The 56887-nt window shown below is 37.7% G+C and carries 47 protein-coding genes (1 of these 47 cut by a window edge); 17 read left to right on the top strand and 30 right to left on the bottom strand.

The genetic code is table 11. The annotated features are described in order from the left end of the window. Both ABS768_RS10120 and ABS768_RS10115 read right to left on the bottom strand, forming a co-directional pair. On the bottom strand, positions 1-125 hold a 125-nt coding region (locus ABS768_RS10120; protein WP_408074855.1), incomplete at its 3' end, for a type IX secretion system membrane protein PorP/SprF. Positions 126-191: 66 nt separating this feature from the next. After that, positions 192-6326 carry a fibronectin type III domain-containing protein gene (locus ABS768_RS10115; RefSeq protein ID WP_408074845.1) on the bottom strand — a complete coding sequence of 2045 codons (6135 nt, stop codon included), beginning with the start codon at positions 6324-6326 and terminating at the stop codon, positions 192-194. A 163-nt stretch (positions 6327-6489) separates the two neighbouring features. Between ABS768_RS10115 and hflX the strand changes: the two genes are divergently transcribed. Further along, complete coding sequence (gene hflX, locus ABS768_RS10110; protein WP_408074844.1) at positions 6490-7722, top strand: GTPase HflX; 1233 nt, start codon at positions 6490-6492, stop codon at positions 7720-7722. A 39-nt stretch (positions 7723-7761) separates the two neighbouring features. Here hflX and ABS768_RS10105 read toward each other — a convergent pair whose 3' ends face one another. The 8 genes from ABS768_RS10105 to ABS768_RS10070 all read right to left on the bottom strand — a co-directional run bounded on the left by ABS768_RS10105 (position 7762) and on the right by ABS768_RS10070 (position 12525). Next, a complete protein-coding gene (locus tag ABS768_RS10105; protein WP_408074843.1) occupies positions 7762-7983 on the bottom strand; it encodes a hypothetical protein in 222 nt (73 codons plus the stop codon). A gap of 14 nt (positions 7984-7997) precedes the next feature. Then, positions 7998-8396 (bottom strand): hypothetical protein, encoded by a 399-nt coding sequence (locus ABS768_RS10100; RefSeq protein ID WP_408074842.1) that lies wholly within the window; start codon positions 8394-8396, stop codon positions 7998-8000. A gap of 84 nt (positions 8397-8480) precedes the next feature. Continuing rightward, on the bottom strand, positions 8481-9365 hold the full coding sequence (locus tag ABS768_RS10095) for a DUF3078 domain-containing protein (protein WP_408074854.1): 885 nt from the start codon (positions 9363-9365) through the stop codon (positions 8481-8483). Between the two features lie 67 nt (positions 9366-9432). Beyond that, a complete protein-coding gene (locus ABS768_RS10090; protein ID WP_408074841.1) occupies positions 9433-9948 on the bottom strand; it encodes a DUF2480 family protein in 516 nt (171 codons plus the stop codon). 132 nt (positions 9949-10080) lie between these two features. Then, on the bottom strand, positions 10081-10404 hold the full coding sequence (locus tag ABS768_RS10085; protein ID WP_129750637.1) for an SUF system Fe-S cluster assembly protein: 324 nt from the start codon (positions 10402-10404) through the stop codon (positions 10081-10083). A gap of 6 nt (positions 10405-10410) precedes the next feature. After that, entirely contained in the window at positions 10411-10830 is a 420-nt protein-coding gene (locus tag ABS768_RS10080) for a SufE family protein (protein ID WP_408074840.1), read from the bottom strand. A gap of 6 nt (positions 10831-10836) precedes the next feature. After that, on the bottom strand, positions 10837-11274 hold the full coding sequence (locus ABS768_RS10075) for a hypothetical protein (RefSeq protein ID WP_408074839.1): 438 nt from the start codon (positions 11272-11274) through the stop codon (positions 10837-10839). 36 nt (positions 11275-11310) lie between these two features. Further along, positions 11311-12525: an aminotransferase class V-fold PLP-dependent enzyme gene (locus ABS768_RS10070; protein WP_408074838.1), complete on the bottom strand. Its 1215-nt coding sequence runs from the start codon at positions 12523-12525 to the stop codon at positions 11311-11313. Positions 12526-12779: 254 nt separating this feature from the next. Here ABS768_RS10070 and ABS768_RS10065 point away from each other — a divergent pair, with 254 nt between their 5' ends. From ABS768_RS10065 to ABS768_RS10045, 5 genes are all read left to right on the top strand, one after another. After that, positions 12780-13670, top strand: a complete 891-nt coding sequence (locus ABS768_RS10065) for a heme/hemin ABC transporter substrate-binding protein (protein ID WP_408074837.1) — start codon at positions 12780-12782, stop codon at positions 13668-13670. After that, positions 13660-14694 carry a FecCD family ABC transporter permease gene (locus ABS768_RS10060; protein WP_408074836.1) on the top strand — a complete coding sequence of 345 codons (1035 nt, stop codon included), beginning with the start codon at positions 13660-13662 and terminating at the stop codon, positions 14692-14694. Before ABS768_RS10065 ends, ABS768_RS10060 begins: the two co-directional genes overlap by 11 nt. Before the next feature lies 1 nt (position 14695). After that, the gene (locus tag ABS768_RS10055; RefSeq protein WP_408074835.1) at positions 14696-15472 is read left to right on the top strand and encodes a heme ABC transporter ATP-binding protein; all 777 of its coding nucleotides are present in this window, start codon (positions 14696-14698) and stop codon (positions 15470-15472) included. Positions 15473-15489: 17 nt separating this feature from the next. After that, entirely contained in the window at positions 15490-16527 is a 1038-nt protein-coding gene (locus ABS768_RS10050; RefSeq protein ID WP_408074834.1) for a hemin-degrading factor, read from the top strand. 77 nt (positions 16528-16604) lie between these two features. Continuing rightward, the gene (locus ABS768_RS10045) at positions 16605-18086 is read left to right on the top strand and encodes a leucine-rich repeat domain-containing protein (RefSeq protein ID WP_408074833.1); all 1482 of its coding nucleotides are present in this window, start codon (positions 16605-16607) and stop codon (positions 18084-18086) included. Positions 18087-18226: 140 nt separating this feature from the next. Here ABS768_RS10045 and ABS768_RS10040 read toward each other — a convergent pair whose 3' ends face one another. The 7 genes from ABS768_RS10040 to ABS768_RS10010 form a co-directional block, all read right to left on the bottom strand. Continuing rightward, a complete protein-coding gene (locus ABS768_RS10040; RefSeq protein ID WP_408074832.1) occupies positions 18227-19336 on the bottom strand; it encodes an HmuY family protein in 1110 nt (369 codons plus the stop codon). 18 nt (positions 19337-19354) lie between these two features. Continuing rightward, complete coding sequence (locus ABS768_RS10035; protein WP_408074831.1) at positions 19355-21472, bottom strand: TonB-dependent receptor plug domain-containing protein; 2118 nt, start codon at positions 21470-21472, stop codon at positions 19355-19357. 138 nt (positions 21473-21610) lie between these two features. Further along, the gene (gene sufD / locus ABS768_RS10030; protein ID WP_408074830.1) at positions 21611-22927 is read right to left on the bottom strand and encodes a Fe-S cluster assembly protein SufD; all 1317 of its coding nucleotides are present in this window, start codon (positions 22925-22927) and stop codon (positions 21611-21613) included. Positions 22928-22979: 52 nt separating this feature from the next. Then, the gene (locus tag ABS768_RS10025; RefSeq protein ID WP_408074829.1) at positions 22980-23342 is read right to left on the bottom strand and encodes a four helix bundle protein; all 363 of its coding nucleotides are present in this window, start codon (positions 23340-23342) and stop codon (positions 22980-22982) included. Positions 23343-23385: 43 nt separating this feature from the next. Continuing rightward, complete coding sequence (sufC, locus tag ABS768_RS10020) at positions 23386-24132, bottom strand: Fe-S cluster assembly ATPase SufC (protein ID WP_408074828.1); 747 nt, start codon at positions 24130-24132, stop codon at positions 23386-23388. 34 nt (positions 24133-24166) lie between these two features. Further along, positions 24167-25615 (bottom strand): Fe-S cluster assembly protein SufB, encoded by a 1449-nt coding sequence (gene sufB / locus ABS768_RS10015; RefSeq protein ID WP_408074827.1) that lies wholly within the window; start codon positions 25613-25615, stop codon positions 24167-24169. Between the two features lie 137 nt (positions 25616-25752). After that, positions 25753-26082 carry a HesB/IscA family protein gene (locus tag ABS768_RS10010; protein WP_408074826.1) on the bottom strand — a complete coding sequence of 110 codons (330 nt, stop codon included), beginning with the start codon at positions 26080-26082 and terminating at the stop codon, positions 25753-25755. A 159-nt stretch (positions 26083-26241) separates the two neighbouring features. Between ABS768_RS10010 and ABS768_RS10005 the strand changes: the two genes are divergently transcribed. The 3 genes from ABS768_RS10005 to ABS768_RS09995 all read left to right on the top strand — a co-directional run bounded on the left by ABS768_RS10005 (position 26242) and on the right by ABS768_RS09995 (position 30746). Beyond that, complete coding sequence (locus ABS768_RS10005) at positions 26242-27102, top strand: MBL fold metallo-hydrolase (protein WP_408074825.1); 861 nt, start codon at positions 26242-26244, stop codon at positions 27100-27102. A gap of 72 nt (positions 27103-27174) precedes the next feature. Next, the gene (locus ABS768_RS10000; protein ID WP_408074824.1) at positions 27175-28794 is read left to right on the top strand and encodes a S8 family peptidase; all 1620 of its coding nucleotides are present in this window, start codon (positions 27175-27177) and stop codon (positions 28792-28794) included. A gap of 59 nt (positions 28795-28853) precedes the next feature. Beyond that, positions 28854-30746, top strand: coding sequence for a M1 family metallopeptidase (locus ABS768_RS09995; protein ID WP_408074823.1), 1893 nt, complete (start codon positions 28854-28856; stop codon positions 30744-30746). Positions 30747-31163: 417 nt separating this feature from the next. On the opposite strand, the gene ABS768_RS09990 is transcribed toward ABS768_RS09995, so the two are convergent. Beyond that, entirely contained in the window at positions 31164-31862 is a 699-nt protein-coding gene (locus tag ABS768_RS09990; protein ID WP_408074822.1) for a S24 family peptidase, read from the bottom strand. Positions 31863-31955: 93 nt separating this feature from the next. Here ABS768_RS09990 and rnpA point away from each other — a divergent pair, with 93 nt between their 5' ends. From rnpA to ABS768_RS09965, 5 genes are all read left to right on the top strand, one after another. Further along, a complete protein-coding gene (gene rnpA, locus ABS768_RS09985; RefSeq protein WP_408074821.1) occupies positions 31956-32342 on the top strand; it encodes a ribonuclease P protein component in 387 nt (128 codons plus the stop codon). Between the two features lie 67 nt (positions 32343-32409). Continuing rightward, on the top strand, positions 32410-33252 hold the full coding sequence (locus ABS768_RS09980; protein ID WP_408074820.1) for a DUF4349 domain-containing protein: 843 nt from the start codon (positions 32410-32412) through the stop codon (positions 33250-33252). 4 nt (positions 33253-33256) lie between these two features. Further along, positions 33257-34894, top strand: coding sequence for a S41 family peptidase (locus ABS768_RS09975; protein ID WP_408074819.1), 1638 nt, complete (start codon positions 33257-33259; stop codon positions 34892-34894). Between the two features lie 165 nt (positions 34895-35059). Further along, on the top strand, positions 35060-36985 hold the full coding sequence (locus ABS768_RS09970) for a KUP/HAK/KT family potassium transporter (RefSeq protein WP_408074853.1): 1926 nt from the start codon (positions 35060-35062) through the stop codon (positions 36983-36985). A 9-nt stretch (positions 36986-36994) separates the two neighbouring features. Further along, complete coding sequence (locus tag ABS768_RS09965; protein ID WP_408074818.1) at positions 36995-37813, top strand: OmpA family protein; 819 nt, start codon at positions 36995-36997, stop codon at positions 37811-37813. Positions 37814-37816: 3 nt separating this feature from the next. Here the strand turns inward: ABS768_RS09965 and ABS768_RS09960 are convergent, their stop codons facing one another. From ABS768_RS09960 to ABS768_RS09945, 4 genes are all read right to left on the bottom strand, one after another. Beyond that, positions 37817-38269 (bottom strand): GNAT family N-acetyltransferase, encoded by a 453-nt coding sequence (locus ABS768_RS09960; protein ID WP_408074817.1) that lies wholly within the window; start codon positions 38267-38269, stop codon positions 37817-37819. After that, on the bottom strand, positions 38266-39240 hold the full coding sequence (locus ABS768_RS09955) for a DUF4837 family protein (RefSeq protein ID WP_408074816.1): 975 nt from the start codon (positions 39238-39240) through the stop codon (positions 38266-38268). Before ABS768_RS09955 ends, ABS768_RS09960 begins: the two co-directional genes overlap by 4 nt. 9 nt (positions 39241-39249) lie before the next feature. Further along, the gene (locus ABS768_RS09950) at positions 39250-40971 is read right to left on the bottom strand and encodes a LysM peptidoglycan-binding domain-containing protein (protein WP_408074815.1); all 1722 of its coding nucleotides are present in this window, start codon (positions 40969-40971) and stop codon (positions 39250-39252) included. Positions 40972-41068: 97 nt separating this feature from the next. Beyond that, positions 41069-42256: a phosphoglycerate kinase gene (locus ABS768_RS09945; RefSeq protein WP_408074814.1), complete on the bottom strand. Its 1188-nt coding sequence runs from the start codon at positions 42254-42256 to the stop codon at positions 41069-41071. Positions 42257-42446: 190 nt separating this feature from the next. Here ABS768_RS09945 and ABS768_RS09940 point away from each other — a divergent pair, with 190 nt between their 5' ends. Both ABS768_RS09940 and ABS768_RS09935 read left to right on the top strand, forming a co-directional pair. After that, complete coding sequence (locus ABS768_RS09940) at positions 42447-43595, top strand: DNA polymerase III subunit (protein ID WP_408074813.1); 1149 nt, start codon at positions 42447-42449, stop codon at positions 43593-43595. A 4-nt stretch (positions 43596-43599) separates the two neighbouring features. Continuing rightward, positions 43600-43980: a DoxX family protein gene (locus ABS768_RS09935; protein WP_408074812.1), complete on the top strand. Its 381-nt coding sequence runs from the start codon at positions 43600-43602 to the stop codon at positions 43978-43980. 154 nt (positions 43981-44134) lie between these two features. Here the strand turns inward: ABS768_RS09935 and ABS768_RS09930 are convergent, their stop codons facing one another. The 8 genes from ABS768_RS09930 to ABS768_RS09895 all read right to left on the bottom strand — a co-directional run bounded on the left by ABS768_RS09930 (position 44135) and on the right by ABS768_RS09895 (position 55901). Next, a complete protein-coding gene (locus ABS768_RS09930) occupies positions 44135-46405 on the bottom strand; it encodes a helix-turn-helix domain-containing protein (RefSeq protein ID WP_408074811.1) in 2271 nt (756 codons plus the stop codon). A 100-nt stretch (positions 46406-46505) separates the two neighbouring features. Continuing rightward, the gene (locus ABS768_RS09925; protein ID WP_408074810.1) at positions 46506-47117 is read right to left on the bottom strand and encodes an OmpH family outer membrane protein; all 612 of its coding nucleotides are present in this window, start codon (positions 47115-47117) and stop codon (positions 46506-46508) included. A gap of 244 nt (positions 47118-47361) precedes the next feature. Further along, positions 47362-48216, bottom strand: coding sequence for a class I SAM-dependent methyltransferase (locus ABS768_RS09920; RefSeq protein ID WP_408074809.1), 855 nt, complete (start codon positions 48214-48216; stop codon positions 47362-47364). Then, complete coding sequence (locus tag ABS768_RS09915) at positions 48216-48749, bottom strand: hypothetical protein (RefSeq protein ID WP_408074808.1); 534 nt, start codon at positions 48747-48749, stop codon at positions 48216-48218. The genes ABS768_RS09920 and ABS768_RS09915 overlap by 1 nt, the downstream gene beginning before the upstream one ends. A 1-nt stretch (position 48750) precedes the next feature. Further along, positions 48751-50622: a tRNA uridine-5-carboxymethylaminomethyl(34) synthesis enzyme MnmG gene (gene mnmG, locus ABS768_RS09910; RefSeq protein WP_408074807.1), complete on the bottom strand. Its 1872-nt coding sequence runs from the start codon at positions 50620-50622 to the stop codon at positions 48751-48753. A gap of 160 nt (positions 50623-50782) precedes the next feature. Continuing rightward, a complete protein-coding gene (locus ABS768_RS09905; RefSeq protein ID WP_408074806.1) occupies positions 50783-52174 on the bottom strand; it encodes a delta-60 repeat domain-containing protein in 1392 nt (463 codons plus the stop codon). 24 nt (positions 52175-52198) lie between these two features. Then, entirely contained in the window at positions 52199-52609 is a 411-nt protein-coding gene (gene ybeY / locus ABS768_RS09900; protein WP_408074805.1) for an rRNA maturation RNase YbeY, read from the bottom strand. Further along, entirely contained in the window at positions 52602-55901 is a 3300-nt protein-coding gene (locus ABS768_RS09895) for a hypothetical protein (RefSeq protein WP_408074804.1), read from the bottom strand. The genes ybeY and ABS768_RS09895 overlap by 8 nt, the downstream gene beginning before the upstream one ends. Before the next feature lie 201 nt (positions 55902-56102). Here ABS768_RS09895 and gltX point away from each other — a divergent pair, with 201 nt between their 5' ends. Continuing rightward, a protein-coding gene (gene gltX / locus ABS768_RS09890; protein WP_408074803.1) for a glutamate--tRNA ligase crosses the window boundary here: on the top strand, positions 56103-56887 show its 5' portion. It continues 724 nt past the right edge of the window; 785 of the gene's 1509 nt are visible here — the first part of the coding sequence; it begins with the start codon at positions 56103-56105; its stop codon lies off the right edge, out of view.

Here is a 56887-nt window from a genome sequence, read left to right as displayed (position 1 = left end):
CCCGCATAGGCAGGGTTGATCACGTTCATGTTATACATGTACTGCGTGTAGTGCGGATCCTGCTGGGCAGAAACATCCGCCAGGCCGCACAGCGCAACAAGCGCCGCTAGGTATATTTTCTTCATGTGTCTTTTGTGTTAATAATTAGTAAACCAAGGGAGACAAAGCCTCCCTTAGCTTTGGTTTTCTTCTTATTCTTCTCTGTTAATGTAAACCCATCCGGTTTTACTATCACCATTACCTAGTTCGATAGAGTAATAGTAAGTACCTGTTGGCAGTTCATTACCTTTTTTGTCCTGACCATACCATTCGTTAGTATAAGCTCCTTGGGTAAACACCTCTTTACCATAGCGGTTAAAAATGCTTATCTTTCTTACATTAAACCCTGTAAGATCGAAGTTATCGTTCAGTGTATCCCCATTTGGAGAGATACCTTTAGGAATCATACAGGCAACAGTATCTACAGTTTCAGAAAGAACTGCCGGACAGCTTACGTCTCCTGTAGGAGTCACCGTCACGGTATATTCTCCCGGTTCTTCTGCAACAACAGAAGTACCTGTTCCAACAATAGCACCTGTTGAATCAGTCCATTCAATAACAACATCAGCTTCAGTATAGTCTTCTCCTAAAGAAACTTCTAAAATATAAAGGTTATCCTCACAACCTGCTGCAATAGTTAAAGCTGGAGTAGGAACTATATCCACAATGAAACTTGTTTCATCTGTACATTCCAAACCTTCAACCTGAGCATAGATATAGATAGTTTGATCTGTTGTTATTTCATCACCCACAGCAAGCATATCACCTGTTCCGTCAGGACCTGTATAATAATTATTATTATCACTTAGTGCAGGAAGCACATAAACATCACATTCTGTCACATTGTCAAGTAAATCGGCAACCGGAGATTCATGAACAATAACAGTTACTGCTTCAGTAGCCTCACAGTCAACAACAACACTTACTTCATAAATACCCGCCTCAGTAGCATTAATGCTTGCTCCTGTTTCCGGCAAATCAGCACCGTCCAGTGTCCATGTAATAGTTGCATCTGCAATATCAAAGTTAATTGGCTCAACAGTTAAAGTGCTGGACTGACCTTCACACACATCCAGTTCGCCTTCTAAAGTAAATTGTGGTGGGTTATCTGAAATAACGATTTCAAATGAACCAATATAGTAACATTCACTTCCTGTTTCCTGTACTCTTACATAAATTGTTTCAGTTGTATTTGTTTCATGCTCATCGGCAAGGTTATCATCTCCACCTGCAATAGCAGCCTCTTCTGTTTCATAGAATGTTATGGTAAAGTTCTCAGGGTTTGTTAATCCTGCAACAAAATCAACCATAGCATCGTTAAGGTCTACAGTTACTATTTCACCTGTTGTACAAATACCAATATCTACAAGGTTATCTACAACAACCTCTTCAGCTAAACGAATTGTAACATCACTCTCTTTAACAAGAAGCTCACCGTTACAGTTTGTATAAGTAGCACGTGCAGTTAGTGTAGTAGGTTCTGTAACACAAACAGTAATATCTTTCTGGTCACTGTAAGTTACTCCGTCCTGTAACCATTCGAACACAACATTAGTGTCTCCATTTGGTGTAAATCTCCATGCTTCTTCAGTAGCAGTCCAAGCACCTGTATTTCTGTCTGTAGGAACATAAGCTTCAGTACCGTCAGCATTTTGAAGCCCAAGTACACCGGCACCATTTTGCCAAGAAGTACATGGTACTCTGTTACCAACATAAACCTCAATTACATTAGAGATCTCGTAAATTACAATTTGAGTTGTTTGTGCACCAACATCAGGGTTATTGTTACAAGTACTGCTAAACTGAGCCACTTCAGAGAAGTTAACTACAAGTGCACGACAAGGATATGTACCTAATACCTGATAGTTAATGTCAGGATTAGCCACATCATTATCCTGGTTAGGATCGATATCCTGATACACACCATAAATAGCATTAAGGATAGGGAATCCTGTATTTGGTATAGTCTGGTTAAATGAATAAGGACAGTATCCTTCAGCATCAGTTGTATCGAAAGAAACAACTCCGTTAGAACCAACTATAACTTCAGAGTAGATTTCTCCAAAGAAACAGAATTCAAAAGGAAGCTCTACTACCGGAGACCATACGTCATCCGTACCAACCGATACCGGAGTACCTCCTGTGAATGGGAATGGCGGAGCATAATCAATAGATTCTATTTCATAAGAAGTAGTTTCACCAGTAAGCATGTAGTTAGCGCTTAGCGGCACACAGTTGTCTTCATCAGGACAAACTATATATTCAGACCCAGGTAATATAATATCTAATTCAGGATCAAATACCTCAACATTAGCACACCCAGGCGGGTTGAATATTGAGAATAATTGTGGTCCTGACCATAAACTGGAATCATCTTCTCCACAAATAGCTCTTACATAGAATTCATAATACTCACCCGAAACAATATCGTTAGCGATATAAGAAGGATCATCGGTTACAATTACAGATGTAGTTGGCTCATCACCAGGAGCACCGGATCCCATAGCCTGAACTACAACTTCCCATTGTGTTTCAGAACCTGTAGGTGTCCATGAAAGGTTAATATAAGAAGCTCCCTGTACTGCTTCAGCTATTAAATCTGTTGGCTGAGGACAGGTTACAACTTTAAATAATACATTATCAATAGCAGCCGGTGGCTGTACTTCAGTAAATGTATTGTTTCTCCATTCAAACACTAATCTAACTGTTTGCCCTGCATAAGCAGTAGCATTGAAGATTTGTGTTTCTGTAGTCCACTCTGGGTTTTGACTGTAATCATCACCTAGTTGTAGTCCGTCTGCATCTGTTATCTGAGTACCTGGTTGAGGCGTAAAGGCTACCGGTACTAACCATACTCTGAAATAATCATTTTCTGATGTATCTCCAGCAGATTTCCAATCAAATGAAAGCTGAGCATCTGCTATAGTTGCAGGAACTTCAATATCTCTAAAAGCATGTACTGTAGAACCTTGATTCGCGGTATATGCATTAGTTACACCACCATCATTTGTAATATATAATGATTTATCAGGGCTATTGCTTACTGCTGTCCCTACAGTCCAAACATTAGGCTGTCCCATATTCAGAAGAGTCCAGTTTGTCTCATCAGCATCAAAGTCATCTTCAAAATCCATTTGTGCAGGTACCTGTGGTAATACAAATATTGCAGGCCCTATCCATAAACTAGTATCCCCTGCTCCACAGTTACTCCTTACCCATACATAGTATATCTCACCAGGAGTCAGATTAGTTGCTGTAGCATTTGTGTCCGGAACATTTTCTGTTGGCGTAGTATCATCATCAGGAGCCATATCAGATGTACTAACATAGTAATCATATGAAAACGGGATTGTTTCCGGCGCTTCCCATGCAATGTCTGCTGTTGTTTCAGTTAAGTTATCTGCAGTTACATTATCCGGAGCAGGACAGGTAATAAGAGAAAGGTTAACATTGTCTACAGCTGCCGGAGGGTTATCTCCAAAAATGCCATCGTTTATCCATTCAAACACAAGTCGGATGGTTGTCCCTTCATAATCTGCAGCTGGTACAACAAAAGCTTCAGATGTCCATGAAGTATTCTGATTATAGTTACCACCTATCTGGTCTCCGTTACTACCATCAATCTGAGTACCTGTTACAGGATTATAGGTAACCGGAACAATCCATACTCTTAAATAATCATAGATACTTTCTCCTTCTGCTTTCCAGTCAAAAGTAAGATATAAGTCTTCTGCTCCCGCAGGAATCTCAATATCCCTGTATGCATGAACAACTGATTCCGCATCATTCGTGTAAGCATTAGTTACACCATCATCATTAGTTATATAAAGGGAACTTCCAGAACCATTACTTGTAGCAGTACCAACTATCCATTTATTAGTTTGAGTACCGTTATTTAATGTCCAGTTTATTGTTCCTTCAAAGTCTTCGCTAAAATCAAGCTGAGCAGGAATTTGTAACGTGTTAATTGTTACAGGGCCAACCCATAAACTTGTGCTTCCGCTACCACAGTTACTTCTTACCCAGAAGTGGTACATTGTAGACGGAGTTAAATTGTTTAATGATACATCTTCTGTTGATACGTTACCCGTAGGTGTTGTAGTATCGTCCGGAGCTGTGTTATCTTCACTTACATAGTAGTCAAACGTAGGAGTTACCGATGTTGGTCCGTCCCAGTTAAAAGTAGCACCGTTTAAAGTTTCGCTACCAGCAGTTAGGTTTGTTGGGATTGGACAATCAACAAACTCAAGATTAACGTTATCTACAGCAGCAGGTGGATTTGTACCGCCACTACCATCGTTTCTCCATTCAAACACAAGTCTCATTACCTGACCTGCATAAGCAGAAGCATTAACATAATACTCTTCGGTAGTAAAGGTAGCGTTCTGATTATGGTTGCCACCTATCTGTACCCCGTTAGTGTTATTAATTAATGTTCCCTGTGTAGGATTAAATGTAGCAGGTACTAACCATACTCTTAAGTAATCATAAGTACTTTCACCATCTGCTCTCCAATCAAAAGAAAGTGTTAATGCATCTATCGTTGCAGGCATTTGAATATCCCTGTAAGCATGAACAACAGTAGTTGATGAATTTGTATAGGCGTTAGAAACACCATCATCATTAGTGATGTAAAGCGATTGAGTTCCGCCATTATTTACAGCATTACCTATAATCCATTTATTGGTTGAAGTACCATTGCTTAATGTCCAGCCAGATACTGCCTCAAAATCATCACTATAATCCAGGTCGCCCGGTATTTGTGTAGTTGTAAATGCAAATGGACCTGCCCAGGCACTAAAAGTACCGTCTCCACAGTCTGCCCTTACATAGTATTCGTAGTTAGTTGAAGGAGTAAACGGAGTACCATCTGTTTTTGCAGTAGCATCAAAGTTAACGTTTGTAGTTACTGTAGTACCGGCACCTGCAGGAATACCCGCGCCATTGTCCTGAATTGCTATTTCCCATGATGTAGCACTATTTGCATCCCATGAAAGATCTGCCGATGCGTCATCAATATTTGTTGCTGTTAAGTTTGTAGGCGGTGCACAGTTAACAACCTGTACTGTTAAAGTATATGGTGTTGATTGTGGTGCAGCATATGTAGATATTACAACATAGTATGTAGTACCCGCTGTAACATTTATTATTGGCATAGAAATAGGGTTCGTACCGTTACCGGTTCCTCCAGCAATACAGTTAACACCTATATCATCACAGCTTTCATAAACAAAAGCTCCTGCAAAGTTTCCTAAGTTAGTCGCATCAATACTAATTACACCATCTGCAGGTGCCGTATATGCATAAACAACATCATCACCGTTAAGGTAAGAACTAGTTGTTCCACAACCTGAAGCACCAGGAGAACCGCTGTAGTCATCTCCATAGCCTGCTGTGTTATCTGTAGTTGAGTATGGTAACGAAGTAATCTCTATAGGCGCAGCACATGTTGCTCCAAGCGCCACTGTACTAAAGTTAAGCGGGTTTGTCCAGTCACTTACGTTTCCTTCAGAATCACAAACCGAACGTACATACGCTTTATAAACAGTACTAGCCTCAAGCCCGGTTGCCTGATATGGCAATGTACCTGTATAAGGCACTCCAACACCTGTAGGCACTTCATCTATAGGAACTATCTCTATTTCCCATGCTGTAGCACCGTTAGCGTCCCAATTAAGCTCTACACTATCCAACCCGGGGTTAGAAAATGTTAGGTTAGTTGGAGCCAAACATTGCTGCACAACACTTACGTTGTCAACCAGCCAATGATCTCCATTGTTACCAGATCTTACAAAAGCAACATAAACATCCTGCCCAACTGCATCAGCAGGCAAGTTAACAGTTACAAGTGTATAATCTGTTGAGACAAAATCATCATCTGTCCACTCTTCAAGAAGAGTATAATCTGCCAAAGATGACGGATCTGATGAAGTAGAAATCATCACTTTTAAAACTGTTCCTTGCGGTCCTGACTGTACCGTTCTTGAATAAAAACGTAACTGCGGGTTAGCAGGCGCAGTAAATTGTGGTGTTACCAACCAGTCTTCAGGTGTACCCGAAGGTACGCTTTGAGCAGCGATGTAAGCGGCATAGTCGCCCTCATAAGGAGGCTGAATAGGACTTCCTAATGGGCTTTGCACCCAGGTAGTAGTCGTACCAGTACCTACACCGTTGTCATAAATTCCCCAATCTGTTGGGGGCCATGTCTCAAAACCTTCCATTGCCAATTGTCCAAAACTGGCAATAGAAAATAATGACATGAAAATCATGAAAGTAAATTTTCTCATAGAATTATGTTAGTTTTGGTAGAATTAAGGAATCAAAATTAAAAAAATATAACATTTTAGTAACTTTTTGTTTTCATTTAACGTTTTCATTAAATTATATTCGATTTTTTTACAAAATCAACTTTCATATATTTTGTATTTTTGCACTCTTTAAATAACATTTATGCTGGAGAAAGAAGAAATTAAGTTTGAAAAAACTGTAATTGTTGGGATTATAACACAAAATCAGAGCGAAGAGAAGCTAACTGAGTACCTTGATGAGTTAGAATTTTTAACATTTACAGCCGGTGGTGAGGTGATAAAGCGTTTTTCACAAAAAATGGAGAAACCTAACCCTAAAACCTTTTTGGGTACCGGAAAAATGGATGAAATCTATCATTTCATTAAAGAAAATGATATTTCGACGGTGATTTTCGATGATGAATTATCACCTGCTCAACAAAAAAATATAACAAAGATTTTTGGAGAATGTAAGGTGCTGGACAGAACCAACCTTATACTCGATATTTTTGCCCAAAGGGCACAAACCTCTTATGCCCGTACACAGGTAGAGTTAGCACAATGCCAATATCTGTTACCAAGGCTGTCGGGAATGTGGACTCACCTTGAAAGACAAAGGGGTGGTATTGGTATGCGTGGTCCCGGTGAAACGGAAATTGAGACCGACCGTCGTATTGTTAGAGACAGGATTGCCCTTTTAAAGGACAAGATCAAAACTATAGACAAGCAAATGTCTGTACAACGAAGTAATCGCGGGGCTTTGGTTAGGGTTGCCCTTGTAGGGTACACCAACGTAGGCAAGTCTACCCTTATGAATACCATAAGCAAAAGTGAAGTATTTGTAGAGAATAAACTATTTGCAACACTGGATACTACAGTAAGAAAGGTTGTTATTAAAAATCTCCCGTTCCTGCTGTCTGACACTGTAGGTTTTATAAGAAAACTACCTACACAACTGGTAGAGTCGTTTAAAAGTACGCTAGACGAAGTTCGTGAAGCCGACCTACTCTTACATGTTGTAGATATTTCGCATCCTGACTTTGAAGACCACATCGCATCGGTTAACCAAATATTACAGGATATAGACAGTATAGACAAGCCTACCATAATGGTTTTCAACAAAATTGATGCTTATAAGCCTCTTGTGATTGACGAAGACGATTTGATGACAGAAAGGACATCTAAACACTATAGCCTGGAAGAATGGAAAGCCACATGGATGAGTAATGTGGGAGAGAAAAATGCACTTTTTATCTCGGCAACCAACAAAGAAAATTTCGAAGAATTTAGGGAAAAAGTGTATGAAGCTGTTAGAGAAATACACATAACACGTTTTCCTTATAACAATTTCCTTTATCCTGATTATAAGGAAAACCATTCTGAGGAAAAAGAATAAAGAAAATCCGGCCCTGTAAAGGCCGGATTTTTGTTTTTATTAATACTCCTTTTCTACTTCAATACCCAAACAAACCTTCTTATAAACACTGGAAAGTTTATCCTTACTTACAGGTAAAAGATAATTATAAACCTTACAGAAAGTATCCGGATTCTCATCGGCAATATAGGCTATATCAGCGAAAAAACCTTCTGCATATTCCCCATCCACATATGGTGCAATATTTGAATACTTCTCAATACAATTTCTTGCATTGGCCACACATTTTTTGATAATTAAACTATTATGCCATCAAAAAACAACCAGTCTCCTTTACTAGTAGAATATGTTAAACCATAAAAAAAACGAAACTCCTTTTCGTTAAGGGGTATAATACTCTCCACGGCATAGTCGGTTGGTTCGCTTTTGGCATCCAGTACCTTCCTTATTCTTGATATATTATCTTTATAATCGTCCAGTGTTCTTAGCGAGTCTATCACAAATACAAGTTTTAATGTATCAGTTATGCCAGTTTCGGCTAATTTGTCCGTTTCTGTTTTCGTAGTCTCAACAGTATCCGCATCATTAACCGTTATTACATTATCATCATTGATTGCTTTATCCTCTTTGCATCCAAAAAGAAAAATGGCACAAAGCATAGTGATAAACAATCTTGTAAAAAATTGGTTTTGCATAGGTTATAATGAATTTAATACAGCTTAAAAATAATAAAAAAGGCTGCCAAAAAATGACAGCCTCTCTTTATATATCATATTTAATTAAAATCCGTAATTAACGGCTACACCAAACACCTGACGTATCTGGAAACCTCTAAAGGCGTTATCGTCATAAATTGTTTGGAACGACAGATTAGTGGTTAAGTAACGGTTTATTTTCATTACTATGTTAAGCTGATAGTCCAAATCGACGTTTTGAGGATCTTCCAGGTAATTGGAATATAGGTTAAGTATATTTTCAAATGATACGTTTTCCCATACCTCAACTTTGTAATAAGCCGATGCGTTGAAACCCAGCTCATAGCGCATTGATTTACCTTCGTCCACTCCAAAATAGGCAGCGTCGGGCAGGGTAAAGTTCTTATCTACAAAAGTGATTTTTGAAGTGGCCGGAGACAGGTTTATTTTAAAGTTATCGTCTTTTTTATACATCATACCCGGACCAAAAAGCAAATAACCCGGAGACATAAAGTTGGTATACTCATCTCTTATCTCTGCACCGTTCTCATCGGTACCGTATTTGTATCCTTTTGCGAACTGAGTTTTAAAGTTTAAAAAGGCAGAATAGTACCATCTTTCGGTAGCCTGTTTACCTAATACCGAATTGATTTCTATCTTATCATCGGTTTTCTTGGTATATGAGCTGTTTTTTGTCCTTACAAGACCGTAAGCGCCAATAAACTTATTATCCCACGCCCAAGGGCCTTTTTTGTAGTTTATATCGTAGTTTATACCTACACTACCCGATATGTTATTCTCTCCACCGGCAATCCAGTTGTCAAAAGTTGACTGGTTAAACAATAAGGATGCGTTTCCTTTTTTCGTCCATGGGCCAATGGTATCATTATCGGCCGCTGCGGCATTTTCATCTTGTGCCTTAGCTGATATAAAACCAAATAACGCAACTGCAAATAGTACTTTTTTCATCATAACTGTGTTGTGGTTTTACACAAATATATGTAAATAGCAGTAAAACCGTACAGTTAACAAAAAGTTAAATCTTAGGTTTTTTGTATAAAGGTACTGATGAACAGGCCTCTCCAAACATAATACTTCGGGCCACAGGCATAAGTTTTTGCATGGCTAACATATAAGCCTCATCGGGTACCGGTTTGTGTGAACAACCCTTAATAATTACGGGTTTTCCCTCATAAGGAGTATAATCCAGACCGTTAAGGATCTCGTTATATATCATTACATCAAGCTGATGCAGTTCTCCCTGCATTACCTTTTTAGCAAAAGGCTGTAAATAGGATGTTATAAGCATGTATGCCCATGCGGGCACAATGGCATCTTCACTACAGTATACTGCCACATACTTATCATGATACTGCTGCCAGTCGTGATTTTTTAATGCATCACGAAAATCTTTTTCCTTAAGCACCAGTCCCTGCCAAAGCCACTGGGTAATATCTATAGTTATTCGTTCTTCTTTCGGGTAATAATCTTCCAGGTCAAAAACCTGAAGGGCACTGTTTGCCACCCTGTTTACTATTTCTTCTTGTTCCATTATTATCAACATTAGAGGTTGTTATCCTGACGAAGGAAGGATCTAAAAATATGATGTGAGATTCTTCATTTCGTTTCACTTCAATCAGAATGACAAACTGTGTTCAATGTAGCTGATGACTGAACACTTTTCTTAAAGCATACCAAGCTCCAGCTTAGCCTCTTCGCTCATAAGGTCGCGTGTCCATGGCGGATCGAAAGTAATCTCAACCTCGGCAGCTTTCACTCCTTCAATTTTTGTAATTTTTTCTTCTACTTCCTGCGGAAGGCTCTCTGCCACAGGGCAGTTAGGCGATGTAAGGGTCATAAGGATTTTTACCTCATGATCTGTATTTACCATTACATCATATATCAGTCCCAGTTCGTAAATATCAACCGGAATTTCAGGGTCATAAATAGTTTTTAAAATCTTTACAATTTCTTCCCCCAGCTGTGCAGTGTCAATTTGCTGTTCCATAGTATTTTAATTTTTAGCCTGAAATGCCAGGGCATACATTTTAATCTGTTTAATCATAGAAACCAGTCCGTTTGCTCTGGTAGGCGACAAATGTTCCTTAAGTCCTATCTCGTCAATGAAAGCTGTATCAGCCTCCAGTATATCGGTAGCTTTCTGGTTTGAGAATACCCTTATAAGTATCGCTATAATACCTTTGGTAAGTATAGCATCGCTATCGGCAGTAAAAACAATATTATCGTCTTTTTGCTCGCCGTGAAGCCAAACCTTGCTCTGGCAACCTTTAATGATATTCTCCTCTGTTTTATATTGCTCATCAATCAGTGGAAGGGAGTTACCCAAATCAATTACATACTGGTAACGCTCTTCCCAATCATCAAACATTGAAAATTCGTCTACAATCTCTTCCTGAATCTCTCTGATATCCATTTTGTTTTATTTCTTTTTAAAATCAGATGCTGCCATAATTTTGTCTACAACATCTTTTATTTCCTGTGGCGGATTACCATGATCAAAGCTTTTGCTCTGGTAGGTTTTATCTCCGCGTATTACTTTTAGGTTTGCTATTGGTGCTGCATCTACCTGATGCTTTACACTTGGCGCCTTAATATCATTAAGCCCTTCAATATTTACCCTCTCAAGTGATTTTAAAAGGCTGTTCCATTCGCCGTTTTTAAGTCCGGCTATAACCACATCCTTAAGGTCTCTGTCTTTAATAGTAATAACCGTATCCTGTTTTACAATTACCTTTTTGTAACTGCCTCTGGTTATGGCTTCATACTCAAACGAAATCTTATCACTTTCCTTTTTAAGTGCCGATGCACATCCTACGGCAAAAAGTGCCAATAGTACAATTGCTGCAAACTTTTTCATACAATAATTTTATCGTAAAAGTAGGTATTTTAAAATTTAACCCAACATTGTTTGCGCTTTCTTAACAGCAGTAACAAGAGCATCTATTTCCTCTTTCGTATTGTAAAAAGCAAACGAAGCCCTTACGGTTCCAGGTATCTTAAAGAAATCCATAACCGGTTGTGTACAGTGGTGACCTGTTCTCACGGCTATGCCCATTTTATCTACAATAGCGCCAATATCATATGGATGGATGTTGTCCACATTAAACGATATTACCGATGTTTTTTCGTTAGCCGTACCAATAATTTTAAGATCTTCAATTTCCAGTAGCTTTTCGGTACCATAAACCAGTAATTCATGCTCATAGGCTGCAATGTTATCAAGCCCTATTGCGTTAAGGTAATCTATAGCCGTACCCAGTACAATACCTCCTTCAATATTTGGTGTACCTGCTTCAAATTTATGAGGCAAATCGGCATAGGTAGTTTTTTCAAAGCTTACCTCTTTTATCATTTCGCCACCACCCTGGTAAGGCGGCAGCTTATTAAGCCATTCCTCTTTACCATACAGTATACCGCTACCTGTTGGACCGCAGGCTTTATGTCCTGATAAAGCATAAAAATCACAGTCCAGTTCCTGTACGTCAATTTTTAAGTGTGGTGCTGCCTGAGCTCCGTCTATAAGTACCGCTGCACCTACAGCATGTGCTTTATCAATAATATGTTTTACAGGATTAATGGTTCCCAGTGAGTTGCTAATATGGTTAACAGCAACCAGTTTGGTTTTTTCAGAAATGCGTTTTTCAAACTCCTCCATGATAAGTTCGCCGTTTTCATTCATCGGGATGACAACCAGCTTGGCTCCTGCCCTTTCGCAAAGCATTTGCCACGGCACTATATTACTGTGGTGTTCCATTGCCGATACCATAATCTCATCACCAGCCTTTACAAATGCAGAAAAACCGCTTGCAACAAGGTTAATACCATGAGTGGTACCTGCTGTAAACAGTACTTCGTAGCTTTGTTTGGCGTTAATGTGCCTTTGAATTTTTTGCCTTGAAATCTCGTAGGCATCGGTTGCCATCTGGCTAAGGGTATGCACACCCCTGTGTATATTGGAGTTTATTTCTCCATAGTATTTTGAGATCGCATCTATAACCACCTGCGGTTTTTGTGATGTTGCCGCATTATCAAAATATACCAGTGGTTTACCGTTTACGGTTTGGTTAAGTATCGGGAAATCAGCCCTTACAGCTTTTATATCAAACATTTTTTTCTCCTCTATTTTTTGCCAACTAATGGCTTTACAACAAATTGGGTACAAATTTACGTCTTGTTTCTGTAATAACAGAATAAATGGCACAGTTTTAAAATATCACTTAATAGATTTTAGCTATAAAACTGCGCCTTAAGTAAACTTACCGTGAAGTTGTTTTATTTTAACATCCTTATTTTTTTTCATTCTAAATAAAAATAATACATTTGCGTTAATTTAGATTCATTAAAAACAATATCATTATCCAGATGAAAAAAATAAGCCTTCTAACCTTGCTTACAATCGCCTTATTCACAATTACTTCATGTAAAAAGAACACTACTAATAACACAGAAATAACAACAGAAAAGGAAACTGAAACTCCTGTAGAAGGTCAGCGTATTGTATCACTAAACGGAGCAGTAACCGAAATAATAGCTGCCCTGGGTCATGAAAGTGAACTGGTTGGTGTAGATGTTACCAGTGCCTATCCCGAATCGGTTAAAACTACTGCGAAGGATTTAGGACATGTTAGAAGCCTTTCGGTAGAAACCATAATGGATCTGCAGCCTACCCTAATATTGGGAACCAGTACAGATATTAGTCCTGAGCTGGCTGAGAAACTAAAAACTGCCGGTATAGAAACACAAATTTATACTCAGGAAATAAGCCCTGAAGGCACTAAAAAGCTAATAGAAGAAGTGGCAAATACCCTTCATAATGATGACTACAAAGCACTACAGGATAAAATAGATACAGATCTTGCTAAAGTGCAAAACTTAGAAAATAAACCTAAAGTATTATTTATTTATGCACGTGGTGCAAACATGTTAATGGTAAGCGGCACTAATACTCCTGTAGATAAAGTAATTACACTTGCCGGTGCTACTAATGCCGTTACCGGATTTGAAGAATACAAACCCCTTACTCCAGAAGCGCTGCTACAGGGTAACCCGGATGTGATTCTTATGTTTGACTCAGGTGTTGGTAGCCTTGGAGGCCCACAGGGTGTGTTTAAATTACCGGGTATGGACAAAACAAATGCCGGTAAAAACAAAAAGATAATCATCATGGACGGTGCTCTTTTAAGTGGTTTCGGGCCACGTCTTGGGGAAGCTGCAGTACAATTAAACAGCCAGTTAGCCGAAAATGCAAAATAAGCTCTCGTTATATATTACCTCCGGAATACTACTGCTGGTTACACTGGCAGTAGTTTCCCTTTATATGGGAGTATATGCCTTTGAAAAACACTCGGTGGCAGAGTTATTTTCGGGCATACTGTCGGGAAACAGCTCAATATCACAAAGCGATCGCTTTGTGCTTTTAAACCTTCGTTTGCCACGCATTACCATGGCAGTACTTATAGGTAGTGCCCTGGCCGTATCGGGCACCTGCCTGCAGGGTATGTTTAAAAACCCTCTTGCCACACCCGATCTTATCGGGATAACATCGGGCGCATCATTATTTGCTGCACTTACCATAGTTTTAGGAAGTTCATTTAAACAATATATCCCCGAAGTATTCCATTTCTCACTGCTTAGTATAATGGCCTTTATCGGGGCGTTGCTAACCATGATACTGGTGTACCGCATTTCCACGTCAAACGGTAAGACCAATGTGGTTATCATGCTGCTTTGCGGGGTGGCTTTTACAGCACTTGGTTTTTCCATAACTGGTTTCCTTATCTATATCTCTAAAGAGGAGCAATTAAGAGATTTAACCTTTTGGAACCTGGGCAGCCTTGCCGGAGCAACCTGGACCAAAAACCTCATTTTAGCTGTAATCGTATTGGTTTCCTATGCTTTCCTTATAAATAAGGGAAAAGCACTTAATGCCATGATGCTTGGTGAGCGTGATGCACAGCATTTGGGAATTCCGGTAGAAAAAATAAAAAAACAAATAGTGTTGTTAACGGCGCTGATGGTAGGTACATCTGTAGCATTTGCCGGAACAATAGGCTTTGTAGGCCTTATAGTTCCGTATATTCTAAGGCTACTGTTTAAATCCAACTATAATATAATCCTACCCCTGTCTGCCGTGATGGGCGGAGTACTACTCCTTACGGCAGATACCATCAGCCGAACTATAGCACAACCTTCAGAAGTGCCTATAGGTATACTTACTGCCTTTATGGGTGCCCCTATTTTTATTGTGATACTAATAAGAAACCGAAAATCAATGTAATATGCTGGAAGCTTACAAAATATCCTATTCGCATAAAAAGCATGCTATACTACACAACATAGATATATCGGTTAACTATGGTGAACTATTGGTAATAGTAGGGCCTAACGGAGCCGGTAAATCGACATTGCTAAGTTTATTAGCAAATGAGACGGGGAAGAACGAAGAGCCTATTTTCTTTAAGAAAAGAACTTTTGAAGAATGGGAACAAATGGAACTGGCTCATAACAAAGCCAAATTCTCACAAAACAACAGCCATGACATTCCGCTATCGTGCAAAGATGTTGTGATGATGGGACGTTACCCTTATTTTAACGCCAACCCAAATCAAAAAGACCATGAAGCTGTACTCAAAGCCATGGACGAAACTGATGTGGCACATTTGGAGAGTCGTGATTACAATTCGCTTTCCGGCGGAGAAAAACAGCGTGTACACTTGGCCCGGGTGCTTACCCAGCTTGACAACGAGGTACTGAATAAGCTTGTTTTTTTAGACGAGCCACTAAATAATCTTGATGTACTGCACCAGCATAGGATATTACATACCATTAAAAACTTTACTAAAAAAGGCAATACCGCTGTGATAGTATTGCACGACCTTAATCTTGCAGCACAATTTGCTGATAGAATAATGCTTTTGAAAAAAGGACAGGTAGTGGCACATAACACTCCGGAGAAAGTATTTACACCCGAAATAATAAGTAAAGTGTATAATTTCCCTTGTACAGTTTGCCCTAATCCTGTTAATAATAACCCGTTAATAATTTTTGGAACATAATAATAAATACCCGAATTATGGATACTATAACCAATAATCTTAAATCGCAGTGGGATGCCCTTAAGGCCGAAAACCCACATTTGAGAATACGTAATGCCGCCGAAAAACTTGGTGTAAGCGAAGCTGAACTTTTAGCTACACAAGCCGGAGATATGGTAACCCGACTTAAACCTGAATTTGCTGCCATACTTACAGAAATCGAAAAGCTTGGTAAGGTAATGGCTCTTACCCGAAATGACGAGTGTGTACACGAGAGGAAAGGTATTTACCTTAACCCTGACTTCAGTAGCCCGTTTGCAGGTCTTTTTGTAGGTGAAGATATCGACTTACGTATCTTCCTTGCGCATTGGGACAAGGCTTTTGCCGTAAGCGAAAAATCAGAGCACGGAAATCGTAAAAGTCTTCAGTTTTTTGGTAAAGACGGTTTAGCTATCCATAAAATATACCTGACAAAAGACAGCAACGAAGCTGCTTTTGACGAACTGGTTACAAAATATACATCAGACAATCAAGATACAGATGAACCTACGGTTGAAGTTGCGTTAAACATTGACGAGAAACCGGATACTGAAATAGACGTAAAAGGCTTTCAGGAAGCATGGGAGACCTTAAAAGACACCCATGCGTTCTTTGGTATGCTTAAAAAGTTTGGCGTTACCAGAACGCAGGCATTGCGTTTGGCTCCAAATGAGAACTTCGCTAAGAAGATTGAAAAAGAAGCTGTGGTAAAAATGCTGGAAGGCGCTGCAGAAACAAAAACCCCTATTATGTGCTTTGTAGGTAACAGAGGAAATATCCAGATACATACCGGACTGGTAAGAAAAACCATGTGGCACAACAACTGGTTTAATGTAATGGACCCTGATTTTAACCTGCACCTTGATATGGATAAAATTGCCCAAACCTGGATTGTTAGAAAACCAACCGAAGACGGTATGGTAACTGCCATTGAGGTATACAACGAACTGGGAGAGATTATCGTTCAGTTTTTTGGAAAAAGAAAACCGGGCAATCCTGAACTTGAAGAGTGGCGAGAACTTATCGCTTCGTTATAATTCGTGTTATCTTTAAATTGTGAACCCCGCTTATGCGGGGTTTTTATATTTTTGCAAAAACCTTTTAAAAAACTAAAATGAAAAAACTTTATGCCTTACCACTGTTATTTGTATCGGCTTTTACTTTTGCACAAAACATTGAGTTTAACGACCCAAATTTTAAAGAAACCCTTATAGCTATAACTGCCGAACCCGATTACTCTTATGCCAAAGACATTAATGATAATTTTATTGTTATAGATGCTAATGGTGACAACGAAATACAAATATCTGAAGCCTTAGAAGTTAAAGAGCTTTTTCTTAATGGCATGCCATATGATATAAATGATTTACAGGGAATTGAGCAGTTCTCAAATTTAAAAACCCTTTCTGCATTTAATCTGTTTTTAACTTCTTTAGATGTCACTTCCTTAAGCTCTCTTGAAAGCTTATCCTGTTTTAACATGCCGTTATCCACTCTTAATATTACAGGACTATCCGGGCTTTCATATTTAAACTGTAGTAATACATCCCTACAATCAATAGATTTTACAGGGGTTGAAAACCTTAAAGAGCTAATATGTACTGAAGTTCCTACGCTAAGCACCCTTAGCTTTTCAATGATTGATAGCTTAGAAAGACTGTTTTTAAATGATAACTATTTAACTTCCTTAGACTTATCAAGCCTTGTTAATCTGGAAATACTTGAAGTTAGAAATAACTCTTTAACGACTTTAGATGTATCTTCATTCTCTGCCTTAACATATTTAGACTGTTCTAATAATAATTTAAGCTCTCTTGATTTACAAAACAGCATAAACTTAAAATCTTTAAGATGTGACATAAATGATTTAACCTCTCTTAATTTAGAGCAATCAACATTACTTGAAACCCTTTATTGTTCTAAAAATGAATTAACCTCTTTAAGTGTCACTGGCCTAAATAACCTTTCAACTTTATACTGCGACGAAAACAACTTAGTTTCTTTAGACTGTTCGGCACTGGAAAGCCTGTTTACCCTAGATTGTCAAAAAAACAACCTTACTTCATTAAATGTTGATAATTGTAATTCTATATATATACTTAACTGTAGTCTAAATGAATTAACCACTTTAAGTTTGGCAACTGCACCGGGTAATGGTATGATAAATGTCGACAGCAATAATCTCGAATCTCTTTATTTAAAAAACAACAGTTTCAATGTTAATATAAACCTTTCCGGTAACCCTGATCTTTTATATATATGTGCAGATGATGATGAAATTGATTATATTTTAAACATTAGCTCTTTAAATGAAGGCTGCATTGTTACATCTCAGTGTTCACTAGGTACATCAGAGTTTGATTTGAACAATGAAATAAGTGTTTATCCTAATCCAGCCAGTAATAACTTAAATTTCTCTAGTAATAATTTAATTATTAATAACGTGGAGATTTATAATCTAATGGGACAATTAATTTTAAAAAGAGATTTAAAAAACTCTACCTCTATAGATATTTCTAATTTCCTTACAGGAAGTTATTTAATAAAGATAAATACCGATACTGGTTTTATTACCCGTAAATTTATTAAGATCTAGTTTTTTATCATATATAAGCCGCTATATAGCGGTTTTTTTAAACAAAATCCCGGCCGGTAACTATGAAATCCGGCCGGGATGCAGTAAAAACAAAAACTAACTTAACTACTGCTTTTTTAGCTATGGATGTTAAAATGATCCTATTGTAACTGTTCGTACTCAAACACCGGGTAGCCACGCTCTCCGGCATCATTTTTAAGAGCCCTGAATAATAATTTGAAAAGCTTACCCGAAGCATCCTTAACCACAAAGAAACGATCTGTTTGTACTGTCATTGTAGTATTTGGACCAGCTTCAGTTCTCCAGCTTACAAACCTGTGATCTTCGGCAGAAGCCTCAAATAGTCCGTAATCAACATCAGCAAATGTAAAAGCATTATATCCTGCCTCACCTCCGTCAGCTTCCTCTGTAACAACCTCGTAAGCCCTTGTACCTCCCAGTATATTAAGCACGGCATAATCGGCAAAAGGATAAAGTACATCTACACCCTGATACGGATAATAGTTAGTAAACGTGGTGAAATTAATATCCCACTCCCCTTTTTTAGGCTCAACCATTACCTCATTATTGTTAACCATACTAAAGAAAGTAAAGTTATATTCGGCATTTTTAGAAATAGTAACCTCCTGATGTGTAGTAGCGTCAATAGGTGCATACTGTAGTACATAATTATCACCATTTCTCAACACACGAATTTTCATCCAGCCACGTTGGTCTCCATCTACATTAACACTACCTACAGCAGGCTCAGTAGCTGAAAGTCCGTAACCCATATTTACCAGGTAAACAAAGTTTTCACTATCTGTAGACGAAACTTCTGCAATAGCAGTACCTTCCCCGTTACCGTCTCCTGTTAGAATTCCGGTTGGGTTATCCACATAGCCTAACGATGCAAGGGTAGCAAAACTCACATTAACAGCAGCATCTGGCTCCTGTACCTCATCAATATTAGTAGTCTCCAGTTTTTTTGCAGCCATTTTAAGCGAACCGTTAAGAATTACCCTGAAATCAGACCCTGAATAGAACCCAAGATCCCAAGCTGTACGCTCCACTACGGCAGACTGTGGTCCGTTCAAACCAATATATACCTGATTCGGTTCGTTTGGCCCTCCTATCTCAGGTTGTATATAAACGGTTTCCTCTACAGGATCAGGCCCCGGATCTATAACGCCTCCACCATTGTTATCGTCACTTGAACATGAGGCTAAAAAGCCTACCGCTGCCGCCAGAATTAAAATACTTTTTTTCATATGATTATATTGAAATAATTAGAAATTAAGGTTATACATAAGTTTTATATAATAAGACCTGCCATAGGCAAGCATTACGCTATTTGAGGCCGCATGGCTTCCGGTTTGCGTACTGCCTGTACGGGTTATATTTGTAACATCAAGCAGGTTTCTTGCTCCAAGGGTAAGGTTAACCCTATTGTCTAAAAATGATTTTATTATAGATGCATCCAGCCAGTTTGTTGCAGGCACTGTGGTAAGCACATATTCTTCCTCATCGGCAGTATACTGCTGCGTTTTACCATTGTATTTGTAGTAAGCCGAAAATGTGGTATTCCACTTAGGCACCCTATATGAAATACTACTATTTAGATTAAGGGTATACAGGTATTTATTATCACTCTTAAAATCTCCATTGTCCAGTTCCTGTGAAATACCTGCAAGCGTAGCACCAAGGGACACAGATAGGTTTTCATACTGTAACTGATTGGTAGTAGATACATTCCACATGTTGTATTTACTAACATTAATGGACTCATACATAGGAACATTATCATCGGTATAGCCTGTAAAAGCAGTAGTAATCCTGTCTTCCACATCCATAAAGCTTACAATCAGATTATTGGTAAGCATTAAGCCCGAATCAAAATAGCTGTTCTTTTTCAGGCTGACTTCATAAGAGGTGCTGGTTTCGGGAATCAGGTTTTCATTACCGGTAAAATGATGCCCTGAAAATATCATTTTGGTATACAGTTCCTCAAAAGTTGGCGTACGGAAAGACTTTCCTACCGCTCCCCTTAACTGATAATCGTTATCAAACAGTTTCCTAAAGCCCAGTGATGCGGCATACTGGTTATCAAAACGCGACTGGAACGAATACCTGAAACCGGGGCGTAGTGAAAAACCTTTAACCACATTCACTTCGGACGAAGCAAACACATCATAATTTTCCAGTCGTTCCCTGATACCCACAAAAACATTATCGGCCTCCTGAACTACAGAAAATCCATTGTTATTAACCAGTTCATAGCCCAATTGCAGTTTCACCACATCGCTTTCAAAGAAGTTACTAAAGGTTCCTGTTGAGTACAAAACCTCCATGGACTGGTCGGTTTCAGTAGAGTTATTTACTTCCTCATCCTGAGTTATGCGGTATAAGAAGCTCTCAACATCTCTCTGTTGCTTTTGGTGCGAAAATGACACATTGTAAGCCAGTTTTGAAAAAAGCTTTCCTGTAGCGTTTAAATGATGATAAAATCTATCTGTAAAGTATCGCTTATCCTGAGCTGCCTTATACGAGCCTAATTCAGTATTAAAAAGAGTTTCAACCTGACTGTTGTAATAGTCAATGTTCTCGTCCATCATTTCAAAACGATAAAAAAACCTGAAGTCATTACGCCTGTAACTTAACAGGGCATTGGTCATAAACTGCTCCTTAGGCAGCCAGTTATAACCTCTGGTATCATCATTAACCGTGTAGTACTGTCCGTTTTTATCGCCCAGATATCCCTGAAAATCGTTTCTGTTTGCATTTAATGAAATAAACCAGTTATCTGTAAGGGTATGTGATACCTGCAGTCCCTGTATATGTCTCCCTTCATCAAACATGGCGTATTCATCACCAATGGTTTCTTCCTGTAGTGTTGCGGAGATTTCCCACTTGTTGTTAGAGGATTTTTTAGTGATTATATTCAATATACCACTAACGGCATTAGCACCATGAGTAACCCCCATTGAACCTTCAATAATCTCTATCCTTTCCACGTCATTAAGGTTAATTTGGGAAAGATCTATGTTATTACCCAGTCCGGCTTCATTAACAAGTGGTACGTTATCAATAAGTATTTTGAAATATAGACCATCCAAACCAAACATACTCACTGTAGATCGGCCGTCGGTTCCACTGGGGCGCACCGTTATGTTTACATACTGGTTTAAAACGTCACCAAGGTTATTTGCTCCAAGCTGATTTATATCTGTACGGGTAATAACACGTACATTTTGAACCGACTTTTTAAGGGATTGTGGCTCAAACTGACCAGTTACAACAACCTCATCAAGACTGGAATTGATATTAACGGAATTCCTTTTTTGCTCCTGTGCAGTAAAGGTTATGTGTATAAAAAAGAAAAGTATTGCGATTTTGCCCGATTGCATTCTAAATTAAATTAGATTGATTCTAAATTGCAAATCTACTCAGGCGCTACCAAATATCCAAATTATTTTTATTAATTCTAAATAAAAGAAAAAGCAGCGCTGTTGGCGCTGCTTTTAAATAGTATAAAAAGGTGTTTATTACAGGTCAAAGCCCATATTTACCCCTAATTTTGTTGCTATAATTTTATTGATCCTGTTTTTAAGTTCAGTAATCCTAATACTTTCTATAACCTCGTTAGAGAACGCATACATCAATAAAGCTTTAGCCTCCTTTTGAGGAATACCTCTTGACTGCATGTAGAACATAGCATCTTCGTCAAGCTGACCAATAGTACAACCGTGAGAACATTTTACGTCATCGGCAAAAATCTCAAGCTGTGGCTTGGCATTTATAGTAGCCTTATCGCTTAACAGTACGTTGTTATTCTGTTGAAAAGCATCGGTTTTCTGGGCAATTTTCTCAACATAAATCTTACCGTTAAATACCCCTGTAGAGCTTCCGTCAAAAATACCTTTGTAATTTTGGTGGCTCTCACAATTTGGCTGAGCGTGGTTAACAAGCGTATAGTGATCTACGTGCTGCTTACCGCTAATAATAGTGATACCTTTAAGCGTACTGTCTATATTCTCTCCTTCATGATAGAAGTTAAGGTTATTGCGTGTTATGTTACCTCCAAATGAGAAAGTATGAACACTCACGTTACTGTCACGCTTTTGCGAAATATAAGTATTGTCTATAAGGTTTGCTGTTAAAACGTCATTCTGGATTTTGTAATAATCCACATTGGCATTTTCATGAGCGAAAATCTCAGTAACAGAGTTAGTAAGCACCGGATTGCTGTTTAGGCTCTGGTGTCTTTCAATAATCTGTACCTGTGCGTTTTTACCAACAATCACAAGGTTTCTTGGCTGTACCATAAGTGCAGCCTCATTACCTGTAGAGAAACTGATAATCTCAATAGGCTTATCAGCTATCTTATTTTTAGGAATATTGATAAAAGCTCCTTCGTGGGCAAATGCTGTGTTTAATGAAGTCAGGCTTTCATCCTTATTGGCAATCTTATTAAAATAGGTATCTATTACTTCCTTGTATTTAGGCTTTGTTAATGCCGATGACATCAGGCAAACATCAAGACCTTCGTGCGTGGTGGAAGAAAGGAATGAGCTAAATATCCCGTCTATAAAAACAACTTTATAGCTATCAATTTCATGCAGGAAATACTTTTTCACCTCAGCATAACTTAATGCGTTTTCCTGTTTTGGGAATACGCTAAAGTCATTTTTAAGCACCGCGTTAAGCGATGTATATTTCCACGCCTCTTCCTTTTTGGTTGGAAACCCTTTATTTTCAAAGTTCTTTATAGCCTCTGTACGTATGTTGTGTAAATCAGCATTCACATCTACACGCTCTTCAAAAGCCATGAAAGAAGATAATAATTTCTCTTTTAAATCCATTTAAGTCAAAAGTTTATAAAGTTGAAAGTCATAAAGACCTCTCCTTTGTACTTTATTTATTCAGATATTTTATAAAGCCGCTAAGCAGCTTGGATATTTCTCCTATTTTGGCAAGTAATTCTGTAAACACTTGCCTGTCTATATATTCCAGATCAAAAGCTAAATACAACTGTGACCTTATCTCTCCGGCAGAACCTTTAGCTACATATAAAAAATGAATAAATTCCTTATCTGTATTTCGCTCAAAGCCTTCTGCAATGTTTGATGAAACGGAAACCGAAGCTCTTCTTATCTGTCTGGCGAGGTCAAAATCATTTTTAAAAGTTCTTGTTTCGGTAACTTCATAAATCCTTTTGTTGAAAGCTCTGGCTTTTTGCCATGAATTAATTTCCTCAAAAGAACTGAACTTTGCCATTAAACAACCTTTAGACTTTATGACTTTAAGACCTTAGACTGAATTAATTCTCTGATTTAATCCAGTCGTAACCTTTTTCCTCAAGCTCGTAAGCAAGCTCTTTACCCCCTGATTTTACAATCTTACCATTGTAAAGTACATGAACATAATCAGGAACAATATAGTCAAGCAGCCTTTGGTAGTGCGTAATTACAATTACAGCGTTGTCTTTGCTGCGTAATTTATTAACACCGTTTGCTACGATACGAAGTGCATCGATATCAAGGCCTGAGTCGGTTTCGTCAAGAATAGCCAGCTTTGGTTCAAGCATAGCCATCTGGAATATCTCATTACGTTTTTTCTCACCACCCGAAAAACCTTCGTTTAACGAACGTGATAAAAACTTCCTGTCAATTTCTAATAATTCTGATTTCTCACGGATTAATTTCAGCATCTCGTTTGCCGGCATCTCCTCTAGCCCTTTAGCTTTACGACTCTCATTAATTGCCGTTTTCATAAAGTTAGTTACAGATACACCCGGGATCTCTACCGGATACTGGAAAGAAAGGAAAACACCTTTGTGTGCTCTCTCTTCCGGAGCCAGTTCGCTCATATCTTCTCCTTCAAGAACAATTTCCCCATCGGTTACCTCATAATCCTCTTTACCTGCGATAACAGAAGAAAGCGTACTTTTACCAGAACCGTTAGGGCCCATTATAGCATGAACCTCTCCTGCTTTTACTTCAAGGTTTATACCTTTTAAAATCTCTTTATCTTCAACACTTGCGTGTAAATTCTTTATTGATAACATAAAAATATATAATGGTGTATTTTTTAATAATTGATTAACCTACAGAACCTTCAAGGCTTATTTCAAGTAATTTTTGAGCCTCAACGGCAAACTCCATAGGCAGCTTGTTTAAAACTTCCTTACTAAACCCGTTCACAATAAGTGCAATGGCTTTCTCTGTAGGGATTCCCCTCTGGTTACAGTAAAACACCTGATCTTCACCAATTTTACTTGTTGTCGCCTCGTGTTCTATTTTTGCGGTAGTGTTTTTAGATTCTATATACGGGAATGTGTGTGCACCACAACTGTTCCCCATAAGTAATGAATCACACTGCGAGAAGTTCCTTGCATTTTCTGCTCTCGAAGCTATTTGTACCAAACCACGGTAGCTGTTTTGAGATTTACCTGCCGAAATACCTTTAGAAATAATAGTACTCCTCGTATTTTTCCCAAGGTGAATCATTTTAGTACCGGTATCGGCCTGCTGGTAATTGTTTGTAACGGCAATAGAGTAAAACTCCCCTACCGAGTTATCTCCTTTAAGTACACAGCTTGGGTATTTCCATGTAACAGCAGAACCTGTTTCAACCTGTGTCCATGAAATTTTAGCATTCCTCTCACAAAGTCCGCGTTTGGTCACAAAGTTGTAAACTCCACCTTTACCTGATTTATCACCAGGGAACCAGTTTTGTACAGTAGAATATTTAATTTCGGCATCATCAAGAGCAATAAGCTCTACTACAGCAGCGTGTAGCTGATTTTCATCGCGCGATGGTGCTGTACAACCCTCAAGGTAACTTACATAACTTCCTTCGTCTGCCACAACAAGTGTACGCTCAAACTGACCTGTACCGGCCTGATTGATCCTAAAGTAAGTAGAAAGTTCCATTGGGCATCTTACGCCTTTTGGTATATAACAAAAAGAACCGTCTGAGAATACGGCAGAATTAAGTGCTGCATAGAAATTGTCTTTTTGTGGTACTACGGTACCAAGATATTTCTTAACCAACTCAGGGTGATCCTTAATAGCCTCCGATATGGAACAGAAAATAATACCTTTTTCTGCAAGTGTCTTCTTAAAAGTAGTAGCAACAGATACCGAGTCCATCACGATATCAACCGCAACACCTGCAAGCTTTTTTTGCTCATCAAGAGAAATTCCCAGTTTTTTGAACGTGTCCAAAAGTTCGGGGTCAACCTCATCAAGGCTGTTATATTTCGGCTTTTTCATTGGTGCCGAGTAGTATGATATATCCTGAAATTTAGGTTTCTCATAGTGTACGTTAGCCCATTCCGGCTCAACCATTTGTTCCCATGCCCTGAAAGCTTCAATTCGCCATTCGGTCATCCATTCCGGCTCTTCCTTTTTTAAGGAAATAGCACGAACAATGTCCTCGTTTAACCCGTTAGGGAACGTATCTGATTCTATATCCGTATAAAAACCGTACTCATACTCCTTGTTCTCGAGTTCGATTTTTAATTCTTCTTCTGTGTACTTACTCATCGTTTGTTTCGTTTCAGGTGGAAAGTTACCGGTACATAGTATACCGAAACATTACTGAAATACCTATATATTCTAAATTCGTTTACGTTGTCATTTTTCAGGATTCAATGTGTAACCTGAAACCTGAAACATAATAATTAAAGCGAAAAACTTTCCCCACAACCGCAGGTTCTGCTTGCATTTGGATTATTAAATACAAATCCTTTACCGTTTAGTCCTCCCGAATATTCCAGGATTGTACCTGCCAAATACAGGAAGCTTTTTTTATCTACGGCAATTTTTATATTGTTATCCTCAAACACTTTGTCATTTTCTCCAAGCTCTTTGTCAAACTTTAAATCGTAAGAAAGCCCAGAGCATCCGCCACTTTTAACGCCTACCCTCACATAATCGGTAGCAGCATCAAATCCATCATCTTCCATAAGGCTTACGACTTTCTTTCTTGCTGTGTCAGAAACTTTTATCATAATTCAACAATTTACATTTAATCTAATTTAGTGCAAAGATACCACCATTTTTACAGATTGCAATAGCAGATAACCTTTTTCTCTTTATTGCATTATAAGCAACAGTTATAACGATATGTGGGCTTAAATTAGTAATTTGGCACCTCTAAACTTAATACAATGAAATTATACCCAATAGAAAGCGGCAATTTTAAGCTTGACGGAGGGGCTATGTTTGGCGTTGTTCCTAAAACAATATGGAACAGGACAAACCCGGCAGATACCAACAATCTTATTGATATTGCTGCAAGATGTCTTTTGATTGAAGACGGTAACAGACTGATTTTGATAGATACAGGAATGGGAAATAAGCAAAGTGAAAAGTTTTTTGGCTACTATTCGCTTTGGGGAGACCATAGTATAGACAAGTCCCTTGCAAAATACGGCTTTCACAGAGATGATATTACCGATGTGTTCATGACACACCTGCATTTTGACCATTGTGGCGGAAGCGTACAGTGGAATAAGGAGCGTACCGGATATGAGGTTGCTTTTAAAAATGCCAACTTCTGGACAAACGATAATCACTGGGAATGGGCTACAAAACCTAATGCCCGTGAAAAGGCTTCTTTCCTTAAGGAAAATATTATTCCGATACAGGAAAGCGGACAGCTTAAGTTTATTAACCGCCCTAATGGTGACTATTTAGACCAATGTGAGCTGGGCTTTGGTATCTTTTTTGCAGACGGACATACCGAAAAACAAATGATTCCGCATATAAATTATAACGGTAAAACCATTGTTTTCATGGCCGATTTGCTTCCTACTGCGGGGCATATTCCATTACCGTATGTTATGGGGTATGATACCCGCCCGTTATTAACACTCGATGAGAAGGCAAAGTTTATGAATACCGCCGCCGATAACGGTTATTATTTATTCCTGGAGCACGACGCTCACAATGAAATAATTACAGTACAGCATACCGAAAAAGGTGTGCGCCTTAAAGACGTATACAAGTTTAGTGATATACTAATTTAATGTTAATCGTGATTTTTGTGTAACAAAATCAGGATACATTAGACCTATTTAAAAAATTAAATAAAACGAATTATGAAGTTCAAGTCAATTTACCTGTCAGCTGCCCTGGCTTTATTTCTGGCAAGCTGCGGTTCATCTAAAAAAATTACGGCAACCCCGCTTGCCATCAATACTACTATCACAGCTAAGAAAGCTGACCTTACTGATACAGAAGAAAAACGTTGGAGTCATTTAGACCTGTTTAATGATACCATTCCGGGAATGAGTGTAGACAGGGCTTACAGCACTCTTTTACAAGGAAGAAAAGCCACTAAAATCATTGTTGGTGTAGTAGATTCAGGTGTGGATATTGAACATCCGGACCTTCAGGGAGTTATTTGGACCAATCCTAAAGAAATTGCAGGAAACGGTATTGATGACGATAACAACGGATACATTGACGATATTCACGGATGGAACTTTTTAGGTGACATTAACCATGAAAACATGGAGTTCATCAGGATCCTTAAAAAAGGTGACGATGGTTCTGAAACCTACAAAAGAGCAAAAGCTAAATATGATGAAGAATACAACCAGGCACTTGCAGGCAAAATGCAAATGGACTTCATCCTGAAAGCCGATAAAAAATTCCAGGAACTTACAGGTAAGGAAAACTATACAGCCGAAGACCTAAAAGCTCTTGACTTAAAAGACCCTAGCCTAACCAGTGTTAGAAGTCAGTTTGTAATGATTCTAGCTCAAATTTCAAGAGAAGAACTTGCTAAAGAAGTTAACTCTGGTGTAGAGCACTACACAAATGAAATTGAATACCACCTTAACCTAAAATATAACGCTCGTGAAATTTTGGGTGACAACCCTGATGATTTCAACTCAAGAGGTTACGGTAATAACAATGTAATTGGCCCTGATAAAGAAGGTGCTAAACACGGTACACACGTTTCGGGTATCATCGCTCAGGTAAGAAACAACGGTATTGGTGGTGACGGTGTTGCCAGCGATGTTGTAGAAATTATGGCTGTAAGAGCTGTGCCGGATGGTGATGAGTATGATAAAGATGTTGCCCTGGCTATTCGTTATGCTGTAGACAACGGAGCTAAAGTAATTAACGGTAGTTTTGGTAAATACTTCTCTACACACAGTGACTGGGTATATGATGCAATTAAATATGCCGGAGAAAAAGATGTACTTATTGTTTGTGCTGCAGGTAACGAAGGTGCTTACCTTGACAAAAACGGAGGTGTAGAGCGTTACCCTAACGATAATATGGTTACTGGACCCGAATTTTCAGATAACTTTATCTGTATTGGTGCCCTTAACAATAAACTTACAGAAAAAGGTTTAGTAGCTCCTTTTTCTAACTACGGTAAAAATAACGTAGACGTATTTAGCCCTGGTATGAGAATTTATGCAACTACTCCTGATAATCATTATGAGTTCCTACAGGGTACATCTATGGCATCTCCAAATGCTGCAGGTGTAGCTGCACTTATCCGTGCTTACTACCCTAAACTTACTGCTTCTCAGGTTAAGCATATCCTTATGGATTCCGGCTTAGCTCCAAACATGCAGGTACAGGTAGGTGAAGGTGAAGATCAAAAAGTAATCATGTTCAGTGAGGCTTCAAAATCAGGTAAAATTGTAAATGCTTACAACGCCCTGATAATGGCCGATCAGATTTCAAGAGGAAAATAATTTTCATATAAATCAAATAAATGGAAGGGAAATTCCCTTCCATTTTTTATTTTAAGCCCATGAAAAAATCAGTATTATTCACACTTTTTGCCGTTTCGGGCCTGTTTGCCCAAAACAACAATCCTAACCCGGGTTACTGGCAACAGCACGTAGATTACAAAATGGACGTTTCCATGGACGTAAAAACCTATCGCTATACCGGAACACAGGAACTTGTTTATACTAACAACTCTCCCGATACGCTTCGCCGCGTATTTTATCATTTATACAACAATGCTTTCCAACCCGGAAGTGAGATGGATGCCAGGCTGCAAACCATAGCCGACCCGGACGGAAGAATGGTAAAAAGTTTTAAGAGAGGTGAAGAAACCATTAAGGAAAGCCGTATTAGCACCCTTACTCCAGATCAGATAGGTTTCCTAAACATATCTAATTTTAAACAGGATGGTTTAGAAGCCAAAACTATTGTTGAAGGTACTGTGCTGGAAGTGGATTTGGCTACCCCTTTACTACCGGGAAAATCAACAACTTTTAATTTGAGTTTTGAAGGGCAGGTGCCGGAACAGGTACGCCGTTCAGGAAGAAACTCTACCGAAGGTGTTGCACTTTCCATGACACAATGGTATCCTAAAATTGCTGAATACGATTTTGAAGGATGGCATGCCGACCCATACATTGGCCGTGAATTTCATGGTGTTTGGGGCGATTTTGATGTGAAAATTACGATTGATAAAAATTATACCATAGGCGGAACAGGATACCTGCAAAACAAAAACGAAATTGGTAAAGGTTATGAAGACGAAGGGGTAAAAGTTAAATACCCAAGAAAAACCAAGACACTTACCTGGCATTTTGTGGCACCAATGGTACACGATTTTGCATGGGGTGCCGATAAAGATTACATTCACGACAAAATTATAGGACCAAACGGTGTAGAACTGCATTTCTTCTATAAAGACAATCCGGAATATAACGAAAACTGGAAAAAACTTCAGCCTAAAACAGCCGAGCTTCTTGCTTTTTATAACGAAAACATAGGGCCTTATCCATACAAACAGTACTCTGTTGTTCAGGGTGGCGACGGTGGTATGGAATATGCCATGTGTACACTGATTACAGGTAACCGCAGCTACGGTAGCCTTGTAGGTGTAACTGCTCACGAATTTGCCCACTCATGGTTCCAGCATATTTTAGCCTCTAACGAGTCTAAGCACGAATGGATGGACGAAGGCTTTACTTCTTTCATTAGTGACCTTGCTATGGAAACCGTGTTGCCAAATGATAAAAAAGAAAAACAAGCACACCCTTGGACCGATTCCTATGCTAACTATTTTTACATGGTATCAACCGGTAAAGAACAGCCTTTAACTACGCATGCCGACAGGTATTCGCTTAATATGCTTTATGGTATATCGGCTTACAGTAAAGGAACAATCTTCCTTTCTCAGCTTATAGATGTTATAGGTCAGGAAAACCTAATGAAAACCATTAAACGTTATTATCACGACTATAAGTTTACCCACCCTACTCCGCTGGATATTATCCGTACGGCAGAAAAAGTATCGGGTGCCGAACTCGACTGGTATTTAACCGACTGGTGCCAAACCACAAATACTATTGATTATAGTATTAAAGATCTTGGCGAGAATGGTAACACTACAACAGTTACACTGGAGCGCTTAGGCATGATGCCAATGCCGCTGGACCTTATTGTGGCTTATGAAGACGGTACTCAGGAAACCTACTATGTACCGCTTACCTTAATGCATTATCAAAAAGACAACCCATACGCTAATTTAAAGCGTACAGTGCTTTCAAACTGGGACTGGGCACATACAACCTACCAGTTTACCATAAACAAGCCTAAATCGGCTATAAAAGTGATCATGATAGACCCTATGGAGCTCATGGCTGACATAAATAAGGAAAACAATATTTATGTAAAGCAATAAAACAAGAAAGCCCTGCAATTGCAGGGCTTTTTCATGATAACAAAAAAACCTCCGGAGAAATTAAACCCGGAGGTTTTTGAAACAGATAAATAGAATCAAAAAACTGCTTCTGTATAAATATATAGGCGCTAAAAATCAATCAACTAAAAGTGTGTTACGGTTATCCTGATTTTTAGCTGGTTCAGCCATATTATATTTCTTTATTCTTTAATACCGGTTTCAGTAAATGTTGTAATACCTCTCAGTATTACTATTAAAAAAAGCAATTATAATACCTTAATCCTTAAATCAGGAATAAAATATTATAAAACATTGGTTTTCAAAGCTTTAAATACAGTTGGTTTTAACCCTAAATAGAAAATATTGGGGAAAAATGAGTATAATTGTAGAAGGAAGGTGTGGATTTTTTGTAGAATATTAGTTCATGGCATTCATTCTGATAGAAGCCTTTACTAAAGCTAATGCTCTGATTTTTGAAAGCTCAACTTCTTTTTCCTGATGATGCCTGTTTTCACTAACCAGTTTTACCATGCCTGGCTCTTGTGAGCGTTGTATATATTTCACGGTGATGTACTCCTCTCCGTCCATATCAATACTTATCAGGTACATTTCGCCCCAAAAAATACCATTAACCATATCATTCACTTCCTTGTATAAAACAATATCCCCGCTTTTAAGTAATGGGTACATACTGTCTCCGGTAACATAAATCGCACCGTCACATTTTGGTAGATGCGGTATGGAAATATGGTCGGCCGGCGTTAATGCCTTATTATTACTGAATAACGGAACAAGACCGGCAACAGCCTCAAGATCATATAATGGTATTTGCTGCGATTCAATATTCCTGTCTGTTTTAAGTCGGTAAGTTTTAACTGTATCCGGTGTTGCAACTTCAACATCATTATTAAACATATCCCCTTCACCCGTTAATAACCATGACGGATTAAGATCAGGATATACTGAAAGAATTTTTTCAAGCACATTGGAGCCAATACTCTTCGAGTCTTTTACTGCTTTAGAAATGCTACCTCGGCTCACATCTATACTATTTTCAAAGGCATAGTAACTAACTCCCTTTGTTTCTATGTACTGTTTTAATCGATCAGAAACCATAATAATGTATTTTTTTCTTTTACAATATTAAGAAAATTTTCTTAATTATAGTTAAACTGAAGCTGTTTTAAAAAAATGTACCTTTGCCCCACTATGGAAAAAGGGAAGTTTACATATCCTAAAGAGGAAAAACTAAAAAGCAGGAACACAATAGACCTGATGTTTGCAGAAGGGCGTTCGGTTTCAAAATACCCTTTACGTCTGGTTTATGTACCCCTTCCCGAACATGAGCCGGGTCCTATAAAAATTGGGGTGTCGGTTTCCAAAAGGCATTTCAAAAAAGCTGTAGACAGAAACTATTTTAAACGCCTGCTTCGCGAAACCTACCGTCATAACAAACAAATATTACTTGAAAATCAGCCGCAACCTTATGCCTATATGCTGATGTACCAAACTAAAGACCGTTTATCTCTTGAGGAAATAAACACCAAAATGGTACAACTGTTTGAAAAATTCATTGCTCAGAATATACCACAATAACCTGTTTTTTAACATTTTGTAATATTTGTAAAGGTTTTTACGTTTTTAACAAAAAACACCTTTACTTATGAAAAAATTTCTTGCCATTTTTAGTTTCGCGGCTCTATTACTATCATGCAAAGAAACAGTCAAAGAAGCATATTATGATGAACTATCTGATGTAGAAGAGGTTCCTGCTCTAATGGCTTCGGCTCCATTAAGTCCAGAAAATTATAATAGCGATGAAATGTCGGGCTATATACAGGCAAAACAAACTGAAGCGAAAATTATTAAAACCGCTACCCTTCGTTTTGAAACACAAAACCTTGAAACTACTGCCGGCAATATAAAACAGGCTATTGGTAAATTTAATGGACAGGTACAAAGTGATGAAGAAAGAAATGAATATAATACGGTAAGCCGTTCCCTTACCATAAGAGTACCTTCAGGCTCTTTTGACAATTTTATTGACGAAATCAGTAAAGGTGTATCGTATTTTGACAGAAAAGAAATTTCATCCCGCGACGTTACCGAAGAGTATATTGATACCGAATCCCGGATAAAAACAAAAAAAGCACTGGAAGCACGCTATCTGGAACTACTTAAAAAAGCCAATAAAGTTTCGGAAATGCTGGAAATAGAAAAGGAGCTTTCGGAAATACGTGAGGAAATAGAGTCAAAACAGGCACGATTACAGTATTTGGAAAATCAGGTTTCATACAGCACGGTTTACATTTATTTTTACAAAACCGTTGCCGAAAAACAGGGTGCCACCGTATCTTATGGAGCAAAACTTGGTAATGCGCTTAAATCCGGATTTAACTCACTTTCAAGTTTCTTTATCGGTTTAATCCAAATTTGGCCTTTTATCCTTATTTTCGTAATTGTGTTTATTTTAATCAGAAGACGAATCAAAAGAAAAAAACAATAATATCATGCTATCCAAACTAAAAAGAAAATATGTTATCCCGGTAGTTGCAGTAGCTTTTCTGTTTGTTGGGGCAAGCTTTAAAAACGATTTCTTTGAAATCGCAAAGCAAATAGAAATATTTACCACCCTGTTTAAAACGGTTAACGTTAATTATGTAGACGAGACCAATCCCGGCGAACTTATGGATATTGCCATAAAAAATATGCTTGCCGATTTAGATCCTTACACTGTTTACTTTAACGAACAGGATGTAGCCAAATTCAAAATAAATAACACCGGCGAATATACCGGTATTGGTGCGCTTATTACCCGTAAAGATGGGAGGCTCATAATTAAGGAACCTTACAAGGATTATCCTGCCGATAAAGCCGGACTTAAAGCGGGAGATGAAATTATCCAGATTGGTGACGTTAACCTTGTAGACTTTAAAGAAGATGCCGGAGAACTTTTAAAAGGAACAAAAAATACCAGCATAGATATTAAATACCTGCGTCAGGGTAAAACATTAAACACAAAGCTGATACTTAGTGAGGTAGACCTTAATGCCGTGCCATATTATGCAATGGTAGATGCCACAACCGGATATATTGTACTTTCTCAGTTTAATGCAAAAGCATCATCTGAAACCAAAGAAGCTTTGCTTGATCTCAAAAAACAGGGAGCTACAAAAATCATACTTGACCTTAGGGGTAACCCGGGCGGATTATTGGGTGAAGCAGTAAACATTTGTAACCTGTTCCTGCCAAAAGATGAAACCATTGTAACCACAAAGTCTAAAAACGAAAAATACAATAATGTATACAAAACGCAGCGTGCTCCAATTGATACCGAGATTCCACTTGTGGTTATCGTAAACGGTAAAAGTGCCTCGGCTTCAGAGATTGTTTCGGGAGCACTTCAGGATTTAGATCGTGCTGTAGTTGTAGGTAGCAGGAGTTTCGGTAAAGGTTTGGTTCAGCGCCCGCTTGAGCTTACTTACGGAACACAGGTTAAGGTTACTATTTCACGTTATTATACTCCTTCAGGCCGTGGTATTCAGGCTCTTGATTATACTCATAAAGATGCCGATGGTAAAGCCATAAGAATAGACCAGAAAGATTATAATGCTTTTAAAACCCGCAACGGACGTACCGTTTATGATGGTGGTGGTATATTACCGGATGTGGTTATGGAAGAGAGTAAACAAAGCTCTATTGCCGATGCCCTACAGCGTAATGATGCTATTTTTAATTATGTGACTGATTATTACTACAAACACCCTAATCTTGGAACTACAATCCCCACATTTAGTGATGCCGACTATAATGGGTTCAAACAGTTTTTGAAAACAACCAATTTTGATTTTGATACAGAAACAGAAAGATCGCTTAAGGCTACTCTTGAAATAGCTAAAAAGGAAAAGGTAGACGAGACTATTGCCGCCGAATACAACCAGTTACTTGCCGCTCTTAAAAAGAGTGAAGAAAAGGAACTTGACCAGAACAAGGAAGAGATTAAAAAGCTGATTGTAGACGATATTATAACAAGATACCAATACAAAGAAGGTCTTTATAAATACTACACCACGAGCAATCCGGAGATTAAAAAAGCTACTGATTTACTCAATAATTCAGCCGAGTATAATAAAATTCTTTCAAAATAAAAGTCTGAAAATCCTCATACTTAATAGTATGGGGATTTTTTTTAGGTTAAATATCTCACATACATTTATTGATTTTTATAAAAACGTATACCTTTGCCGTTTTAATTTATTGTTATCGTGAGCAGTAGTCACAAACATTTGAACAAAGTAACCTTAGGCGGACTAATGGTTACTTTAGGTATTATTTACGGAGATATAGGTACGTCACCCCTGTATGTAATGAAAGCCATAATGGGCGAATTGCCTATACAGGAAGACATAGTACTTGGAGCGCTATCCTGTATATTCTGGACACTTACACTGCAAACCACGGTAAAATATGTTATACTTACTCTACAGGCAGACAACAAAGGGGAAGGTGGTATTTTCTCACTATACACCCTTGTAAAACGATTAAAAAAACGCGGACTTATCGTCCCTGCCATCATAGGGGGTAGTGCCCTGCTTGCCGATGGTATTATCACACCTCCCATCTCGGTTTCTTCTGCCATAGAGGGACTTCGTATTTACAATTCAGACATCGATACAGTACCTATCGTAATAGGTATTCTTTTCATACTATTTGCCATTCAGCGTTTTGGAACCAAACTGGTTGGTAAATTCTTTGGCCCAATGATGCTAATATGGTTTGGTATGCTGGGTATACTGGGTATTATACCACTTATGTCTAACATCGCTGTATTAAAAGCATTAAACCCATACTATGCTATACACCTGTTAAGTATTCATCATGAAGGCTTTTATGTATTGGGATTTGTTTTCCTGTGTACTACAGGAGCCGAAGCGCTTTACAGCGACATGGGGCACTGCGGACGCAGCAATATCAGGATAAGTTGGGCATTTGTAAAAAGTATGTTGGTTTTAAACTACTTCGGGCAGGGAGCTTATCTTATATCGCATTCGGGTAAAACCCTTTCACAATTAAGCAATAATGCCAACCCGGGTAACCCGTTCTATTTACTAATGCCAGACTGGTTTGTACCCGTTGGTATCGCCATTGCCACATCGGCAGCGGTTATCGCATCTCAGGCATTGATTAGCGGATCGTTTACGCTTATAAGTGAGGCCATGCGCCTTAACTTCTGGCCTAAAGTATCGGTTAAATTCCCTACAGAACTAAGAGGGCAACTGTACATACCATCGGTAAACTGGTTACTGTTTTTGGGTTGTGTGTTTGTGGTACTGCACTTTAGAGAATCAGGCAATATGGAAGCCGCCTACGGTTTGGCAATTGTACTTTGTATGATAATGACCACTACCCTTTTGGGCTACTATATGGTTATGAAACGTTACAACCCTATACTGATACTATTTACCGTAATGGTATATTTTTCAATAGAAATTTCGTTTTTTATTGCTAATATCAGTAAGTTTACACACGGAGGTTACGTGTCACTCATAATCGCCGGACTGCTTTCCACTATAATGGCAGTTTGGTTTACCGCTAAAAAGATACGTAGTGAATACACAGAATTCACGAAGATTGATAATTACAAAAGCGTATTGGCTGACCTGAGTAATGACAAGTCTATACCAAAATATGCAACCCACCTGGTATACTTAACCAATGCTCAGTTTAGCGATGAGATTGAATCGAAGATTATTTATTCGATATTACAGAAACGCCCTAAACGCGCCGATATTTACTGGTTTGTTCACGTAAACGTGGTAGACGAACCTTACCGTATGGACTATCGCGTTAGGGAAATAATAAAGGACGATGTGATAAGGGTTGACTTTTATCTTGGTTTCCGTGTGGCACCAAGGGTTAATCTTATGTTTAAAAACGTTGTAAAAGACATGGTGAAAAACGGAGAGGTAGATATTACCAGCCGTTATGAGTCCCTTAACCGTAACAATGTAATTGGTGATTTTAAGTTTGTGATTATCGAGAAGTTTCTGTCTTACGACAACGATTTGCCTTGGTATGAAAGAATTATTCTTGACATATACTTTATCCTTAAAAAGGTGAGCCTTTCAGAAGGACGTGCTTTCGGGCTGGACAACAGCTCGGTAAAAGTGGAGCAGTTCCCTATTGTAATTCACCCGCCTGAGGATTTGCATCTGACAAGAGTTGATGATCCTAACTAAAATTTACAAATGAAATCTTTTATCTGCATCTTACTTTTACTATTACTACCAAAAATCTCATTTTCACAGGAGGAACTTGTACATTCCGTTTACTTTGAATTTGATAAGTTTAACCTCGACGAAAAGCAGGCTAACGATGTAGTTAGCTTTATTACAGCGCTGGATACTACCCGTGTGGAAAGCATTCAGATTTTCGGTTACTGTGACGATCGTGGTAAAGACGAATATAACTACAAACTGTCTAACAACCGTGCTAATACGATTAAAGAGAAACTTGTTTCTAAAGGCATAAAAAATAAGATCATCGTAACTATTGAAGGTCGCGGCAGGATATTACTTGAAGAGGATATCGACAATGTATCGGAAGCACGTTCTAAAAACAGGCGTGTTGATGTACTGGTAAACTTCAAACCATTACCTCCTCCTCCATTAGACCCAGGGGTTTATGATGCCCTTAAACCGGAAATGGTTGTGGGTGACAGGATAATTTTACGCAATATTCTTTTTGACCGTGGCAGCAGTAAGCTAAAGCTGTCTACCCGTAAGGAACTGGATAAAATTGCACGCATACTGCACAAATACAAAAACCTGCAATTTGAAATACAGGGGCATGTTTGCTGTACGCCCACTTTCCAAAGGGAAGCAATAGATAAGGATACAAAAAAAAGAGAATTGTCTAAAAACCGAGCCTATGCGGTTTACAAATATCTTGTATCCAAAAAAATTCCGGCAAGGAGAATGTCTTATAAAGGCTACGGAAACACCCAGCCTTTGGGTAAAGGATCTGAATTTGACCGCCGTGTAGAGTTCCTTATCACAAAGACTTAAGTACTAAACAAAAGATAAATTCATTTCAATATGGGGAATGCCGTCTTCCAGATAGCCTTCCCCTTGTTGTATGAACCCGTGTGATTGATAAAACTTCTTTAGGTAAAGCTGTGCAGAGATAGTTACCTCTTTGGCATTGTAATGCGTTTTTATAGCCTGTAACGATTCTTTTATCAAATCATGGCCCCATTTACGGTCGCGATATTTTTCGCTTATTACAACTCTTCCTATTGAGGCGTTTTCAAAATAATCTCCGGGAGCAAACAAACGGGCATAAGCAACAACAGTATCATCAAATATTCCTAAAACGTGAATTGCCTTAGTGTCCTTACCGTCTACATCCTGATAAACGCAGTTTTGCTCCACTACAAATACTTCACTGCGCAATTGCAGGGATTTATATAGCTCAGTAAGAGAAAGCTCGTTAAATCGTTTTATTTTGAATATTGGCTTCATAGAAATTCGGCAGACCTGATTATAGACTCCAGTTCAACAATCAAATCCCTTTTAGGAGTAGACGGGCTGTATACAAACCCTTCGATTACAAAGTAGTCATTTTTGGCATTATCCCTAACGGCATAGTTTATAAACGGCCCCGACATGAATTCGTTTTCCATTTCCCAGTTACCGCGTGTTTCAAACAGCATTCTGTTTTTGTAGCTTGTAGTAAAAAAGTAAGGGGAATAGGCTTCTTCGGTAATCATGTAGGTATTCTTTTCCAGGCCGTGAATATATTTTCTGCCTATAGAATCCCTCATTTGAATAATGTTATTCAAAATGGTTTTGTCGTGTTCAATAGCACTAGCCGGTACCCTGTATATTAAAATACTGGTATTCCCGCCGGGAGTATCTTTTTTAAGCCAAAGAAAATCATGCCTGTTCATAGCAAAATCATAGCTTGTAGGAACGTTAATACATATCCCGAATTTTTCAAAAACCCCGTGGTTTACCAATCCTGTTTTGGCATTCCTCTTTTGATTCTCGTCAATTTCGGTTTCACGTATTTTCCTGACAATCTCATCAGTATGGATTTCTATGAGGAAAAGTAATTCTTCGGCAGTTTTGCCTCTTATGGTAAATATGTTTTGAGGAGAACAGTACCTGTTTGTTTTGAACTTAAAGGAATTTATGCTGTCTTTATCAATTACAATGATATTACGTCCTTTGGTAAGGCCTCCGTCAAAAATATTTTCGTTATACTGGTTTAAGGTAAACAGAGGTTCTTCCTGTGTAAGGCCTTCAACGGGAGCAGCCAGTTTTTTACGCAGGCTGTCGCCCACATCACCGTTCCACAGTTTATCGTCAATGATAATGGAAATTTCATTAATATCTCCTGAAGAACTGCTGCCATCACTGCTACTATCGCTATTACAGCTAATAATACACAGGATAAAAACAAAATTCAGTATTTGTTTTATTCCCGACATGAAATGCTTTTAATTTATACTGCTTACCTTAAGCTTCATTCCCGGCTTAATGTGTTCACCGCTAAGCTTATTCCAGTCTTTTAGGTTCTCTACTGTAACACCAGGGTGTTTTTTTGCGATACTGAAAAGCGAATCCCCTTTTTGAACTATGTATAAACGGGCTTCTTCATAAGCTGTTTTAGGTTTTTTAGTCTCCTTAACTGCTACTTTAGTTACAGGTGCTTTAAGAGCCTCTTCTACTTTTTCCTCAGCATTGGCAACCATTACTTCCTCGTCAACTTCAGTTGCTGCCACTTCGGTCTCTTCTGCCTTTTTAACCTCCGGTTTAGCCTCCACCTTTTTAGGCTTGGCCGTTTTTGCAGCTACAGCAGTTTCTTCCTTAGGCAGGTTAACAATTATTGTTTTGTGTATTTTAAGTTTTTGCCCGGCATAAATGGTATTACCTTTTACCCTGTTCCATTTTTTAAGATCGGATACCGAAACACCATATTTGTTTGCTATGGTTCCAAGTACGTCTCCTCTGCGAACAGTGTGGTATTTTGTGCTAACCTTGGTAGTTTTACCTATGCTGGCTAATGCTTCCTTATCCTGTTCATCAATAAAATAAGGTCTTTCTCTTTTCAGGTCTTCATAATCTACATAAGCATAAATTGCCTTTTCGTTAGAAGTGAATAACCCAATTTTGTCTTTAGGAAGCCTTAAATAATGTGGCTCATCCGCAACATAAGGGATAACATCCAGTTTGTATATCGGGTTAAGGAATTCCAGTTCCTCTACAGGTACATCCAGTAAATCGGCCACCTGTTTGAACGTCATTTTACGCTTTACCATAATGGTATCGGTTTCAAAATAAGTTACCGGAGCTTCGTTTGAGGTAATACCATGCTCTTTACCATATTCATAAATGTACATGGTAGCAAGGAAAGCCGGTACATAACCCTGAGTTTCCCTTGGCAGGTTTTTACGAATATTCCAGTAATTTTTTTGTCCGTTAGAGCGGCGTATAGCTTTGGTTACATTACCCGGTCCGGCATTATAAGAAGCGAGTACCAAATCCCAGTCGCCAAATATATTGTACAGGCTTGAAAGATACTGGCAAGCCGCCTCGGTAGCCTTTAAGGGATCACAACGCTCATCAACATATGAGTTTACTTCAAGGTTGTACTGCTTACCAGTAGGATACATAAACTGCCATAGCCCGGTAGCTCCTACCCTTGATTTTGCCCTCGGATTAAGTGCCGACTCAATTACAGCCAGGTACTTAATCTCGATAGGAACATCATATTTTGCCAGGTGCTCTTCAAACATAGGGAAATAGTACTGTGAAATGGCCATAAGTCGCGAAAAGCTTTTTGGCCTGTTTTTTAAGTACGATTTAATAATGTTTTCCAGCCCTTTGCTGTATTCAATATTAAACGGCGACTTGGCATCAAGCTCCTTAAGCCTTTGTTGTAACAGCTCTGTAGGTAACTCAAAAGCCACATCTTCATCAGGATTCACCATCTCAATATCTTCCTGCATGTCATCAAACAAATCAGTGTTTGTTAACTCCTTCATCCATAGGCTGTCAATGCATCTCAACTCGTCATGACGCACAAATCCTGATTTGATAGAATCCAAAAACGACATTTTGGTTACCGGCTTCAGTTGTACATCGGCCTCTGCACTTTCCTGTGCAAAAGCCCCGATTGATAATGCTGCTAACAGCAGAGACAATGTTCTTTTACTCATAATTTACTTGTTAAACCGTTATATTACAAATTGTTATAAAAATAACAACTCATGCTATAACTTTAATTTTGTAATATTCGTATAAATTTTAACAGTGCTATTCTAAAATAGCCGCAATACCCGGAAGGGTTTTACCTTCAAGCATCTCTAACATGGCACCGCCACCTGTAGATACATAGCTCATTTTAGGCTCAAGCCCAAACTGCTTAACTGCCGCAACAGAATCACCTCCACCAACAAGTGAAAACGCACCTTTTTCTGTAGCTTCGGCAATATAATTACCTAATGCAATTGTACCTTTAGCAAAGTTTTCCATTTCGAAAACACCCAGTGGGCCATTCCATAAAATGGTTTTGGATTCTAATATTACTTTTTTGAAATTTTCAAGTGATTTTGGTCCGGCATCAAGTCCCTGCCAGCCATCAGGTATCTCAGTTACATCTGTAACCTGAGTGTTTGCATCATTCTTAAACCCGTCGGCAGCAATAACATCAACAGGAATATGTACCTGTACATTTTTCTCTTTTGCCTTGGCAAGAATATCAAGGGCAAGGTCAAGTTTATCGTCCTCACAAATAGAATTACCTATTTTACCGCCCTGAGCTTTGATAAAAGTAAATGTCATCCCTCCTCCAATTATCATATGGTCTACTTTATCCAGTATGTTTTCGATAACTGTAATTTTAGAAGAAACCTTAGATCCGCCTAAAACAGCCGTTACCGGTTTTTTGCTATCATTTAGCACTTTATTAAGACTTTCTATTTCTTTAGCAAGAAGTAAGCCAAAACACTTATTTTCAGGGAAAAACTTTGCAATTATAGTTGTAGATGCATGTGCACGGTGTGCCGTACCAAAGGCATCGTTAACATAAATATCGCCTAAATTGGCAAGTTGTTTTGCAAAACCTTCGTCTCCTGCTTCCTCTTCACTGTAAAAACGCAGATTCTCTAAAAGCAGTACTTCACCAGGCTGTAAAGCCGCAGCGGCAGCTTCTACATCTGCACCCACACAATCTTCAACAAATTTCACATTAACACCAAGTACTTGAGATACTTTGGCAACAATATGCTTAAGGGAATATTTCTCTTCTTTCCCTTTTGGCCTTCCAAGGTGTGACATTAAAATGGCACTTCCCCCGTCTTTTAAGATTTTATCTATTGTGGGCTTCGCAGCTACAATCCTTGTATCATCAGTTACGTTAAAATTCTCATCAAGAGGTACGTTAAAGTCTACTCTTATAACTGCTTTCCTGCCTTCAAAGTCAAAATCATTAAGGGTCTTCATACTGTATTTTAAGTTGTTTAAATTTGATTAAAGGCAAATATAGTTTTTTCCGTTAAAAAAATTATAATAAAATAAGAGGCTCCTTATTATTTAACATATATAGCTCATTGCTTTACAGTTAGGGGATTAACTACTAAAACGTAATAGTTTGTTATGGTATACATCCCATAAATTCTTCTATATTTGCCCTATGCTTTTTTCAGAGATATTAGGCCAGGAACATATTAAAAGCCATTTGACAAAAAGTGCCGATTCCGGCAGGATTCCGCACGCACAGCTTTTTGTAGGTCCCGAAGGATCAGGTAAGTTGGCTATGGCAATTGCCTATGCACAGTATATTTTATGCTCCAATACTAATAGTGAAAACAACAGCGGTAACTCCGTCTGTAACCTGAAGTTCCAGAATTTTTCTCACCCCGATTTACATTTCGTTTTTCCGGTTGCTACCAACAGCGAAGTGAAAAGCCATCCTGTTAGTGCCAACTTTTTAAAGTACTGGAGGGAGTTCATTGCCGAAAATCCTTATGGCGGGTTGTTTGACTGGTACAAGAAAATCGACATTCAGAACAAACAGGGACAGATAGGGGTAGATGAAGCTCATGAGATTGTAAAATCACTTTCGCTAAAGGCTTACGAAGGAGGTTATAAAGTGATGATTATTTGGATGGCCGACAGGATGAATGTAGCTACAGCTAACAAACTGCTGAAACTACTGGAAGAACCGCCACAAAAAACCATATTCCTGCTGATTGCCGAAAGTGACGACGATATACTGCAAACTATACTTTCACGCTGTCAGGTATTACATTTTGGCGGGTTGAGTGAGCAGGCTATTGCCGATGCCCTGATTTCCCAAAAAGGGCTTGACAACAATGAAGCTCTGAAAATTGCCCACCAGGCACAGGGAAATTTTAATAAGGCGTTACAGATTTTAAACAAAGACAATAACGGTTTCCCTTTTGAAGAGTGGTTTGTACAGTGGGTGCGCGCCGCCTTTAGAGCAAAAGGAAACGCCGCTGCCATACAGGACCTTATTGCATGGAGCGAACAGATTGCGGGTATTGGCCGTGAGGCACAAAAACAGTTTATTCATTTTTGTATCGATATGTTCCGTCAGGCATTATTGCTTAACTATCAGGCAAAAGAACTGGTTTTTATGGAACCTACTGTCGATAAATTTAAACTTGAAAATTTTGCTCCGTTTGTAAACGGAAATAACATTAATGATATTTTTAAAGAACTGTCGGACGCTCTTTACCACATCGAAAGAAACGGTAATGCAAAAATTATATTAACCGACCTTTCCATAAAACTAACGCGATTAATTCATAAAAAGTAAGATTATGACACCAGCTATCATTATTATCCTGATTTTTTTAGCCATAACTTTTATCCAATCGGGCTACGATAAAGTTGCCGACTGGAAAGGAAATGTAGAATGGCTTAAAGGTCATTTTTCACAAACTATAATTAAAAACCAGGTTCCGGCCGCTTTACTTTTAGTTCTTATACTTGAGATTGTTGCAGGTGCTTTTTCGGTTATTGGAATCATTCAGATTTTTATGAACGACAATACCGAATTTGCCGGTTATGCCGCAATAGTTTCGAGCGCTACGCTGCTTTTACTGCTATTAGGTCAGCGTCTTGCCAAAGATTATGACGGCGCAAGGACTATTGTTATCTATTTTATACCTACAGTAATGTTATTAAACTGGTTATATTAATAACCAATACAAAATATTATCAGGCTTTCTCAAAAGTGTTATTCTGAATGTAAAGTAGTGAAATGAAGAATCTCAAACAGTTAATGTTTAGAGATTTTTCCTGTCATCAAAATAACAATATGCTATTTTATAATTGCTTTTGAGAAAGTCTTTTTTATTCTTCATCATTAAGGCTGGCCCTGTACAATCGAAGCTCACCCCAGGTAAAGGCTTCGCCATGTTTTTCTTTAAGGTTGGTAAGTGATTCACCGTCAAAATCTTCAAAAGCTTTGGCCAGTTCGGCAATCTTATCTTCTGCAAGTACTTCCTCAATCTGGATTTTTCCGCGCTGAACCAGTCCGGCAATGTGGCTGAGTACCGTAGTTTCAGTAAGTTTCCTCACTCTGGCAATATCTTCAATACTCATCTTTTCCTTCCATAAATCAAAAGTCTCCTCAAGGGTAGATTTTTTAGGCTGCTTTTTTTTCGCCGGATAATTATCATATTCCTCGGTTTCCTCCTGCAATAAGGTAACCGGATTATCCTTAAGGTTTTTACGTATGGCTTCCAGTTTCTTAATTCGGTACGAGTGTATTTCGGGCGTAATCAGATTTTCTTTTATAATTTCTTCCTCATTAAGCACGGCTAGCATTAGCCTTTTGGCTTTCATCAGCCTGATTACCGTATAGGTTTGCAGTTCCTCCAGTTCAGATAGCTCCTCATAAAAACCTTTAGCTTTCCTCAGTCTTTTTATCTCTTCCATTTTTTGAAGTAAACCTGTTACCAAACTGTCCATAACCGGAAAGAAATAATTGTATGCCGCTTCTACCCTTTCCTCAACAAACTTCATATCAGGTTGTTCCACGGAAAACAATTTAGCCAGCTGACTAATAAACTTATGCCCCGGGGTATGCATTTTCTTTATCTTATCTTCAGACAGATTAACCCACTCCCTGTGCTTAGATTTTAGTGATCTTGGCCCTTCCTGCAGGTAAGTCAGTTTATGTCGTTGCCAAACATCGGTAAGTTCGTCCCAGTCAAAGCTGTTTTTCAGGTAATTGAATATAAAGCGAAGAGTGTCCTTTTGCAAAAACACTTCCATTTGCTCTTCCTTAACTTTAGATGAGGCATAGCCCATCACATCCATGTCGTTAGTAAGGCCATTCATTTGCAGTGGAGAAAGCAAAATAAGCCCGTTTAACGAACGCAAACGCGAAAGCGCTACATAGGCCTGTCCCGGCAGGAAAACGCCCGATACATCGATCGCAGCTTTATCAAAGGTTAATCCTTGGCTTTTATGAACCGTTATGGCCCAAGCCAGTTTAAGCGGATAGTGTACAAATGTGCCTAGAACCTCTTCCTCTATTTCTTTGGTATTTTCGTTTACGTGGTATTTTACGTTTTTCCATTCGTACCTGTCGGCTTCAATGGTAAGATCCTCTTCCGGGAAATGCACGAGTATCTCTTCATCTGATACTGATTTGATTAAACCTATTTTACCATTGAAATAATTCTTTTCGGGGGAAAGGTCGTTTTTAATAAACATTACCTGAGCTCCTTTTTTCAATTTAAGCTCCTCCTCTACCGGATAAATTTTCTCTGGAAAATCCCCCACAATTTCCGGATGGAAAACAAATTCCTTTTCATCCAGTTCATCCAGTGCTTTGGCATTTATATTATCAGCTTTTGCATTATGGGTGGTTAGCGTAATAAACCCGGGATTCTTTTTTAAATCAAAATCTGGTTGGGCATAGTTGTTTAAAACCGACACATCGTTTGGTGTTATTACATTGTTTCTCAGGTTATTAAGTATAGATATAAAGGCATCATCAGTTTGTCTGTATATCTTGGAAAGCTCTATATATAAAGGCGGATTACTACTAACAACCTGAGAATGAAAGAAATACTTACCCCTGTAATACTGGCTCAACACTTCCCATTCTTCATTTTTCACCACCGGAGGTAGTTGTAATAGATCGCCAATAAACAATACCTGAACACCTCCAAACGGAATATCCTTATGACGCACATTACGTAACATAAAATCCATAGCATCAAGCAAATCGGCACGCAGCATACTCACCTCGTCAATAACAAGCAGTTCCATGTTTTTGATAACTGCCTGTTTATCCCCTCGCATTTTAAAGTGCCTGCGCAGGCTGTCCTTATTTTCAAAACGGACAGTATCTGTAACCTGTGGTGTTACATTATCCGGAATAAAACCTGCAAAAGGTAACTGGAACATGGAGTGTATGGTTACACCACCAGCATTTAGTGCAGCAATACCCGTAGGCGCCACCACAACCACATTTTTATGTGTGGTACGAATAATTTCCTTAAGCAAAGTAGTCTTTCCCGTACCTGCTTTACCGGTAAGAAAAATAGATCTATTTGTTTGATTTATAAAGCGTAAGGTATATTCGGCAGCTGTAGATAAACTTTGCATGTGGCGTATAATTATTAGAATCCCGAAATTAAGTATAAAAAATTTATGGCAACAAAAAAGCTCCCAAAAGGGAGCTTAATTTAATATTATAATACTGAAATTATTTTGCAGCTTCTTCTTTTTCAGTAGTTTCTGCTTTTTCTTCAGTAGCTTTATCTTCTGTTTTTACAGCATCAGGATTCTCTCCTTTAAATTTAGCATTTACTGCTTTAAGGATTTCCTCTGTAATCTCATAGCTGTCTTTAGCATAAAGTACATTGGCAGCATCACCGGTACCATAAATATAGTCGTAACCGTTTTTCTTACCGTAATCTTTGATATACGATCGCATCTCTTCAACAATACTGTCCCTTTGCGGAGCAAATTCTTCCTGAAGTTGTCTCATCATACCATCCTGCATCATAGAAAGTTTCTGCTCTCTTTCCTGGAACTCCTGAGCTTTAGCCTGAACCCACTGTGCCCCTCTTCTTGGTGCCTCATCCTGAGCTTTTGCATAATCAAGTTTTAACTTTTGGTACTCATCGTTAAGTTCTCTTTTAAGTTCTTCACCCTTAACGTTGCTTCTTGAGTTAAGATCCTTTAAAGCTTCAGAATCGTCCATTAACTTTTGCGTGTTAACATAAGCCGTTTTGAATTCGGTTGCACCACCTTCATTTTTGTTACATGAAAAAAGTGTAACGGCAAGACCAAGTATCAATAAAGATTTTTTCATTTGCGTTTTTCGATTTTTAAAAAAATTTCGGTAAAAGTAATAATTCGCATCAAAGATGCAAAAACAAGTTTTTATTAAAATTTATGGTAAAAAACTAGCCATAAATAAATTTTATGAAAACAAAGTTATTCTATAAACGTTATAAATCAAAATCAGCTTAAATAAATCGCTTTTAAGCGCATTTTAAAAAACATGAAGGTGTTTCCTTATTACAGCTAACAAACGTTTAACAATAAGGCTTTATTTAATTTTTACTGTGTTTTATGATATAAATAAGCGAAGAGTACTCCATATTTCCACTTGCTTTCATATTTGAACGCAGTCCCGTTAAAAAGCCTTTCACAAAATTCATTTTTCCGGTTTTGTATTTTTCAGAAAGCAGGCTCACATAAAAACTGTCAAATTTCATTGGCAGGATTTTTATTAAATCCATCTCTTGTTTTGAAAAAAGCTTTTTAATGGAGTCTTTAGAAAAATGCCAAAGGTGTCTCGGCACGTCATAAGCTGCCCAAAATTTCCCATAATACTTAGCATCATAACTATTATAATTAGGAACTGCTATGATTATGAGTCCATTTGGCTTTAAAATTCGTTTTAATTCAGATATATGTTGCTGAATATCAGGAACATGTTCTAAAACATGCCACATAGTGACCACATCAAAAGAGCTATTTTCAAGTTCTTTTATATCATTTTTGAATGAAATTCCTTTTGAAACTGCAATTTTTTTAGCTTTTTCGCTTGGTTCTATACCAAAACTATCCCAACCGTCATTTTTTGCAGTTACCAGGAAATCTCCAGTTCCGGCACCAATGTCCAGAAGTGTACCTTTTTCAGGATGGTATTTTTTTATGATAGATAATTTATCTCTAAGGGCCTTTTGTTTTACAACATGATATAATTTTTCAAAAAGTGAACGTTTACCATCAGTGTGCGAAATATAATCATCACTTTCGTAATAGCTTCCTAAATTTTCGGGTGCGGGTTGCGGATGGGTTTTTAATAATTGTAAATCAGCATCCAGTAATAACTGAAACTCTTCTCCCGAAACCGAATGATCCTTTACGGTAATATAAACGTTGTTTTCTGAAAAATTCATTATAAAGTATTGTATTCGTCCTTTAACTCTTCTAGATAATTGATCACTATGTTTTTGAATAATGAAGAATCGGACAGGCAATCTTCATTATATTCATTTACAACAGAAATTGCCAGAAATTTCACTTTCGACCCTACAACGGCAGAATCAGGTACTGCATTTGAAGCCACAAAATCAGTCGTGTCAAAATATTTGTTCAGTTCGTCGTTTTCATAAAAAAACACCTTAAACTTCATTCCTTCTAAAGTAACCCAATATTCAATCTCAGTAAACTTCATTAAGTTGTACTTATTGCCTAAAAATTGTGCAAAGGTGATTTGTTTTGGATTATTTTGAAAAATAAAAGCTGTAAGCCCCTCCTCTTTACCGTAAATCTGTTTTCCGTTCTCTACTAAAATATAATCCGAAACATCTACAGCCTGTCTTTGAGAAATACACGATTGCATAATCCCAACCAGCAAAAACAGAAAAAACCCTCTTTGAAAAAGGGTTTTTATATTACGTTCCACGTGAAACATTATTAGTTTATTCATATTATCTTCCCATATGAATTAAAAGCACCGAAACATCACTTGGAGAAACTCCACTAATGCGGGAAGCCTGAGAAATGGTTACGGGTCTAATTTTTTTCATTTTTTCTCTACCTTCGTAAGAAAGTGATTTAATTTTATCATAATCGAAATTTTGAGGAATTTTTACATCCTCTAAACGATTAAGCTTATCAGCATTATTTTTTTCTTTTTCAATATAACCCGAATACTTAACCTGAATTTCAGCCTGCTCAACAACTTCTTTATCTAAATTATGTTCGCTGATATATTCCTTAACTTTTTCGAATTTTAAAATATCATCAAGCTCAATTTGTGGTCTTGAAAACACTTTAAACATTTTATCCGGCTGGCTCATTAAAGAAGAACCTTTTTCCTCAAGTATCGGGTTAGCTTCTTCCGGCTTAACGCTTGTTTCTTTAAAGAAGTTTACAAAAGCGTGAGATTGCTCTCTTTTACTTTCCATTCTTTTAAGTCGGTCTTCTTTAGCCAAACCAATTTCGTAGGAAAGAGGCGTTAACCTGAAATCGGCATTATCCTGACGAAGTAATGTTCTGTACTCAGCACGAGAGGTAAACATCCTGTATGGTTCTTCTGTGCCCTTAGTAATTAAGTCATCAATAAGTACCCCAATGTAAGCTTCATTACGTTTTAATATAAACGGATCTTTATCGTGTATTTTAAGGTGAGCATTTATACCAGCCATCAATCCTTGTGATGCGGCTTCCTCATATCCGGTAGTACCGTTAATTTGTCCGGCAAAATATAAATTTTCTACCAACTTAGTTTCAAGCGTATGCTTTAACTGCGTAGGCGGAAAATAATCGTATTCTATAGCATAACCAGGACGGAAGAATTTTACATTCTCAAAACCGGCTACCGAACGTAATGCTTTGAACTGAACATCTTCCGGTAACGAAGTAGAGAATCCGTTAACATAAACCTCTACCGTGTTCCACCCTTCTGGTTCAACAAAAAGCTGATGACGATCTTTATCTGCAAATCGGTTAATTTTATCTTCAATAGACGGGCAGTATCGCGGACCTAAACTTTTAATTCTACCGTTAAACATTGGTGAACGGTCAAAACCTTCACGAAGTACATCATGAACTAATTCTGACGTATAGGTCATATGACACGAACGTTGATGAACCAGCGGCTTAGTTATATCCAAATATGAAAATTTATCAGGGTTTTCATCACCCGGTTGTTCTATCATTTTACTGTAGTCAAGAGAACGGCCATCAACACGTGGTGGCGTACCTGTTTTCATACGTCCGGCTTCAAAACCTGCCTTAACTAAATCTTCGGTAATTCCATATGAAGCACCCTCTCCTGCTCTACCTCCTCCAAATTGCTTTTCTCCAATATGGATTAGACCATTCAGAAAAGTTCCGTTTGTCAATACTACCGACTTTGATTTGATTTCAATACCAAGAGATGTTTTTATACCCGCTACTTTACCATTCTCGATAAGCAAACCGGAAACCATTTCCTGATAGAAATCCAAATTAGGAGTTTGTTCCAACATCAATCTCCACTCTTCAGCAAAACGCATACGGTCACTTTGCACCCTTGGACTCCACATAGCAGGTCCTTTTGATTTGTTGAGCATTTTAAACTGGATTGCCGTCTTATCAGACACAATCCCAGAGTACCCACCCAACGCATCAATCTCGCGTACAATTTGACCTTTGGCAATACCACCCATAGCAGGGTTGCACGACATTTGTGCAATGTTTTGCAAACTCATGGTAACCAAAAGCGTTTTTGAACCCATATTAGCAGCGGCAGCGGCAGCCTCACTTCCGGCATGGCCTGCACCTACTACAATTACATCATATACTTCTTGAAACATTTTAATTTCTCCTATCTTGTTCCACGTGGAACGCTAAAAAATTTTCCTCTCGCTCTAACGTTCCACGTGGAACGTTATATATTTTACTCTAAAAAATCTTCGTGTTCCACGTGGAACACGAAATATAAAAAATGCTTGATTTACTGTTCCACGTGAAACATTAACGAATCACTTTACCTGTAACTATAGCACCATCATTTAAAAAAATGCGGTACAAAATTAGACTATTATTTGGTAATATACAGCTATAAGTGTCAGAATTAACAATAGCACTATCTATTAGTCTGCCTGAAATATCATAAAATTCTATACTAGATATACTGTGGTTAGCTGAATTAAAATAAGTCGTTTCGTGTTGAGTATATATGTGTAACTTCTTATTAAGTTCAAATTCTGATATATTTAGCTCAGACGAATCAAGCCTGGAAATACTACGAGAAAGATACTCCCCTACTTTACCGTAATCTCCTCCCATCATTATCATATTATCATGAGTTAATAAAACAGAATTTATTACCGCTTCATCAATAAAATAAGGATGTGAATTCACTCCATTAATATTAAAATCATCAATTATAAAACCATTATCATCTAAACAAATAAAGTCATCATAGCCATTATAAGAAGTAAATCTACCTGCAATAATATGTCTATTACCAACTTTAATTATTGAAGTAACCAATGGAGTAATTTCCTGATAAGGCATATTGACAAGATCAAAGCTTTCATCAGAAGAACCATCACTGTTTAATCTTAAAAGAATATGTAATGATTGATCAAGAGCAACAAAACGACCGCCAACTAAAATCTTACCGTCATCCTGTAAAGAAACAGAATGAGGTTGTTGTATATAAAAAGGTGTATTAGAAAAACTATTATCTAAACTTCCGTCTTCATTTATTCTAACAATACCATCGCCTTTAGTTAACAAAATTATTTTCCCGTCAGGCTGAACAGTAAAAGAAAAAATTTCCTTTAATGATAATGATGGGTCTAAAGTAAATGAAGAATCAAGATTACCATTAGGCAACAAGCGAAAAAAAGGATAAAAAGTATTAGAGGCTGATGAATTAAAAAAAGCACCACAAACATAAATCATATCATTATGTACCTCAATTTTATTAATTTTTGCATCTATAACACTGCTGTCAAAAATAGAGGAACTACTGAAAGATTCAACAAGTTGACCATATTGATCTATTAAAACTAAAAACCTGCTATCAGTATTATTAAAAGAAAAAAATGATCCTCCTATAAGAACATTATTACCATAAGCAACTGATGCAGTAACAGAACGATTTAAACATGATGAACATGAGAAATCTTCAAACGAAGAACCATCGTTATTTAATACTGCCATAAAGTTACTTTCAGTATTATTGTAAGAATGAAAATCTCCTCCAATAAAAAAATTGTGATTAGAAAGTTCAGTAATAGTCAATACTTTTGAACCTTCACTCATATATGAGTTTTGGGAAAAAGACTGATCAACAGTTAAACTTTGAGAAAAAAGAGATGAGCTTAATAATAAAGCTGGTAAAATTTTGTACATGTAAGGTGAAATTACAATTTATAATTAATTAAAAAGATTAATTTTTTCGTTTTCTTTAGACCGCATTAAAGCAGAATCTTCTTCGGTTTTATCTTTATAACCGCAGTAGTGAAGTATACCATGAGCCATAACACGTTTTAATTCTTCAATAAATTCAGTATTAAAATCGGCTGCATTATCTTTTACCCTTTCTACAGAAATAAAAATATCACCGCTTATCAGGTTACCCATAGTGTAATCAAAACTGATAATATCAGTTAAAGTATCATGATTTAGGAACTCTATATTCTTTTGCAAAAGGTATTCATCATCACAAAAAATATAGTTGATCTCCCCTTCTGTTTTATCTTCAGAATCTATAATTTTAGAAACCCACTCCTCATACAGGGCTTCATTTTCCAATTTAAAATCGGTCTCGTAATTAAAACTAATCATTGTTTTTAAAATAGGTTTGTACCCTTTGGTTATAATTTGGGCGCAAAGGTAGACTTTGTCTGTTTAAAATCTCTATACTGTTTAAATATTCTTTAAGCTCATCAGGTATATTGGTTGAACTGTTTTTGTAGTCCTTTGTATTAGTTTGCGACTGACGTTTATTCTCTTCACCCTGCTGTTGTATAGCCTTATCAAGTTTTAAAAGTTCGTACTTAAGATTAAGCATTTTATTAAGGGTTTCATTCTTGAAGCCTTTATTTAAAAGCTGCTTTTCTATATCTTTCATTTGTTGTAAAGCTCGTTGGCCGTTACCACCCATACCTTCTTTTTCTAGAGCCTTTTCTAATGCTTCACGCAGTTGTTGTTGTTCTTTATAAATTTCTAAAAGATCTCCTGCTTCACCTTCACCGCTGGTTCCACCCTCTCCTGTTTCACCGGGTTTCTTACCACTTTTACTATCCCCGGGTTTATCCCCTTCGTTCTGCCCTTTTTGCATTCCTTTCTTCATCTGTTCAGAAAGTCCATTCTGTTTCTGGATAATATCCTTAAGTTGCATGCCTCCCTGCCCCTGACCTTTGCCTGGCTTAGACTGACCCATACCAGAACCCTGCATCTGCATTTGCATATTGTTTAAAAGATCACTTAAAAAATCGGCCAGTTTATTAGCAGATGTAATAGCATATTGCTGGTTAGAAACACCGCGTGAAATTATATTTTCAGCAAGATCATTTAATGCTTTGTCAACGTAGTAATGAACATTTCCAACCTCTTCGGTAATATCCTCGGTAATTTTTGGGTTACGTAAAGACATAGCAAAAAGGCTATCGTCAACATGACGGAACTGTTGCTTTAAGTCCTGTTGTTTGATAAGGTATTTACTAAAGCTTGGTGAACCAGAACTTGTATTTTTAAACTGATTCATTACATCTTCCTGAGAAAAAGAATAAGCTAAAAGGTTATCCAGAATCTGACGTAACATTTTTACATCCTCCTCTAACATATCCATACTACCACTCATCATGGACTGCATCATTTGCCCGCCCATTTGTTTCATTTTCTCACCTGCCGATTTTTGTTTTGGTGAAGCTCCCTGCTTATTGTCCTGCTGTAACTCATCTGTTGCCTTTTGCATATCTTCCTCTATATTCTCTTCTTCATTTTTATCAGTAGGAATATCCATAGGCTTTTTAAGATCATCGTTTGCCTTTTCAAGCTCACGCATTTCTTCCTGAAGCTTATCAAATTCCTTGTTTATTTCTTCCTGTTTCTCGGCAGAATTCTCTTTATCTTCTGATAGCTGCTCTTGTTTTTCACCAAGTTTTTGAAGTTCATCAGCAATTTGTTCGGCTTTCTTTTCTACATAATAACGCTTAGTAAGCTCAACCAACTGTTCTAAACTCTTAGTTTGGCTTTTGGATTTCTGTTTGAATTTTTCCATTTTATCAAACAATTCTTCCTTCTCCATTTTCTCGGTAAGCTTTTCAAGTTCTGATAATAGTTTTTCATTTTTCTCAGCCTCCTTCTCCTGTTTTTCCAAACGCTTCATAAGTTCTTCCTTGTTTTCATCCTTCTTTTCAGGGTTGAATTCCTCAAGGTTATCATTAAGCTTCTTAGAAAATTCCTTCATTTGTTCTTCAAGCATTTTCTGTCTGTTTATAAAATCTTCAACCTTTTTAAGGTCTTTATATTCTAAAGCAGATTTTTCCTTATTCATTTTTTGGAGCTTATCAAGATCACTAAGCTGTTTATCCTGATTTTTAATTGATTTTTCAAGACTGTTTATGTTGCTGTTCTGCTCCTGTAAAGCCTTATTTTGTTTTTCATCATCAGTTAATTCTCTGTGAGAAAAAACTGAAGACTTACTGCTCTTGTAATTATGGATGGCATCGTTATCAAATACTTCAAAATAGTATTCATAACTAACCCCCTGCTTAACATCAAGCCCTTGTGGGAATGTATAGAAAAATCGGTCAAAGGTTTCCTTCTTAACCGGTAATACCATTTTCTTAGCATTGTCAGGATTACCCTGCGCATAATATACAACCTGCAATTTGGTTAATCCGTAATCATCAGAAACCTGACCCAGTATAACTTCATTCTTTAAATTCAAACTATCGGGAGCTGTACCTACTTCAATAGTTGGGTACTGATCTTTGATAGTAGTAATTGCATACTGCAACTTTTCATGATGCTGAACCTTATCATTCGAAGTTAGTATCTGATAATCTATGTTACACAGTATACTTTTGCTTAATGAGAAAACATTGTCAGTATTATTAAAAAGTAAATTCTCATCCTTACCTACCCATTCAATTTTATTTGTTGCCAAAGCATTTACTTTCCAGGTTACTTTAGTCCCTTCCGGTACCACAGCATTCCCTGTTCCACGAATAACTTCCGGTTTTTTATGGAGGTAAGACGGGAAATTAAGCTGCATTTCGAAATTTGATATCGTTGGCACAGCTACAACAGCCAGTTGATACTCCTGAGAAGTAACATTATTAGCAACTAACTGAAAATAAATATCTTTAAGTGGTTTTTCAAATGTATATTCAAAAACTCCAGTTGAAGTATTTTCTAAATAGTAATTTTCATCACCAATAGTGATCATAGTGTTTTCAGGTATAATATTACCAACGGTTTTAACCTTTAAAGTAAAATCTTTTCCCTGTTGAGCTGTAAGTGAATTGTTTACAATAACAAATTCAAATGGTGCAGGCGGCGTATAATGCTTGTCATAATGCACTACCCTATCAAAACTTTGTGTAAATATGGAAGAATTTCCGCTAAGTGTAAATACTAAAATTAATAAAATGGGTATGGCTGCATAAGGCAGGTATTTTAAATTCTTTTTAAAATTAACGGCATTAGCAAAAGGTACAGGCTGTAAATTTTTTGCTTTCTGTTCTATGGAAGCCAATAACAATTCAGATTCATGCGATGATTTTGATAACTGAAGAAAATTAGTAAGCTTATCACTTACCTCAGAAAAATGATTCCCTATAATTGAAGATGCCTCATTGTAATCTATACCCTTTTGTAATTTGAATAATTTGAAAACTGGAAAGAGTATGAAGCGAAATAGCAAAAATATTTCGACAGCTATAAACATCCAGAAAAGCATAGTTCGCCAACTGGTAGACAACCATAAAAAATATTCCACAAGTAAAGTGAATATAAAATACAGCAATCCCAACCCTATAAAAAAGATACTTCCTTTAATTAACTCATTAGTATAGTACTTCTTAATAAAGCTTTCAAGCTTATTGAAAATAATGTTTTTTGCTTCCAAAATTACAGTCGATTGTTAATAACTGATAAAAATACAATTTCTGCCGGATAATTAAACGTAAAATCCTACTTTCTATGGTTTCAAATTTTTAAGATTAACATTTGATAATTAAGTATTTACATGTAATAATTAAATATGTCGCTTATTTGGGTGTTATTGAAAATATCATAATTGTATCTTTGCAGCTAAAATTTATTAACAATGTCCAAACAAGTTCGTGTACGTTTTGCACCAAGCCCAACTGGGCCATTACACATTGGAGGGGTAAGAACAGCCCTTTTTAATTACTTATTTGCTAAAAAAAATAACGGTGTTTTTTACCTAAGGATAGAAGATACCGATCAAAACCGTTTTGTTCCGGGAGCAGAAGAATATATAGTTGAAGCCCTTAACTGGTTAGATATACCATTTGACGAAGGTATTGGAAAAGAGGGTAAATATGGTCCGTACCGTCAAAGCGAACGTAAGGAAATATACAGGCAATATGCTGAACAGCTTATTAATACCGGCTGGGCATACTATGCTTTTGATACAGCTGAAGATCTTGATGCTTTAAGAAAACAGGAAGAGGCTGAAGGAAAAACATTTATATACAATCATACCAACAGGGATAAACTGGATAACTCTTTAAGAATTAGTAAAGAGGAAACAGAAAAAAGAATTGCTGACGGTGAAGAATATGTTATTCGTTTTAAAATACCGGTAGGAGAAACATTATTCCTTAAAGACATAATTCGTGGTGATGTGAAGTTTGAGACGAATCTTTTAGATGATAAGGTATTATTTAAAAGCGATGGTATGCCTACCTATCACCTTGCAAACATAGTAGATGACCACTTAATGGAAACCAGCCATGTTATTCGTGGTGAAGAGTGGTTACCTTCCCTACCCCTGCACTCATTACTTTACAGAGCCTTTGATTGGGAAGCTCCGGAATTTGCACACTTACCGTTAATACTTAAACCGGTAGGTAACGGTAAATTATC

Origin of the sequence: Flavobacterium rhizophilum (assembly GCF_046000485.1) — a bacterium.
In the GTDB taxonomy this organism is placed as follows: Bacteria; Bacteroidota; Bacteroidia; order Flavobacteriales; family Flavobacteriaceae; genus Flavobacterium; species Flavobacterium rhizophilum.
This window is presented reverse-complemented; position numbering and strand designations above follow the sequence as displayed.

Coding starts and splice junctions, on each gene's coding strand:
- ABS768_RS10025 (WP_408074829.1), bottom strand. CDS start 23,342: ATGGCAAAGTTCAGTTCTTTTGAGGAAATTAATTCATGGCAAAAAGCC.
- ABS768_RS10040 (WP_408074832.1), bottom strand. CDS start 19,336: ATGAAAAAAAGTATTTTAATTCTGGCGGCAGCGGTAGGCTTTTTAGCC.
- ABS768_RS10115 (WP_408074845.1), bottom strand. CDS start 6,326: ATGAGAAAATTTACTTTCATGATTTTCATGTCATTATTTTCTATTGCC.
- ABS768_RS09995 (WP_408074823.1), top strand. CDS start 28,854: ATGAAAAAATCAGTATTATTCACACTTTTTGCCGTTTCGGGCCTGTTT.
- hflX (WP_408074844.1), top strand. CDS start 6,490: ATGCTGGAGAAAGAAGAAATTAAGTTTGAAAAAACTGTAATTGTTGGG.
- ABS768_RS09920 (WP_408074809.1), bottom strand. CDS start 48,216: ATGAATTTTTCAGAAAACAACGTTTATATTACCGTAAAGGATCATTCG.
- ABS768_RS10035 (WP_408074831.1), bottom strand. CDS start 21,472: ATGCAATCGGGCAAAATCGCAATACTTTTCTTTTTTATACACATAACC.
- ABS768_RS10070 (WP_408074838.1), bottom strand. CDS start 12,525: ATGTTTGATATAAAAGCTGTAAGGGCTGATTTCCCGATACTTAACCAA.
- ABS768_RS10000 (WP_408074824.1), top strand. CDS start 27,175: ATGAAGTTCAAGTCAATTTACCTGTCAGCTGCCCTGGCTTTATTTCTG.
- sufD (WP_408074830.1), bottom strand. CDS start 22,927: ATGGATTTAAAAGAGAAATTATTATCTTCTTTCATGGCTTTTGAAGAG.
- ABS768_RS09955 (WP_408074816.1), bottom strand. CDS start 39,240: ATGTCGGGAATAAAACAAATACTGAATTTTGTTTTTATCCTGTGTATT.
- ABS768_RS10005 (WP_408074825.1), top strand. CDS start 26,242: ATGAAATTATACCCAATAGAAAGCGGCAATTTTAAGCTTGACGGAGGG.
- ABS768_RS09930 (WP_408074811.1), bottom strand. CDS start 46,405: ATGCAAAGTTTATCTACAGCTGCCGAATATACCTTACGCTTTATAAAT.
- sufC (WP_408074828.1), bottom strand. CDS start 24,132: ATGTTATCAATAAAGAATTTACACGCAAGTGTTGAAGATAAAGAGATT.
- ABS768_RS09980 (WP_408074820.1), top strand. CDS start 32,410: ATGAAAAAATTTCTTGCCATTTTTAGTTTCGCGGCTCTATTACTATCA.
- ABS768_RS10055 (WP_408074835.1), top strand. CDS start 14,696: ATGCTGGAAGCTTACAAAATATCCTATTCGCATAAAAAGCATGCTATA.
- ABS768_RS10075 (WP_408074839.1), bottom strand. CDS start 11,274: ATGAAAAAGTTTGCAGCAATTGTACTATTGGCACTTTTTGCCGTAGGA.
- ABS768_RS10045 (WP_408074833.1), top strand. CDS start 16,605: ATGAAAAAACTTTATGCCTTACCACTGTTATTTGTATCGGCTTTTACT.
- ABS768_RS09950 (WP_408074815.1), bottom strand. CDS start 40,971: ATGAGTAAAAGAACATTGTCTCTGCTGTTAGCAGCATTATCAATCGGG.
- ABS768_RS09965 (WP_408074818.1), top strand. CDS start 36,995: ATGAAATCTTTTATCTGCATCTTACTTTTACTATTACTACCAAAAATC.
- ABS768_RS09990 (WP_408074822.1), bottom strand. CDS start 31,862: ATGGTTTCTGATCGATTAAAACAGTACATAGAAACAAAGGGAGTTAGT.
- ABS768_RS09970 (WP_408074853.1), top strand. CDS start 35,060: ATGGTTACTTTAGGTATTATTTACGGAGATATAGGTACGTCACCCCTG.
- ABS768_RS10100 (WP_408074842.1), bottom strand. CDS start 8,396: ATGCAAAACCAATTTTTTACAAGATTGTTTATCACTATGCTTTGTGCC.
- ABS768_RS10085 (WP_129750637.1), bottom strand. CDS start 10,404: ATGGAACAGCAAATTGACACTGCACAGCTGGGGGAAGAAATTGTAAAG.
- ABS768_RS10080 (WP_408074840.1), bottom strand. CDS start 10,830: ATGGATATCAGAGAGATTCAGGAAGAGATTGTAGACGAATTTTCAATG.
- ABS768_RS10010 (WP_408074826.1), bottom strand. CDS start 26,082: ATGATAAAAGTTTCTGACACAGCAAGAAAGAAAGTCGTAAGCCTTATG.
- ABS768_RS09915 (WP_408074808.1), bottom strand. CDS start 48,749: ATGAATAAACTAATAATGTTTCACGTGGAACGTAATATAAAAACCCTT.
- mnmG (WP_408074807.1), bottom strand. CDS start 50,622: ATGTTTCAAGAAGTATATGATGTAATTGTAGTAGGTGCAGGCCATGCC.
- ABS768_RS09945 (WP_408074814.1), bottom strand. CDS start 42,256: ATGAAGACCCTTAATGATTTTGACTTTGAAGGCAGGAAAGCAGTTATA.
- rnpA (WP_408074821.1), top strand. CDS start 31,956: ATGGAAAAAGGGAAGTTTACATATCCTAAAGAGGAAAAACTAAAAAGC.
- sufB (WP_408074827.1), bottom strand. CDS start 25,615: ATGAGTAAGTACACAGAAGAAGAATTAAAAATCGAACTCGAGAACAAG.
- ABS768_RS10095 (WP_408074854.1), bottom strand. CDS start 9,365: ATGAAAAAAGTACTATTTGCAGTTGCGTTATTTGGTTTTATATCAGCT.
- ABS768_RS10065 (WP_408074837.1), top strand. CDS start 12,780: ATGAAAAAAATAAGCCTTCTAACCTTGCTTACAATCGCCTTATTCACA.
- ABS768_RS09975 (WP_408074819.1), top strand. CDS start 33,257: ATGCTATCCAAACTAAAAAGAAAATATGTTATCCCGGTAGTTGCAGTA.
- ABS768_RS09925 (WP_408074810.1), bottom strand. CDS start 47,117: ATGAAAAAATCTTTATTGATACTTGGTCTTGCCGTTACACTTTTTTCA.
- ABS768_RS09940 (WP_408074813.1), top strand. CDS start 42,447: ATGCTTTTTTCAGAGATATTAGGCCAGGAACATATTAAAAGCCATTTG.
- ABS768_RS10090 (WP_408074841.1), bottom strand. CDS start 9,948: ATGGAACAAGAAGAAATAGTAAACAGGGTGGCAAACAGTGCCCTTCAG.
- ybeY (WP_408074805.1), bottom strand. CDS start 52,609: ATGATTAGTTTTAATTACGAGACCGATTTTAAATTGGAAAATGAAGCC.
- ABS768_RS09905 (WP_408074806.1), bottom strand. CDS start 52,174: ATGTACAAAATTTTACCAGCTTTATTATTAAGCTCATCTCTTTTTTCT.
- ABS768_RS10050 (WP_408074834.1), top strand. CDS start 15,490: ATGGATACTATAACCAATAATCTTAAATCGCAGTGGGATGCCCTTAAG.
- ABS768_RS09960 (WP_408074817.1), bottom strand. CDS start 38,269: ATGAAGCCAATATTCAAAATAAAACGATTTAACGAGCTTTCTCTTACT.
- ABS768_RS09935 (WP_408074812.1), top strand. CDS start 43,600: ATGACACCAGCTATCATTATTATCCTGATTTTTTTAGCCATAACTTTT.
- ABS768_RS10060 (WP_408074836.1), top strand. CDS start 13,660: ATGCAAAATAAGCTCTCGTTATATATTACCTCCGGAATACTACTGCTG.